Raw genomic sequence first — 57,517 nt, 5'->3', positions numbered from 1 at the left:
TCCAGGCCGAAGCCCTGCGCGCGGTGCCGGCGCAGCTGCTCGACCTCGTTGAAGGAACCCGGGTCGAGCAGCAGCTCGATCCGCTCCCGCGCGGTCAGCTTGCCCTTGGCGTGCTGCGCCTCGGTCGCTCGGTCGCTGGGGCCGCGCCGCGCCTGCTCGCGCAGGGCGTGCAGTTCGGCCACGCGGCCTCGGGCGTCGGTCGGCTCGCTCGGGATCTGGTCCACAACGGTCATGTACCGACCCTACGAAGAGCGCCAAGAAAATCCCGCCGTCGACTCCGTACAGTCTCGCGCGCCGAATCCTGGTGGAGCTGGACAGAACCATGGGCCGGGGGGCCCGATACGACAGTCGGGCCCCCCCGGCCTTGTGGGGTTCCTCCAGAAGTCAGGGTGACGTCAGTGCAGCGCCACCCGGCAGCCGTGCACGGCTCCCGCGGTGCCGGGGGTGATCCGCAACCGCAGCGAGCGGCCGGTGCCGAGCACCTCGACGGAGGGGTCGTGGGAGAGCACGCGGGCGACGGGGCGGTCCCAGACGAGCTCCAGCGGCTGCCCGGTCCGGGGCGGCTCGGCGAGCTTCAGGACCGCCTCGTCGCGCAGCCGGCGCAGCAGCACGCTCGCCGGGGCGGTGGTGCTCAGGCGTCCCACGGTACCGGCCCGCCAGAAGTTCGCGGCGGTCAGCCCCAGCGAGGGGACGGCGACCGCCTGCCGGTCGGCGGTGTTGTCGAGGATCTCCAGCCACTCCGGATCCGCGGCGCGTTCGGCGAGGGCGCGCGCGGAGGCTCCGGGCATCACCAGATAGGCGTACTCCGCTCGGGTGGGGTCGACACCGTGGTCGAACCACAGGGTCTGGTACCGGCGGGTGCGGCGTTCGGTGGAGCTGGTGGTGTTGATGTCGCTCCAGGCGCCGGTGCGGTCCTCCCGCAGGGTGCGCAGGGCGGCCGTGCCGCCGGGCAGGATCCAGCCGCCGTGGCCTTCGAGGTGGGCCCAGCGGTCGCCGACGGTGAACCGCTGGGCGCCGTTCTCGCCGAGGCAGCGGTTGTCGACGACGGTCTCGACGGGGACGCCGTCGGCGGCGGTGATGCCGGCCCCGAGGCAGACGATCGCGTCGGCGACGCAGAACCAGGACTTGCGGGCCTCCAGGGTGGAGCCGAGACCCTTGAGGTGCTGGCCGATCGCCGCGTACTCGCCGTCGGTGGTGCCGCCGACCCAGGTCACGGCCGGTTTCGGCGCGCCCCACTCTCCGCCGGCCCGGTCGGGGAGCCGCTTGGTGGAGACGGTGGTGCCGGGCAGCCGGTAGGGGTCGACGGTGGGCCAGTACCAGTCGGTGTACTGGGCGTCCGCCGCGCCGCCTCCGGGAGCCCACCAGAAGAGCATTCCGGCGCCGGTGTGCCAGCCGCGCGGGTTCTCGCCGTTGCCGCACTCGTAGTGGGCGATCCGCGCGGAGGCCATGGAGATGTTGGCGGCCCAGCCGGGGCGGCGGTGGACGGCGCGGTCCATGGACGCGAACAGCCGGTGGCCTACGGGCTCCGGCGCGGCGGGCACGGGGTCGGCGGCGACGGCGTGCAGCCGGGCGAGGTCGGCGACGCCGAACTGGGGCGCGGTGAGGATCGGGGCGACGGTGTCGCGGGCGATCCAGCCCTTGACGCGGGCGTGCCAGCGGCTGCGCTCGGCGGGGCTCGCGCCGCCGGCGAGCAGGGCGATCGCGGCGATGACGCCCTGGCCGTGGAAGTGGTCGGAGCGCATCACGTTGCGGGGGTCGTTGCGCGGCATGCCGCGGCTGATGGCGCGGCCGTTGACGCTGTCCATCATCAGGCCGTTGAAGATCAGCGGCGCGTAGGCGTGTTCGACGCTGTCGAGGACGATCTGCCGGTGGGGGTCGGTGACGGCGTAGGAGGAGCCGGCCAGCAGGGCGAAGAGCCGGCCGAGGCCGTCGAGCATGACCTGGCCGTAGGTGCCGGAGTAGGCGACCCAGGTGTGCTGGACGAACGAGCCGTCGGCGTAGAGGCCGTCGCCCTTGGTCACGTACGGGAAGACCGGGCTGAGGGCGTCGCGGGCGAGCGCGGTCTTGTCGGGGTCCGCGCCGAGGATGCCGCGGAGCACGACGGAGCGGCACAGGTCGACGCGGTTGGCGCCGGTGGAGGTGCCGCTGTAGTTCCGGAGCATCGCGTCGGGGATGAAGTGGTCGACGGCGGCGCAGGCGGCGGCGATCCGGTCCGGGCCGAGGTGCTCGTACAGGGTGGCGACGAGGTCCATCAGGAGGCGGGGGCTGCCGATCTGCCACTCCCACCAGTTGCCGTAGCGGGTGGTGCCGGGGTGGTAGATCCGGGCGGAGAGGTGGTCGAGGCCGCGGACGGTGTCGGCGAGCAGGCCGGGGTCGCCGGTGAGTCCGGTGCCGGGCTGGACGTACGCCTGGGCCATGGTCCACAGCCGGCTGTAGCTGGCGGTGATGCCGGAGGGCGGGTCGAAGGCGAGGCCCGGCCAGAGCGAGGTGTCGGCCGGGGCCATGGTGGCGCGGAAGGTGCGGGCGAGCGCGCCCGTCTCGCGGAGCCGGGAGGCGTACGGCTCGGCGCCGGCGTCGAAGCCGGCGCCGAGCTGGAGGGCGACCCAGCGCCGCCGCAGCGTCGCGAACTCGCCCTCGGCCGCGTGGGCGGCCTGGGAAGGGAGGGCGAGTCCGGCCGCCGCGGCGGCGGTGGTGGCCGCCGTGGCGGTCAGGAAGGAACGTCGGGACCAGCCGGTGGCGGGGGCGGGCACGGGCACGGGAGCCTCCTGGAGAGGACGGTGGGGAGACCGTTGGCGCCCGGTTCTAGCGCCTGTCGTCCGACGCAATCAATGAGCACGGCAAGCGCTTTCTGCCCGTCAACCCGCGCAGTGGAAGCGGGCGTTCCCCCAGTCGGCGTGGTCGTTGCCGTTCCCGTCGCCGCCGTCGCCGACGACGAGGTCGACGTACGAGGCGCCGGTGACGTCGGCGGTCAGCGACCAGGCGGGGTCCGTCGCGCGGAGCACGGGCGACTTGACCTTCTCGGTCCCGTCGGCGAGCACGCTGAACTGCACGGTGCCGCGGCTGGTCTGGACGTCGTCCACGCCCACCTCGGCGGTGACGGAGGTGCACCTGCCGCCCAGGTAGTAGCGGACCTTGGCCGGGGCGTGGGTGCCGAGGCCCTTGGCGTACGTCACTCCCCCGATCCGCAGCGGCCCGCCGTCGCCGATGCCGGTCTCGCCGTTGGAGAGGTCGCGCTCGACCGGTCCCCAGCCGTTGGCGGCCGAGGTCCATTCCAGGTCGCTCGCCCAGGCGTCGGCGGTGGGCGGCGGGGGCAGGGTGCGGACCGAGGCGGCGGCGGTGAGCTTCCTGGCCTCTCCCCCGACGGTGTACGTCAGACTCGCGCCGAGCGGGTACGCGCGGTACGGGGCGTCGACGGGCGGGGTGACCTTCCAGGTGGCGGTGGCCCGCGCGCCGGCCGCGACGGAGCCGAGGGCGACGGGTGCGGCCGGTTCCGCGGTCCAGCCGTCGGGGAGGGCGAGGGCGGCGGTGGCCCCTTCGGCGGCGGCCGCCTCGTCGTTGGCGAAGACCGCGGTGACCTCGTTGGCGCGGCCCGGTTCCAAGGTCTCCGCGGCGGTGATCCCGAGGGTGCCGCAGGCGGCCTTCTCGGGGGCGGGGCCGAGGTCGGTGACGGTGAAGCCGTCGAGCACGAAGTCCGCGCCGTCGGGGGCGTCGGCCCGCTTGCGCAGCCCGGTCCAGGTGTCGCCGCAGCCGGCGGTGACGGTCTCCGTGAAGCGGCCCGTCGTCCGCTGCTGGCCGATCGGGGTGCGGCGGGTCTCGACGGAGCCGTTGCCGTTCGCCCGGTCGTAGCCGGTGACCCATTCGTAGGCGCCGGCGTGGCTGGACTGGTGGTCGAACTCGACGCGGTAGCGCCGGCCGTCCTGCATCGGCACCGTCCAGGGAGCGGTGCGGTAGACGAGCCCGCTGTTCTCGTCGTGCGACTTGAGGGACTCCGCGCCGCCGAGGACGTCGTCGATCAGCTTGCCGTTCCAGCCGGACTGGGTGTACGGGGCGTGCAGCTGGGCGATGTGGGTGCGCGGGTCGGTGGTGCCGCCGGCGTCTCCCTTGACGAACGGGCCCCAGCCCTGGTCGACGGCCTCGAAGTCCTCGTACACGGCCGCTCCGGCTTTGGTCGCCGGGTCGTTGGCGACGACGCGGACGTCGTCGATCCGGACGGCGGCGGCACTCCCCGCGGCGGCCTCGATCCGCAGCGCGGCGGTGCCGGAGGCGGGCGCGGTGAAGGTGACCTTGGCGCGCTGCATCCGGGTGTCGTTCCAGTCGGAGGCGGCGACCCGGTCCTGGAGCGTCGAGCGCTGGACGGTGACGGACTTCCCGGCGACCGAGAGGGTGGTCGGGCGGGTCCTGCCGGGCTCGATCTCGATCAGGGCGGAGGCGGTGTAGCGGGCTCCCGGGGTCAGTCCGGTCACCTGCTGGCGGACCGAGGCGGCGGCGGACCCGGTGAGCCGCGCGCTGTTGCGGCCCTGGTCGTCGGTGTGCCGGGCGACGGTTCCGGCCGTGGACCAGGCGGCGAGGGCGCGGTCGTTGAAGCCGGGGTCGGCGACGGGGGTGCCCTGGCCCCAGCGCGGGTCGGGGGCGGCGGGCGCGGCGGACGCGGGGTACAGCACGTACGGCTGCCCGGGCTCGGCGGTCAGGGTGATCCGGCCGCGGCTGGGGACGACCGTGCCGGTCTTGACGCGGCCGTTGTCGGTGAGCTTGTGCACGGTGTACGCGCCGGTGCCGGGGACCTCCCAACTGGTGCGGCCGCCGGTCTTGTTGTAGTGGTACAGCTTGGTCCCGCCGTCCCAGGGCAGCAGGTAGCTCTCTCCGTCGAGGACCTTGCGGCCGTGCTCGTGGAAGGTGCGGCGGCCGTTCTCGACGGTGCCGCGGACGCCGCCGGTGAAGGCGAGCTCGTTGCCCTCCCAGCGGGTGATCCGCTGGTGCTGGAGGTACTTGGCGGGCAGGTTCTTCTGCCAGATGTTGGCGTAGAAGCGGTTCCAGTCGGTCTCGCCGGTCCAGCCCTCGAAGTCCTCCAGGGCGGTCTGGCCGAGGACCGGGTGGTTGTTCCAGACGTCCTTCTCGCCGTTGCGGATGAAGCGGATGATCTGCGAGTTGAGGCCCTTGTTGGTCGCGCCGCCGTAGTTCAGGTCGTTGGCCCAGTGCGACCAGAGCGAGGCGCGCTCGAACTTCTCGGACCACTCGGTGGCGACGTTCCAGCCCTGCGCCCGCAGCGTCTGCAGCGTCTTGTCGGCGATCCAGCCGTGCGTGTAGTAGACGTCGATGTAGAGGGTGCTGAGGTTGGGGTCGGTCTCGTCGCGCAGCTGCTGGAAGCGGCGGGCCAGGTCGCCGCTGTTGAGGTCGCGGCGCTGGTCGATGTAGTAGCTCTGGTTGAGCCAGTTCCAGCCCGGCTTGGTCTTGTCGACGAGGGTCTCGCTGAAGTTCTTCGCCTCGGGGTACGACTCGGTGGCGTTGACGTGCACCCCGAAGGTGGAGCCCCACTTCCGGCCCTCCTTGAGGAGGGTGTTGAGGTCGGCGAGGCCGCCGGCCCGTTTGTTGTAGTTGCCGCCGTAGTCGGGGTGGGCCGAGTCGTGGCCCTCGGAGCCGTACCCCTTGAGCAGCGTGAACTGGCCGAGGCCGTCGGTGGCGAGGGAGATGCGCTTGACGTCGTCGAGGGTGCGCAGGAAGGGGTGGGTGGCGTTCGAGGCGAAGTTGAACGGGATGTGGGCGATGACCCGGTCCGGGGTGTGCTCGCCGCCGGGCGCCTTGACGCCGATGGCGGGGAAGGCGAGGGCGGCGTCCTGCCAGTCGGTCTTCCCGTCGGCGTTGGCGTCGGGGGTGACGACGACCTTGGCCCAGGGCAGGTCCTCGCCGGTCTCGGGCCGGGGCGCGCCGGCGCCGCGGTAGGTCCACTGGCCGGACCAGACGCCGACGCGGGTCTCGGTGGCGGTCTTCCGGGCCTGGTGCCAGAAGCGGGCGCCGTCGCGGGCGCCGGCGCCGGAGGGCTTGTCGTAGCTGGAGTTCGACTCGACGGCGGCGGCGAGGGCGGCGGTGTTGACGAGCGCGTAGCTCGCGCCGACGGGCGCCGTCTCGGCGGGGGTGGCGTCGGTGACGTCGGCGAACACGTCGGCGGTGCGGGTGGAGTCGGGGTCGAGCCGGGTGAAGGCGGTCTCGGCGCCGGTGTCGGCGGAGCCCACGGAGACGAGGTCGTGGCCGGGGATGTCGATGGTGCCGACCCGGAACGCCTCGGTGTCGCGGACGGCGGTCACCTTGAAGGTGACGGCCCGGCCGGAGACGCTCAGGCTCGCGTCGAGCGCGACGCCGGGCAGGTCCGGGAAGACGAGCGTGTAGGCGGCGGAGGCGGCGGTGACGACGGGCGCGCCCTGGACCCGGACCGCGTGGGCGGTGCCGTTGAGGACGACCCGGGTGACCGGGCTCGTACTGCCGAGGAGACGGGCGCCGGTGCCGCGGTCGGTGTACGACAGGACCCGGGGGAAGTCCTCGGCGACGGCGACGGTGAGCCGGTCGGAGGCGATGACCGCGGCGTCCGCCGTGCCGGAGGCGGCGGGCGCGGGGCCGGCCAGGGCGGGTCCGGCGAGGGCGAACACGGCGGCGGTGGCGGTGGCGAGCGCGCAGGCCGTACGGAGTCTTCGCGACATGGGGAGGGACATGCGCACTAGTTGGCCCGCCTGACGGGGCACCGTCAACGAACGCGCGCCCCGGCGGCCCCTCCAGTCCAAGAACCCCCTCCGGTTAGTCCAAGTGGCGGCCGGAGGGGGCCGGTTGGGGCGGCTCGGTCAGCAGCCGCCGCAGTTGTAGTAGGTCACGTCCCAGTGGTTGCCCTCGTCGGCGTAGATGTTGCCGGAGCCGGACCGCCACTGCGGGGCGCCGTCACCGCGGAGGCCGATGTAGGTGAAGGTGTTCCGGATGTAGTTCCCGACGCAGGTGTACTTGCTGTAGTCGAGCTTGTAGCCGTTCCAGTGGGAGTACGTGCCGCTGGCGTGGCCCACCTCGGTGCCGCCGGTGATGTTCAGGGCGCAGCCGCTGGCGCGCTTGAGGGTCTGGGCGCCCTGGGCGGTGGCGAGGTTGAGCTGCTCGAAGGACGTGCAGCTGGAGTTGTAGCGGTTCGAGCAGTTGCCGGACGACGACCAGGTGATGCCGACCTCGCGGAACATCGAGGTCGCGGTGGCGTGGCTGATCTTGGTGACGGCGTGGGCGTCGGTGGCGCTCGCCAGGACGCCGAAGCCGGGGGCGAACAGGGCGCCGAGGACCAGGGCGAACGCGGTCAGGACGGAGCGGAGCTTCATCGGGTGCCTCCTGCGGTGGACCGTGCGGAACGGGGACGGCGGTGCAGGTGGTGCGTGACGCGCAGGGAGATGGTGCCGCAGTTCTACGCGCGTCCGCCAGAGGGCGTGGGGGCCGGGCGGATGTCGCTTCCGGGCCGTCCGGGTGAACCGCGGGATTCCTCCCGCCAGAGATGTTGAAAGTTGAACGGAATAGGTCTATGGTCGATGTCGTTGAAGGTTCAACCGAACCGGAGAGCGCCCCCGCGCACCGTCCCCCGAGGAGCACGTCATGGGTCTGTTCAACCGCAAGAACAACGAGTCCGCCGTCGCCGTCGCCGACCTCCCCGTCGACCCGGCCCTCGCCGCGCTGACCGGCGAGTACACCATCGACCCGGCCCACAGCAGCATCGGCTTCACCGTCCGCCACGCCATGGTCACCAACGTCCGCGGCTCCTTCGCCGAGCACGAGGGCACGCTGAAGCTGGACGGCGCCGACCCGGCGAAGTCCGCCGCCGCCATCGACGTCAAGATCGCGTCGATCGACACGGGCATCGGCGACCGCGACAACCACCTGCGCAGCGGCGACTTCTTCGACGCCGAGCAGTTCCCCCTGATGAGCTTCCGCTCCACCGAGGCCGAGCAGCTCGGCGGCGACAAGTACCGCGTCAAGGGCGATCTGACGATCAAGGACGTCACCAAGCCGCTCTCCATCGACCTGGAGTTCAACGGCGCCGCCACCGACGTCTACGGCAACGAGCGCGTCGGCTTCGAGGGCACCGCCGAGATCCTCCGCTCCGAGTGGGGCCTGACCTGGAACGCGGCGCTGGAGACCGGCGGCGTGATGGTCAGCGACAAGGTCAAGCTGAACTTCGACATCTCCGCCATCAGGAACGCCGCCTGACACACCGGCTCCCCCAGCCCCCGAGCGCGCCCGCCTCTCCGTATCCCCCTCCACGGAAGGCGGGCGCTCGGCGTGCGCGCGCCGGCCGGGGGCCGTTGTCAGTGGCGGCTGCCAGCATCGGGGCATGGAACTCCGTATCGACAGCAGTGTGTTGACCGACGCCGCGGCCTGGGCCGCCCGGGTCCTGCCCGCCCGTTCGGCCGTGCCCGTCCTCGGGGGGCTGCTCCTGGAGGCCGAGGGCGACGGGCTGCGGATCTCGGGCCTCGACCACGAGGCGGCGGCACGGACCGGGGTCGCGGCGGAGATCACGGCGCCGGGGCGGGCCCTGGTGCTCGGGCGGCGGCTGGTCGACATCTGCAAGGTGCTGCCCCGCGGGCCCGTGGAACTGGCCGTGGAGGGGTCACGGCTGACGGTGCGCGGCGGGGACGCCCGGTTCGGGCTCTCGCTGCTGCCCCTGGACGAGTACCCGGCGCAGCCCGCGCTGCCGGAGCGGCGCGGGACGGTGGACGCCGACGCGTTCGCCGAGGCCGTGGCGCAGGTGGCGGTGGCCGCGGGGCGGGACGAGTCGCTGCCGGTGCTGACCGGCATCCGGCTGGCGCTGGACGGCGACACCATGACCCTCGCCGCCACGGACCGGTACCGGTACGCGGTGCGCGCCCTGGAGTGGAAGGCCGAGGCCCCGGCGGCCGCGGACGTCGTGGCACCGGCCCGGCGGCTGGTCGAGATCGGGCGCTCGCTCGCCGGCGCCGGGCCCGTGCGGCTCTCGCTCGACTCCGGATCCGTGGGGTTCGAGAGCGGATCGATGCGGATCACCACACGGCTGCTCGACGGGCGGCTCCCCCGGCACGACAAGCTGTTCGACCTCGGCGAGCCGGTGACGGCCGTGACCGACCGGGCCGCCCTGCTGGAGGCCGCGAAGCGGGTGGCGGTCGTCGCCGACGGGGGCAGCCCGCTCCAGCTGGAGTTCACCGGTGACGTGCTCCGGCTGCGCGCCGGGTACGAGGACGACGTGGCCTTCCAGCGACTGCCCGCCCGGCTCGACTCCGCCGAGCCCCTGACCGTCGCCTTCAACCCCGCCTACCTGCTCGACGCCCTCGGGTCCTTCGACGTCCCGGAGATCCGGTTCCAGCTCCTCGGGCCCGGCCAGCGGGCCCTGCTCAGCGACCCCACGGGCACCGCCCACCGCCATTTGCTGATGTCGGTGAAGCCCCCGCTCGTGTAGGGAGGAGGGGAGACGCGCTAGGGGGTGACCGGAAAGTCCCGCCTGGCTCGCGACGCCCTGCCCTTCGGGCAGACGACGCTACTTTCCGGACACCCCCTAGAACCCGCCGCCCCCGCCGAAGTCGCCGCCTCCGAAGCCGCCGCCGTCGAAGCCGCCTCCGCCGCCGAAGTCGGAGCCGCCGAAGTCGCCGGAGCTGAAGTCGGCGCCCGAGAAGTCGCCGCCCTCGAACTCGTTGCCGCCGTACTCACCGGCGTACGCGGGGGTGGAGAGCATGGAGCCGAGCATGGTGCCCATCAGCAGGCCGGGCAGCAGGCCGCCGCCGAAGTAGCCGCCCGCCCACGGGCCGTACGCCGGGCCCGCCTCCCAGTACGGGCGGCGGCCGGTCGCGGTCTCGACGGTACGGGCCTCCGGGTCCTCGCCGTCGTCGAGGCGGGCCGCGTCGGCGGCGCAGACCGGGACCTCGCGGCGGGAGCCGCCGGGCGGCGTCCAGGTGCGGTCCTCGGTGGAGGGGCCGTGCCGGGGGTCGAAGAAGCAGGGCGGCCGGCGCTCCGGCAGCGGCCGGTGCTCCCGCCGGGCGGCGAGCGCCGCCAGCGCGAAGCGGCCGTCCTCCAGCTGGCGGGTGACCTCGCGCACGTCGTGCGGGTGCCGCGCCGAGCCCATCAGGGACTTCGCCTTGTCGTAGGCGTCGAGGGAGCGCTCGTAGTCCGCCCGCATCGCGTCGTCCGCGCCCTGCTCCGAGGGGTGGAAGTCCAGCCGTTCGAGCTCCTCGCCGAAGGCCGTGATGTCCTCGTCGACCACCACCCGCAGCTTCTCCAGGGCCTCGCGCTCCTCTTCCTCCTTGCGCTTCCGGTTGCGCCGGACGATCGTGTACGCGCCCGCGCCGCCGGCCGCCGCGACCACGCCGAGGGTGACCAGGCCGCCGACCGGCACCCCGTCGGAGCCGGCCGAGCCCTCGCCCCAGGAGGCGGGGGCGGAGCCGCCGACCACCGGCAGGGCCTGGTCGACGAAGTTGTTCAGCTCGGTGTTCGCGTCCACGCCGGGCTGGGAGACCGCGCTCACCAGGTTCCGCACGGCGTCCCGCGCCAGCACGCTGCTGTCGGCGCCCGCGTCGAACTGCTCGCCGAGCCGGACCGCGTACAGCCCGGTCACGCCGGTCTGGGTGCGCAGATTGCGCAGCAGGTTCTGCTCGGGGAACTCGGAGGTGTCCGGCAGGACGGCCACGAAGACCGGCTTGCCGGCGTTCTCGATCTTCTGCGCGAGCGCGTCCGCCTGGGCCGGGGAGAGCTGGTCGGACGCGTCCGGGTGGACGTAGACCGGGCCCTGCTTCAGGGCCGCGGCCGCGTCCTGGATGCCCGTGGCCCTGGCGCCCGCAGCGGGCGCCAGGAGCACGAGCAGCATCAGGGCCAGCCCCGCGAGGGCCGCCAGTACGGGGATGCGCCTCCACCTCATACCCCCGAGTTACCCCAAATGGGGCATTTGAGACATCCGAGCCGGAATTTCCGGCTCCCGGGCCCTCAGCCCGACGTGGGCCGCGTCCGCAGGCCCCAGTCGTACGGGAACCGCGGGTCGTACCCGGCCTGGTCCGCGGTCAGCGGGAGCCGGCTCGTCGACTTCGGCCAGCTCAGGGGGAGCTTCCCGGTGAAGCCCCTGCGGCCGTACAGCACGTCGGCCACGCCGCCGCCCTCGCTGCCCGGCAGCCAGGAGGCGACCAGCGCGTCGATGCCGGGCAGCCGGTCGTCGACGAACTGCGGGCGGCCCGAGACGATCAGAACCGCGCACTTCATCGCCCCGCAGACCCGGTCCACGGCCTTCTTGTCCGCTGCCGACAGCTCCAGGTCGTGGCCGTTGACGCCGACGTCGCCGCGGCCCTCCGCGTAGGGCGCCTCGCCGACGACGACCACGCCCACGTCGTGACCGTTCATCGGCGCGGTGGCCTTCTCGGAGTACGTGATCGTCGCGCGCGGGGCGGCGTCGCGCATGCCCTGGAGGATCGAGGTGCCGGGGACCGACCGCCCCGCCGCGCCCTGCCAGCCGATCGTCCAGCCGCCCGCCTGGTTCGCCACGCTGTCGGCGTTGGAGCCGGCCACGTACACCCGCTGGCCGGTGCGCAGCGGCAGTACCCCGCCGTCGTTCTTCAGCAGCACCTGCGACTTGGCGACCGCCTCGCGCGCGGCGGCGCGGTGCGCGGCCGAGCCGACCGAGGCGATGTTCGCGGTGTCCGCGAACGGCTTCTCGAACAGGCCCAGCCGGAACTTCTGCTCCAGCACCCGGCTCACCGCGTCGTCGACGCGCGCCTGCGCGATGCGTCCGGCGGCGACCTCGTCGCGGACGATCCGGCCGAACTCCTTGTACGTGAGCGGGGCCGTGTTCACGTCGATGCCGGCGTTGACCGCGTTCCGCACGTCGCTGACCGCGTCGCCGTCCATCTGGTCGACGGCCTCCCAGTCGCTCACCACGATCCCCCGGAAGCCGAGGTCCCGCTTGAGCAGCCCGCCGATCATCTCCTGGTGGGCGTGCATCTTCACCGGTCCGCCGCGCCGGTCGGTGAGCTCCAGGGAGGAGAAGGAGGGCATGACCGCGCCCACGCCGTGGCCGATCGCCGCGCGGAACGGCGGGATGTGGAGGATCTCCAGCTCGCGCCGGTCGATCCGGGTGACGCCCTGGTCGATGGTGTACGGCGGGCGGCCGGAGCCGTACGCGACGCCGCCGTCGCCGATGAAGTGCTTGGCGGTGGCGAGGACCTTGTCGTGGCGGGCGAGGTCCCGGCCGTCGGCGGCGCCCTGGAGGCCGCGCACGGCGACCGCCATCTCGGACACGAGGTCGGGGCTCTCGCCGAAGGACTCGTAGACGCGGCCCCAGCGCACGTCGCGCACCACGCAGACGCAGGGGGCGAAGTTCCAGGAGATGCCGGTGGCCCGGGCCTCCTTGGCGGTGATCGCGGCGAGCCGCTCGACGAGGGCGGCGTCGCGGGTCGCGCCGAGGCCGATGTTGTGCGGCATGACCGTGGCGCCCCGGACGAAGGCGTGGCCGTGCAGCGCGTCGGCGGCGAGCAGCAGCGGGATCTGCAGCCGGGTGGCGCGGGAGTGCCGCTGGTAGCCGTCGGTCACGGCGCGCCAGCCGGCGGCGTTGCGCGCCGGGGCGCCGTCGGGTTCGCCCTCGTAGATGACGGAACCGAGGCCGAGGTCGGCGATGTCCCGCTGGGCGGCCAGGGTGTTCCGGCCGGCCTGGGTCATCTGGCCGACCTTCTCGGCGAGGGTCATCCGGCCCAGCAGATCGGCGACCCGCTGCCGGACCGGCAGACTCCGGTCGAGGTACGGCAGTCCGTGGGCGTTCACCACGACCTCCGGCTCGACGGGAGGCCGGGCCGCGCCCGTGACGTCGAGCGCGAGCCGCACGGTCTCGGCGGTCTCGGCGGCGCCGTCGCGGACGGTGCGGACGGACACGGTGCGGACGGCGCCGGGGGCGCTGCCGGCCGGGAAGGTGACGGTGCCGGAGGCGGCCCGGTAGTCGCGGCCGGCGGCCGCGGCGGCCGCGGCGACCACGCGCTTCGCCGGGGCGGCCGTGCGCCAGCGCACCGTCACCGGGCGCTTGAGCGGTCCGGCGGCCTTCAGGACGAGCCGGACCCGGGCGGTGCCGCCCTCGGACACCGTGGTGAGCGCGGGCGCGGTGACCCGTACCGGGCCGGCGGCCGCCGTCGTGGTGGCGGTCGCGGCGAGAGAGCCGGTGAGGACGGCGACGACGGTCGCCCCGGCCGCAGCGGTGCGGACCCGCCGGGAGCCGGGCGACACGGAGGCGAGCGAGACCGGACGGGACGTACCCGAGCGGAACGTATGACTGCTACCCATACCGCACATGCTGGGGCGTACCGGCCCCGGAGGGCCGGTACGACGCGCTGCGGGGCGCGGTCGGTCTACTCGGCGGGCTCGATCCCCGCCCGGAGGAGGCCGTAGGTGAACGCGTCTTCGAGCGCCTGCCAGGAGGCGGCGATCACGTTCTCGCCGACGCCGACCGTCGCCCACTCGGCGTTGCCGTCGCTGGTGGTGACGAGCACGCGGGTGGTCGACTCGGTGCCGTGCCGTCCTTCGAGGATGCGGACCTTGTAGTCGATCAGCTCGAACTTGGCGAGCTGCGGGTAGATCCGCTCCAGGGCGACCCGCATCGCCCGGTCGAGGGCGTTGACGGGGCCGTTGCCCTCGGCGGTGGCGACGATCCGCTCGCCCTTCGCCCACAGCTTCACGGTGGCCTCGTTGGCGTGGGTGCCGTCCGGCCGGTCCTCGACGATGGCCCGCCAGGACTCGGTGCGGAAGAAGCGGCGGGCCCGGCCCTCGGCCTCGGCGCGCAGCAGCAGTTCGAAGGAGGCGTCGGCGGCCTCGTAGGTGTAGCCCTGGAGTTCGCGCTCCTTGACCCGGTCGACGACCCGGGCGATCAGTTCGCGGTCGCCGCCGAGGTCGACCCCGAGCTCCTTGCCCTTGAGCTCGATGGACGCGCGGCCGGCCATGTCGGAGACCAGCATCCGCATGGTGTTGCCGACGCGCTCGGGGTCGATGTGCTGGTACAGGTCCGGGTCGACCTTGATCGCGGAGGCGTGCAGCCCGGCCTTGTGGGCGAACGCGGAGACGCCGACGTACGGCTGGTGCGTGGAGGGGGTCAGGTTGACGACCTCGGCGATGGCGTGCGAGATCCGGGTCATCTCGGCGAGCGCGCCCTCGGGCAGCACCTGCTTGCCGTACTTGAGCTCCAGGGCGGCGACCACCGGGAACAGGTTGGCGTTGCCGACCCGCTCGCCGTAGCCGTTCGCGGTGCACTGGACGTGCGTGGCGCCGGCGTCGACGGCGGCGAGGGTGTTGGCGACGGCGCAGCCGGTGTCGTCCTGGGCGTGGATGCCGAGCCGGGCGCCGGTGTCGGCGAGCACGGTGGCGACGACGGCCTGGATCTGGGCGGGGAGCATGCCGCCGTTGGTGTCGCACAGGACGACGACGTCGGCCCCGGCCTCGTGCGCGGCGCGGACGACGGCCTTGGCGTACTCGGGGTTGGCCTTGTAGCCGTCGAAGAAGTGCTCGCAGTCGACGAACACCCGGCGGCCCTGGGCGCGCAGGTGGGAGACGGTGTCGCGGACCATCTCCAGGTTCTCGTCGAGGGTGGTGCGCAGGGCCAGCTCGACGTGCTTGTCGTGGGACTTGGCGACCAGGGTGATCACCGGGGCGCCGGACTCCAGCAGCGCCCTGACCTGCGGGTCCTCGGCGGCGTTGCCGCCGGCCCGGCGGGTGGCGCCGAAGGCGACGAGCTGCGCGTGGCGGAAGTCGATCTCCTGCCGGGCGCGCGCGAAGAACTCGGTGTCCCGCGGGTTGGCGCCGGGCCAGCCGCCCTCGATGAAGCCCACGCCGAAGTCGTCCAGGTGCCGGGCGATGGTCAGCTTGTCGGCGACGGTGAGGTTGATGCCTTCGCGCTGCGCCCCGTCGCGCAGCGTGGTGTCGAAGACGTGGAAGCTGTCGTCGACGCGCGAGGTCTCGTCGGTCTCCGTGCTCATGACTGTGTTGGCTCCTGTCGGATGTGGCTCCGGACGGTATGGATCCACTTGCCCCCATTTTCGCGCGCGGCCGCCGCCCGGCCGCGGTGGGGCCGGAAAACGAAAAAACCCCTCGCGGGTGCGAGAGGTCTGCGCGCGGGTCTGGGGCACGGTGTCCACTGCCGCGGGGGTCGAGCCACGGTTCAGCGTTCACTGCGGACCGGCGCGCTGCTGCCCATAATCATGGTGGTAGCAAGCACGGCGGCAGTCTGCCACACCCCCGCGCCGCGCGGGACGCCGGTCTCACGATGCGGGCGGCGCGCCGGGACCGGCGCGCCGCCCGCGGTGCTCAGGCCCGGACCGGAGCGGGCTGTCCGGCGGCGGACTTCTCCGCGCCCACGCGGGCGAGGTCGATGTCCCGGGTCTCCCGCATGGTCAGGTAGACCACCAGCGAGACGGCCGCGCAGCCGGCGACGTACCAGTAGTAGCCGGACTCGATGCCGGCGTCCTTGAACCACAGCGCCACGTACTCGGCGGTGCCGCCGAACAGCGCGTTGGCGATGGCGTACGGCAGGGCCACGCCCAGGGCGCGCACGCCGGTCGGGAACAGCTCGGCCTTCACGCAGGCGTTGATCGAGGTGTAGCCGGTGATCACGACCAGGGCCAGCAGGGAGAGGCCGAGGGCCGGCCAGAAGGAGCCCGCGTGCCGGAGCATCGTCATGATCGGCACGGTCAGGAAGGTCGAGCCGAGCGCGAAGGTGATCAGCAGCGGGCGGCGGCCGATCCGGTCGGAGAGCCGGCCGGCGAGCGGCTGGAGGCAGGCGAAGACGATCAGCGCGCAGAAGGAGACCAGGGTGGCGGTCTGCTTGGGCAGCCCGGCGGAGTTGGACAGGTACTTCGTCAGGTAGGTGGTGTACGTGTAGTACGCGACGGTGCCGCCCATGGTCAGGGCGACGACGAGGAACGCCTCGCGCTTGTGCGCCCACAGGGCCTTGAGGGTGCCCTTCTCGCCGCGGGCGACGCCGTCGTCGGCGGTCTCCTCGTAGACCTCGGTCTCCAGCATGTTGCGGCGCAGGTAGAACACGACGGCCGCGCCGAGCGCGCCGATGATGAACGGGATGCGCCAGCCCCAGCTGTGCAGCGCCTCGGCGGACATCGTGCGCTGGAGGACGATCTGCAGGCCGAGACCCAGGATCTGGCCCGCCGTCATCGACACGTACTGGAAGCTGGAGGCGAAGCCGCGGTGCCGCGGGGCGGACGCCTCGGTGAGGTACGTGGCGCTGGCGGCGTACTCGCCGCCGACGGACAGGCCCTGCAGCAGGCGGGCGATCAGCAGCACGGCCGCGCCGCCGTAGCCGGCGACGGCGTAGGTGGGCGCGACGGCGATCAGTACGGCGGAGGCCGACATCAGCGTGACGGTGAGGGTGAGGGCCGCCTTGCGGCCCTTGCGGTCGCCGACCCGGCCGAGCAGCCAGCCGCCCACGGGGCGCATGAAGAAGCCGACGGCGAAGATGCCGGCGGTGTTCATGAGCTTGGCGGTGTCGTTGCCCTCGGGGAAGAAGGCCCCCGCGAAGTACGTGGCGAAACTCGCGTACACGAACCAGTCGAACCACTCGACCATGTTCCCGGCCGAGCCGACCCAGATCTTCTTCCAGTGCTCTCGTCCCATGGACCGGAACCGTGCCGGAGGTCACGGCGGGGCAACAAGGGTGCAGCGGGCAACGATCGGGAGTACTTGCGTGCCTTACGGTCGCGCGGGCCCCTCCGGGAGCAGCTCGTCCTCGATGAACTCCCGTACGTGGCCGAGCACTTGGGCGCGCCCGGTGCCGGGGATGCCGACCGCCACGTGCACGCTGAAGCCGTCGAGGAGGGCGCGCATCCGGGTGGCGAAGCGGTCCGGGTCGACGGGCCGGAACTCGCCGCGGGAGACGCCCTCGGCGAGCAGCGCGACGAGGTCGCGGTGCCAGGCGCCCTCGATGGCGGCCTGGCGGGCGCGGGCGTCGTCGTCGGCGTTCTGGGACCGGTTCCAGACCTCCAGCCAGAGCGTCCAGTGCGGGTCGCGGGGGCCGTCGGGGACGTACACGTCCACGTAGCCGTCGAGCCGCTCGCGGGCGGTGCCGGGGCGGGACAGCAGGGCGCTGCGCTCGGCGCCGAGGCGGCCCTCGCTCCACTCCAGGGCCTGCAGGAGCAGTTCGTCCTTGGTGCGGAAGTAGTAGAGCAGGTGCCCGCTGCTCATGCCGACCTGCCGCCCGAGTCCGGCCATGGTCAGCCCGTCGAGGCCGCGCTCGGCGATGGTGCCCATGGCGGCGGCGAGCACGTCCTCGCGCGGCGGGGCGGCCTGGTGGCGGCGGCGGGGGTGCGGGGCCGGGTTGCTGCTCTGACTCACTCGTACGTTCTACAGGATCCTCGGGGAGGGGCCCTCGCGGTCGCGGGGGCCGGGGGCCCGGGGGCGGGGGCGGACCGTGCCGCCCCCTCCCCCGGGGCGGTCAGACCGCCGGCTGCTGCTGGGTGATGCAGTGGATGCCGCCGCCGCCCGCGAAGATCGGGCGGGCGTCGACGAGGGTCACCGTGCGGTCCGGGAAGAGGCGGCGGAAGATCTCCGCGGCGACCTCGTCGTTCGGGTCGTCGAAGGCGCACAGCACCACGCCGCCGTTGCACAGGTAGTGGTTGATGTACGAGTAGTCGACCCAGTCGCCCTCCTCGTCCTTCAGGACCGTCGGCGCCGGGATGTCGATGACCTCCAGGGGGCGGCCCTGGGCGTCGGTCTGGGCGCGGAGGATCTCCCCGTACATCTTCGAGCGGACGTAGTCGGGATGCGCCGGGTCCTGCTGGCTGTGGACCAGGACGGTGCCGGGGCGGGCGAAGGCCGCGACGATGTCGACGTGGCCCTGGGTGCCGTACATGCCGTAGTCGCCGGTCAGGCCGTGCGGGAGCCAGATCGCCTTGGTGGTGCCGAGCTTGGCGTGGATCTCCGCCTCGACCTGCTCGCGGGTCCACTCCGGGTTGCGGCCGGCGCCGAGCTGGACGGTGTCGGTCAGCAGGACCGTGCCCTCGCCGTCGACGTGGATCGCGCCGCCCTCGTTGACCAGCGCCGAGGACAGCACCGGTACGCCCGCCGCGTCCGCCACATGGCGGGCGATCTTGGAGTCGTGCTCCCAGCGGGCCCAGTCCTGGGCGCCCCAGCCGTTGAACACCCAGTCCACGGCGGCGAGCCGGCCCTGCGCGTCCTTGACGAAGGTGGGGCCGATGTCGCGCATCCAGGCGTCGTCGAGCTCCCGCTCGATCAGCTCGACGCCGTCGCCGAGCAGCGCCCGCGCCGAGTCGCCCTGGCCGGGGCCGTGCACCATCGTCACCGGCTCGAAGCGGCTCACGGCGCGGGCCACGGAGGCCCAGGCGGCGCGGGCCTCGGCCAGCTCCTCGTCGTTGGTGAAGGTCGGGTTGGGGCCCGGCCAGGCCATCCAGGTGCGCTCGTGCGGGGCCCACTCGGGCGGCATGCGGTAGGTCATCAGGAGAGTCCTCGGGTGAAGGGATCGGGGGCCGGCGCGGGCGCCGGCGTCGGAGGAGGGCGCGGGCGCCGGCGTCAGAGGAAGTAGAGGCGGTTCAGCGACACCGACTCCGCCGCCTCCGAGCGGATCGGGTCGCCGTCCAGCGAGACGAGGCCGGTGCGGCCGTCGACCTGGACGTCGCCGATGCGGGAGTTGAGCAGCAGGTTTCCGGGTCCGATGCCGCGGGTGCCACGGACCGGGACCCGGCGGCGCCGGGTGGGCATCCGGTCGGAGCCGAGGTCGACGGCCGCCTGGGCGACGAAGGCCACGGAGATGTCCGCCGGCGTGGCGCCGTGCCCGCCGAACAGCGGGCCGAGGACGAGCGGTTCGCAGGTGTCGGTGGCCGCGTTCGGATCGCCCACGACCCCCCACGCGGGGAAGCCGGACTTCAGCACGAGCTGGGGCTTCGCGCCGAAGTACTCGGGCCGCCACAGGACGATGTCGGCCAGCTTGCCGACCTCGACGGAGCCGACCTCGTGCGCGAGGCCGTGGGCGATCGCCGGGTTGATGGTGAGCTTGGCCAGGTAGCGCAGCACGCGCGCGTTGTCGTCGTGCGCGCCGTCGCCCTCCAGGGGCCCCAGCTCGGCCTTCATCTTCCCGGCCATGGCGAAGGTCCGGCGTACGGTCTCGCCGGCCCTTCCCATCCCCTGCGCGTCGGACGAGGTGATACCGATCGCGCCGAGGTCGTGCAGGACGTCCTCCGCGCCCATCGTCCCGGCCCGGATCCGGTCGCGCGCCATGGCGGCGTCGCCGGGCAGGTCGGTCTTCAGGTCGTGGACGGAGACGATCATCCCGTAGTGCTCGGCGACCGCGTCGCGGCCGAAGGGCAGCGTGGGGTTGGTGGAGGAGCCGATGACGTTCGGCACGCCGGCCATCTTCAGGACGTTGGGGACGTGTCCGCCGCCGCAGCCCTCGATGTGGAAGGCGTGGATCGTCCGGCCCTCCAGGACGGCCAGGGTGTCCTCGACGGAGAGGCACTCGTTGAGGCCGTCGCTGTGCAGGGCGACCTGGACGTCGTGCTCCTCGGCGACGCGGAGGGCGGTGTCCAGGGCGCGGGTGTGGGCGCCCATGTCCTCGTGCACCTTGAAGCCGGAGGCGCCGCCCTCGGCGAGCGCCTCGACGAGCGGGGCGGGGTCGGAGGAGGAGCCACGGCCGAGGAAGCCGATGTTGACCGGCCAGGCGTCGAAGGCGTTGAAGGCGTGCTTCAGCGCCCAGGGCGAGTTCACGCCGACGCCCCAGACGGGGCCGAACTCCTGGCCGATGACCGTGGTCACGCCGGAGGCCAGCGAGGCCTCCATGATCCGCGGCGAGAGCAGGTGGACATGGGTGTCGATCGCGCCGGCCGTGGCGATCAGGCCCTCGCCGGAGACGATGGACGTGCCGGTGCCGACGACGACGTCCACGCCGTCGAGGGTGTCCGGGTTGCCGGCCCGGCCGATGGCGTGGATACGGCCCTCGCGGATGCCGATGGACACCTTGCGGATGCCCTGGACGGCGTCCATGAGCAGGACGTTGCTGATGACGACGTCGCAGGTCTCGCGGACGGCGGCGGCCTTCAGGTGCAGTCCGTCGCGGGCGGTCTTGCCGAAGCCGGCGAGGAACTCGTCCCCCGGCTTCTGGGAGTCGGACTCGACGCGCACGACGAGTCCGGAGTCGCCCAGGACGACGCGGTCGCCCTCGCGGGGGCCGTGCACGGAGGCGTACTCGTACGGGTCCATCAGCTCTCCTCCTTCGGAGCGTCCGCGCCCAGGTAGCCGCAGGCCGCGGCGCGCCGCAGGGCCTCGTCCTTCGCGCCGGGGGCGTCCAGCGGGCCGTCGACCAGTCCGGCGAAGCCGACCGCGATCCGGTCGCCGCCGATCGGCACCAACCCCACCTCGGCCTCGCCGCCCGGGTCGAAGCGGAACGAGGCTCCGGCGGGGATGCACAGCCTCATGCCGTACGCCGCGGCGCGGTCGAAGTCGAGGCGCGGGTTCGCCTCGAAGAAGTGGAAGTGAGAGGTGACGCTCACCGGGACGGAGGCGGTGTTGCGCACCCGGAGCCGGACATCGGGGACGGGCTCGGCGTGGGCCGGGGCGGGCAGCAGCGCGCCGGGGGCCTTGTCGCCGAGGTTGCCGCCGCCGATCGGGGCGGAGACCACGGCGAGCCGGGAGCCGTCGTCGAAGACGGCCTCGACATGGACCTCGGTCACGACGTCGGCGACGCCGGGCAGCACGTCGTCGGGGCCGAGGACGGACCGGGCCGCCTCGATCGCCTCGGCGAGTCGCTTGCCGTCGCGGGCCGCCTCGCAGACCGTGTCCGCGATGAGCGCGGTCGCCTCGGGGACATTGAGCCTGAGGCCCCGGGCCCGGCGGGCCCTGGCCAGTTCCGCGGCGCCGAAGAGCAGCAGCCGGTCGCGCTCCGTGGGGGTCAGTCGCACGTCTCCACACCTCCTGTTTGAGCGCCACTCTAAACCTTTCCCGCGCCCGGGCCAAGCACTGACGTGCGGTTTGCCGTGGATCAAGCGGGGCTGCACAGAGTCCGGACACCCGTTGACAGGCTCGCGGAGATGACTCACATTGAGCGTCACTCTAATTCCCCCGGCGAGCAGGAGTGCCCCATGCCGATCGAACAGCGCGGAGTCGACACCATCCCCGAGGCGGAACGGACCAGCGGTCCCCGCGACCTGGTGGCGATCCTCCTCGGCTCCAACCTCTGCCTGGGCGTGATCGTCTTCGGCTGGCTCCCGGTCTCCTTCGGCCTCGGCTGGTGGGCCTCGGTGACCTCCGTGGTCACCGGCACGCTCGTCGGCGTGGCCGTGACCGCCCCGCTGGCGCTGATCTCGCTGCGCACCGCCACCAACCTGTCCACCTCCAGCGGCGCGTTCTTCGGCGTGCGCGGCCGGCTCGTCGGCTCGGTCGTCGGCCTGCTGCTCTCGCTGGGGTACACGGCGCTGACGCTGTGGATCGGCGGCGACGTGATGGTCGGCGTCCTGGCCCGGCTCACCGGACTGCCGACCGGCAGCCTCACCCACACGCTGGTGTACGCGGTGCTCGCCGCCTGCACGGTGGTGGCCGCCGTGTACGGCTACCGGCTGCTGCTGCGGCTCAGCAAGGGGCTGGCGGTCGGCATGACCCTGCTGCTCGGCCTGGGACTCGCCGCGTACGCGGGCGACTTCAGCACCGCCGCCGTCCCCGAGACCCCGTACCTGCTCGGCTCGTTCTGGCCGACCTGGGTGCTCTCCGCGGTGGCCGCCGGACTGAGCGGGCCGATCGCGTTCATCACCCTGCTCGGCGACTACACCCGCTACATCTCCCCCGTCCGGCACACCTCGAAGTCCGTGTGGCGGGCCACCTGTGTGGGCCTGCTGGTCGGTCTGCTGGTCCCTCAGCTCTTCGGCACCTACACGGCGCTGGCCGCGCGCGGCGCGCTGGACTACGCCGGCCCGCTGGTCGACGCCTCCCCCGTCTGGTACCTGGTGCCGCTGCTGCTCGCGGCGACCGCCGGCTCGATCGGCAACGCGGGCCTGATGCTGTACTCGATGGGCCTGGACCTCGACGCGATCCTGCCGCGCGCCGGCCGGACGACGGCGACCTTCGTCGTCGCGGCGGTCGCCACCGCCTTCGTCTTCCTCGGGCACTTCCTCACCGACGCCCAGTCGGCGATGACCTCGTTCGTGCTGCTGCTCACCGCGATCGGCACGCCCTGGGCGGTGATCACCCTGATCGGGCACGTCCGCTGTCGCGGCGCCTACGACACGGATGCGCTCCAGGTCTGCAACCGCGGGTCGCGCGGCGGCGCGTACTGGTTCAGCGCCGGCTGGCACCCGCGCGCCACCGCGGCCTGGGCGGTGGGCGCGGCCGTGGGCCTCGCGGCGGTGTCCACCCCGCTGTACGAGGGCCCGCTGCTGGCGCTGACCGCCGGGGTGGACTGCAGCTTCGTGCTGTCCGGCCTGGTGGGCGGCGCGCTGTACGCCGTCCTGACCCCGGGTGCGGCCGCGGACGCGAAGACGCCCGGGACGGTGACCGTCCCGGGCGCCCTGGTGGAGTGACGCGGTTACTTGCCCAGCTCGTGCATCCAGCCGTGGCGGTCCTCGGCCTTGCCGGTCTGGATGGCGAGCAGCGCCTCGCGCAGCTTCATCGTGACCTCGCCGGGCTCGCCGCCCGACTGCCGCCACTCGCCCCGGGCGGACTTGACCGTGCCGACCGGGGTGATGACGGCGGCGGTGCCGCAGGCGAAGACCTCGGTGAGGCTGCCGTTCTCGGTGTCGGCCTGCCACTGGTCGATGGAGATGCGGGCCTCCTCGGACTCGAACCCGAGGTCCTCGGCGACCGTGAGGAGCGAGTCGCGGGTGATGCCCGCGAGCAGCGAACCGGTGAGCGTCGGGGTGACGATCTTGTTGCCGTACACGAAGTACAGGTTCATGCCGCCGAGCTCCTCGACCCACTTGTGCTCGACCGCGTCGAGGTAGCAGACCTGGTCGCAGCCCTTGGCCGCCGCCTCGGCCTGCGCGAGCAGGGAGGCCGCGTAGTTGCCGCCGGTCTTGGCGTCGCCCATGCCGCCGGGGACGGCGCGGACGCGGTCCTCGGAGGCCCAGATGGAGACGGGCTTGACGCCGCCCGGGAAGTACGCGCCGGCCGGGGAGGCGATGACCACGAAGAGGTACTCGTTGGCCGGGCGGACGCCGAGGCCGACCTCGGTGGCGATCATGAACGGGCGCAGGTAGAGCGACGCCTCGCCGCCGTGCGGCGGGACCCACGCCTCGTCCTGGCGGACCAGGACGTCACAGGCCTCGATGAAGGTCTCGACCGGCAGCTCGGGCATGCCGAGCCGGCGCGCGGACGACTGGAAGCGGCGGGCGTTGGCGTCGGGGCGGAAGGTGGCGACCGAGCCGTCGGGGCGGCGGTAGGCCTTCAGGCCCTCGAAGATCTCCTGGGCGTAGTGCAGGACGCTCGTGGCCGGGTCGAGGGAGAGCGGGCCGTACGGGACGAGCTGGCCGTCGTGCCAGCCGCGGCCCTCGGTCCAGCGGATGGTCACCATGTGGTCGGTGAAGTGGCGGCCGAATCCGGGGTTGGCCAGGATCGCCTCCCGGTCCGCGTCGGACAGCGGGTTGGAGGAGGGCTTGAGCTCGATCGTGGGCGTCGTCATGAGTGCTTGTCCTTCACCGGTTGTGTGTGTCGGACCGCGCTCACGCACGTCCTCGCCACTGCTAGGACGTCCGAGCTTCTCCCCATGCCGCGGCCCCACGTTCGATTATCGCCCGTGGGAGCCCGGTCAGGAAGCGGGGGGTGAGTGCGGTCCAGGTCTCGATGGTGGCACCCGGAGGCCGCACAGGTGAAGCCGCCGGGCGCGGTGCGCGACCCGGCGGCTGTGTCAGTCGGCGGGTCAGCTCGCTACGCGTACCGCGAGCGCGTCGCCGATCTCGTCCGTCGTACGGGGGGTGGTGCCGCGCTCGGCGAGGTCGGCCGCGACGGCCTCCTCGATCCGGGCCGCCTCGGTCTCGAAGCCGAGGTGGCGCAGGAGCAGCGCGACGGACAGGACGGTCGCGGTGGGGTCGGCCTTGCCCTGGCCCGCGATGTCGGGCGCGGAGCCGTGGACGGGCTCGAACATGGAGGGGTAGGCGCCGCTGGGGTTGATGTTGCCCGAGGCGGCGACTCCGATGCCGCCGGAGACGGCCGCGGCGAGGTCCGTGATGATGTCGCCGAACAGGTTGTCGGTGACGATCACGTCGAAGCGCGCCGGGTCGGTGACGAGGAAGATCGTCGCCGCGTCGACGTGCAGGTAGTCCGTGGTGACCTCGGGATACTCCTGGGCCACCTTGTTGAAGATGTCCGTCCACAGGTGCCCCGCGAAGGTGAGCACGTTGTTCTTGTGGACCAGGGTCAGCTTCTTGCGCGGGCGGGCCTGGGCGCGGGCGAAGGCGTCCCGGACCACGCGCTCGACGCCGAAGGCGGTGTTGACCGAGACCTCGGTCGCGACCTCGTGCTCGGTGCCCTTGCGGATGACACCGCCGTTGCCGGTGTACGGGCCCTCGGTGCCCTCGCGGACCACCACGAAGTCGATCTCGGGCTGGCCGGCGAGCGGGGTCGCGACGCCGGGCAGCAGCCGGGAGGGACGCAGGTTGACGTGGTGGTCGAACGCGAAGCGGAGCTTGAGCAGGAAGCCGCGCTCCAGGACGCCGGACGGGACCGAGGGGTCGCCGATGGCGCCGAGCAGGATGGCGTCGTGCTGCTTCAGGGCGTCGAGGTCGGCGTCGGTGAGGGTCTCACCGGTGGCGTGGTAGCGCCGGGCGCCGAAGTCGTACTCCTTGGTCTCCAGCTTCACATCCTGCGGAAGCACGGCCGAGAGCACCTTGAGGCCCTGGGTCACGACCTCCTGGCCGATGCCGTCGCCGGGGATGACTGCGAGATTGATGCTGTGAGACATGTCGGCACCCTACTCTTCGTCCCATCGTCTGACACGATCGCGTCCACGATGCGGACGCGCGTGTCACCGGGACGGATCAGTGGCCGGTCTCGCCGCCGTTGTCGCGACGGTCGAGGGCGCGCTGGAGGGCGGCGGCGGCGTTCTTGCGGGCGTCGTCGCTGGGGCGGGCGGCGGAGTGGCGGACGCGGCGGGCGGTCTGAGCGGCCATGAGGGATCGACTCCTTGAGATCAGCGTGATCGAAGGCGCCGGAAGGGGGCGGGGAGCGGCGCCGCAGGGGTTGCCTGCACAGGGGCGTCGCGCTCTCGACCGCCGTCGCTCGATGGAGCGGGACGTTCGGCTTCTACAAAGCTAGGGCAGCTCGGGCTGTCTGTCTCCACAGTTAGTCGGACTTCCTACTATCTGAGACGACACCTAACCCCCTAACACTCATTGACAGGTTGAAGGTGGGCGTGATTGCCTCCTCGTAACCAGTCACAGATAGTTGAGAGGTTATAGATGACCGAGCAGCGGATCCATCACCGCACCGTCGTCGTCCGCGGGCACGAGCTCTTCTACCGGGAGGCCGGCCCCGCCGACGCACCGGTCCTGCTCCTGCTGCACGGCTTCCCGACCAGCTCGTACATGTTCCGGGACCTGATCCCGCGGCTGGCCGGCCGGTACCGGCTGATCGCCCCGGACCACCTCGGCTTCGGGCACTCCGCGGCGCCGCCCGCGGAGGAGTTCGCCTACAACTTCGCGGGACTGGCCCAGCTGACGGCCGAGTTCACCAAGGCGCTGCGGCTCGACCGGTTCGCGCTCTACGTGCAGGACTACGGAGCGCCGATCGGCCTGCGGCTCGCCCTCGCCCACCCGGAGCGGATCACCGCGGTCGTCACCCAGAACGGCAACGCGTACGAGGAGGGGCTCGGCGCGGAGGCCTGGGCCCCGGTCCTCGCCCTGATCGCGGACCGGAACCCCGAGACCGAGGCCCCGGTCCGCGCGATCCGCTCGGTGGAGGGCATCCGCCGGCAGTACGAGACCGGCGTGCCGGCCGAGTACCGCTCCCTGCTGAACCCGGACGCCTGGCACCACGACGCCACGCTGATGGCGCGTGAGGGCCAGGACGGCATCCAGCTCGCCCTGATCGCGGACTACGGGTCCAACTTCGCCCTGTACCCGGCGTTCCAGGAGTGGTTCCGGACCTCCCAGGTCCCGTTGCTCGCCGTCTGGGGCGCGGGCGACGAGGTGTTCGTGCCGGCGGGCGCGGAGGCGTTCCGCCGCGACCTGCCGGACGCGGAGATCCACCTGCTGCCCACCGGACACTTCGCCCTGGAGACCCACGCCCCGCGGATCGCCGAGCTGATCGACGGCTTCCTGGCCCGCCGGGTCGCCGGGGCCGCCGTCAGTACACGTTGACGCCGTAGGCGGCCAGGGCCTCCTTGACCGGCTGGTGGATGGCGGAGCCGTTGGTGCCGGTGCAGCCGGAGCTGCCGGAGTGGATGCCGAGGGCGACCGAGCCGGCGAAGTGCGCGCCGCCGCTGTCGCCGCCGGCGGAGCAGGCGGTGGTGCGGACCATGCCGTACACCGGGCCGTCGCTGTAGTTGACGGTGACGTTGACGGCGGTGACCGTGCCGCTGGTGACCTTGGTCGTGGAGCCGCTCTTCTTCAGGGCCTGGCCCACGACCGCGTCCGCGGCGGAGGAGATGTCCTGGTGGCTGCCGTTGTAGAGGTTGACGTTGCCGGCCGGGGTCGAGCCGTTGGTGTAGCGGACGATCCCGTAGTCGTTGGTCGGGAAGCTGGTGCCCTCGCGGACGCCGATCTGGGGCCCGCCGGAGGTGGCCGACCAGCTGGAGGCGATGTTGGTGCAGTGGCCGGCGGTGACGAAGTAGCGCGTGGTGCCCTTGGAGACGTTGAACGCGGCGGAGCAGCGGGAGCCGCCGCCGTAGATCGCGTCGCCGCCGGCCACCTCGCGGTGGAAGACGCCCGGTACGCGGGTGACGCGTATGGCGCCGTCCCGGTCCGCGGCGACGGCGCGCAGCCGGGCGAGGTCCCGGGCGGAGACGGAGGAGTCGGCCTCGACGGCGATCTGGTTGGTGCGCGGGTCCAGGCCCCAGGAGGTGCCGGGGATCTTGGCCCGGGTCTCCAGGTCGGCCATGGCCGCGTCCAGCTGCGCGGCGGAGCGCCGGACGAGCTTCGGGACGGCGCCGGCGGCGCGGACCCGTTCGGCGGCGGACCCGGTGGTGACGGTGACGACGAGCCTGCCGGTGGCGGCGTCGACGTAGGACCCTGCGGACTCGGCGCCGAGGGCTCTCTCGACGGCGGAGTCCAGGGCGTGCAGGCTCTCGGGTGCGGGGGCGGGCGTGGGGGCGGCGCCGGCGGGGGCGGCGCCGAGGCCGAGCGAACCGGCGACGAGCAGGGCGGACAGGGCGGCGAGGCGCGTACGCGCGCGACGAAGGCTCATGACCGATGAACTTGGCATGAACATGCCTCGTCGACAAGGGCGCCCTTCGGCCAATGGGAACCGCCCCCGTCCTCGGTTGGGGGACCGGGGAGGGGGGCGGTGTTGGGGGGCGGCCCCTCACGGGGCCGCGGGCCGGGTCAGCCCATGTGCGGGTAGCCGTACTCGGTCGGCGGGACCAGCGTCTCCTTGATGGCGCGGGTCAGCGTCCAGCGCATCAGGTTCTGCGGGGCGCCCGCCTTGTCGTTGGTGCCGGAGGCACGGCCGCCGCCGAAGGGCTGCTGGCCGACGACGGCGCCGGTCGACTTGTCGTTGATGTAGAAGTTGCCCGCGGCGAAGCGGAGCTTCTCCATCGTGTACGCGGCGGCGGCGCGGTCGCCCGCGATGACCGAGCCGGTGAGGGCGTAGTCCGAGACCGACTCCATCTGGGTCAGCATCTCGTCGTACGCGTCGTCCTCGTAGACGTACACCGCGAGGATCGGGCCGAAGTACTCGGTCGTGAAGACCTCGTTCTCCGGGTCGGTGCACTCGATGACCGTGGGGCGGACGAACCAGCCCTCGGAGTCGTCGTAGCTGCCGCCCGCGACGATCGTGCAGGTCTCGTCGGCCCTGGCGCGGTCGATCGCGGCCTTGTTCTTGGCGAACGCGCGCTCGTCGATGACCGCGCCGATGAAGTTCGACAGGTCGGTGACGTCACCCATCCTGATGCCGTCGACCTCGGCCGCGAACTCCTCCTTGAACCCGTCGTTCCAGATGGAGGCCGGGATGTACGCCCGCGAGGACGCGGAGCACTTCTGGCCCTGGAACTCGAAGGAACCGCGGGTCAGCGCGGTCTTCAGGACGGCGCGGTCGGCGCTCGGGTGCGCGACGACGAAGTCCTTGCCGCCGGTCTCGCCGACGATCCGCGGGTAGGAGCGGTACTTCTCGATGTTGGTGCCGACCGTCCTCCACAGGTGCTGGAAGGTCTTGGTCGAACCGGTGAAGTGGATGCCGGCGAGGTCGCGGTGGTTCAGGGCCACCTCGGAGACGGCGATGCCGTCGCCGGTCACCAGGTTGATGACGCCCTTCGGCAGACCGGCCTCCTCCAGGAGCTCCATGAGCAGCACCGCGGAGTGGGTCTGGGTCGGGGACGGCTTCCAGACCACCACGTTGCCCATGAGGGCCGGGGCGGTGGGCAGGTTGCCCGCGATGGCCGTGAAGTTGAACGGCGTGATCGCGTAGACGAAGCCCTCCAGCGGGCGGTGGTCCAGACGGTTCCACACGCCCGGGGAGTTCGCCGGCGGCTGCTCGGCCAGGATCTGGCGGGCGTACGCGACGTTGAAGCGCCAGAAGTCGACGAGCTCGCAGGGGGTGTCGATCTCGGCCTGCTGGGCCGTCTTCGACTGGCCGAGCATGGTGGAGGCGGCCAGCGTCTCGCGCCACGGGCCGGCGAGCAGCTCGGCGGCGCGCAGGATGATCGCGGCGCGGTCGTCGAAGGACATCGCGCGCCACGCCGGGGCGGCGGCCAGGGCGGCGTCGATGGCGTCCTGGGCGTCCTGCTGGGTGGCGCCGCGGAAGGTGCCGATGACGGACTTGTGGTTGTGCGGCTGGACGACCTTGAACTCCTCGCCGCCGCCCATGCGCTTGACGCCGCCGATGGTCATCGGCAGCTCGCGCGGGTTGTCGGCCAGCTCCTTGAGCTTGGCCTCCAGCCGGGCGCGCTCGGGGGAGCCGGGGGCGTAGCCGTGCACCGGCTCGTTGACGGGAGTGGGGACCTGGGTCACAGCGTCCATGAGTCTCTTTACTCCTTCGGAGGGGTGGGGGCTCAGCCCTTGGTGAGGATGGACCGGGCGAAGAACAGGAGGTTGGCCGGCTTCTCGGCGAGACGCCGCATGAAGTAGCCGTACCAGTCGGTGCCGTAGGCGGTGTAGACGCGCATCCGGTGGCCCTCGGCGGCGAGGCGGAGGTGCTCCTCGGAGCGGATGCCGTACAGCATCTGGAACTCGTACTCGTCCAGCTTGCGGCCGGCGCGGCGGGCGAGCTCCTGCCCGATGGCGATCAGACGGGGGTCGTGGGACCCGATCATCGGGTAGCCCTCGCCCTCCATCAGGATCTTCAGGATGCGGACGTACGCCTTGTCGATCTCCGACTTGTCCTGGATCGCGACCTCGGCGGGCTCCTTGTAGGCGCCCTTCACGATCCGGACCCGGGAGCCGTTCGCGGCGAGCCGGCGGGCGTCGTCCTCGGTGCGGTACAGGTACGCCTGGATGACGCAGCCGGTCTGCGGGAAGTCCTTCCGCAGCTCCTCGTGGATGGCGAACATCGAGTCGAGGGTGGTGTGGTCCTCGGCGTCCAGGGTGACCGTGGTGCCGATGGCGGCGGCGGCCTCGACGACCGGGCGGACGTTCGCGAGCGCCAGGTCGTGCCCTCCGTCCAGCGACTGGCCGAACATCGACAGCTTCACCGACATCTCGGCGCGCTCGCCGAGCCCGAGCTCCTTCAGGCGCTCGATCAGCTCCAGGTAGGCGTCCCGGGCGGCGTACGACTGCTCGACCGTGGTGATGTCCTCGCCGACGACGTCGAGGGTGAGCTCCAGGCCCTTGCCGGCCAGGTCCCGGACGATCGGGACGACCTGGTCGACGGTCTCGCCGGCGATGAACCGGGCGACGACCTGCTTGGTGCCCGGGGCGGCCGACACGAAGCGGCGCATCTTGTCGCTGCGCGACGCGGCGAGGATCAGGGGACCCAGCACGGGGGCACCTCCAGAGGACATGACGGAGAAACGGGTGCCACAACCGACCGTACGGAACGATTCGGGAACGGCACGAAGAACCACCGTGAAACCTAAGGATCGCTCCGATCCTCGGCCATCGACAGCTGTCACGCATCCGTGTCGGGCTCCTCAGACATCTGTCTGAAGGACCGCGGGGCCGGTGCGAGAATGGCCGGGTGAAGGGCGATTACCAGGAGCTGGTCGACGAGATCTCCGAGCTGCTCGGGGAGCCCGCGACGCTGGAGAACCGGGACTTCGGACTGATCGCCTTCGGCGCGCACGACAGCGACGACGACAGCGCGATGGACCCGGTCCGCACCCGCTCGATCCTCACCAGGAAGTCCACCCCGGCCGTCCGCGCCTGGTTCGAGGGCTTCGGCATCGCCCGGGCGACCGGCCCGGTCCGCATCCCCGCCGCCCCGGACGCGGGGGTCTACCGGGACCGGATCTGCCTGCCCGTGCGCCATCGGGGCGTGGTCCTCGGCTACGTCTGGCTGCTCGACGCCGAGCCGGGCCCGACGCACGAGCAGCTCACGGCGGCGATGGAGGTGGCCGGCCGGATCGGCGCGCTGCTCGCCGACGAGGAGCGGGCGGGCGCCGACCTCTCCCGCGAGCTGCGGGCCACCCTGAGCGCGGAGCGCGGCTGGCAGTACGACATGGCCCTGACGGCGCTGCGCTCGGCCCTGGGCCCGGACGCGGACGGCCTGCACGCCCTGGTGTGCGTGGCGCCCTGGCCGGCCGAGGACGCCCCCTCGGTCCGTACGGTCCCCGGCGCCTCGGCGGTGTGCACCCTGCCGTGGCGCCGTGGCGAGGCGCCCGCCCCCGCGGGCGGGGCCCGCGGCGGACCCGGCGGCGAGCGGCGGCCGGAGGGGTCCGGCGGCTCCGGGGCCGCGTATCCGCTCGGGCCGGCCGGGTCCGGTGACGGCCCCGGCTGCGGACCGGCGCTCGCCGTGCTGGTACGGCTCCGGGCGGCCGATGTCCTCGGCCCGGCGCTCACCGCGGCCGACCGGGTCCGGGGCGCGGCGGGCGGCAGCGCGGTCGCCGGGCTCGCGAGCCCCCGGCGGGGTCTCGCGGAGCTGGACGCCTGCTGGCGGGAGGCCGCCGCGGCCGCCCGGGCGGCGCTGGCCGAGCCGCGGCTCGGACCGGTGGCCCGCTGGTCGGCGATCGGCCCGTACCGGCTGCTGACCGCGCTGCCCGCGTCCCCGCCCGACCCGTCGGTGGGGCCGCTGCTCACCCCGGCCCACGCCGAACTCGCCCGCACGGCCGAGGTGTTCCTCGACCACGCCGGTCAGGCCGGACGCACCGCCGCGGCCCTGGGCATCCACCGGCAGACGCTGTACTACCGGCTCTCCCGCGTCGAGGCCCTCACCGGGCTCGACCTGGACGACGGCGAGGACCGGCTGCTGCTCCACATGGCGCTGAAGCAGGCGAAGCTCTGAGCCGGCGCCGCGTCAGTCGCGTTCGCCCATCAGGACCTTGAGCCCCTCGGTCAGGTCGTCGGCCGTCGGGGCGGTCTCGGGGTCGACCATCCACTGGATCATCACGCCGGTGGCGAGGGCCTGGAGGAGCAGCCCGGCCACCCGGGCCTTCTCCGGGTCCGCCGCCGCGTCGAGGCCGAGCATGCCCTCGGCGATGCCGAGGCGGCCCTCCCGCTGCGGCTCCTTGATCGCCTCGCGGAGCTTCTCGTCGTCGTCCAGCCGGGTGACGACCTCGGTCTGCAGCTTCCAGACCGGCCGGCTGGCCTCGGCGGCGGCGATGAGCCGCGCCCAGACGGCGCGGAAGCGCTCGTAGGGATCGGCGGGAAGCTCCTCGTCGCCGCCGCGCTCGTCCCCGATGCTCACCCGGTCGCCCCACTCCTCGGTCAGCGCGAGGAACGCCTGCTGGAGCAGGGCGTCCTTGGAGCCGTAGTGGTAGCCGATGGAGGCCAGGTTGGTGCCGGAGGCGGCGACGACGTCACGGGCGGTGGTGCGCCCGTACCCCTTCTCCAGGAGGCAGCGCTTGGCTCCCTCCAGCAGGTCTTCCTTGTGTCCCATGACAGCACTGTACCCGGCTACTAGACAGTCGTGTAAGACGATCGTCTAGCGGCCGGGTACGGGCCGTACGCGTCAGACCAGGTTGACCGAGCGGGCCGAGGTCGCGCCGATGGCCGCGGCCAGCTCGCCGAGCACGGCGGCCGGGACGGTGTCGTCCACGGTCAGCACGGCCAGCGCCTCGCCGCCCTCCTCGGCGCGGGCCACCTGCATGCCCGCGATGTTGAGGCCCGCCTCGCCGAGGATCCGGCCGACGGTGCCGACGACACCCGGGCGGTCCTCGTAGCGCAGCACGACCATGTGGTCGGCCATGGCCAGGTCCACGTCGTAGTCGCCGATGCCGACGATCTTCTGGAAGTGCTTGGGGCCGGCCAGCGTGCCGGAGACCGCGACCTCCTCGCCGCCGGAGAGCGTGCCGCGCACGGTCACCAGGTTGCGGTGGTCCGGGGACTCGCTGCTGGTGGTCAGCCGCACCTCGACACCGCGCTCCTGCGCGAACAGCGGGGCGTTCACATAGCTGACGGTCTCGTCGACCACGTCCTCGAACACACCCTTGAGCGCGGAGAGTTCGAGCACCTTCACGTCGTGCTGGGTGATCTCGCCGTACACCTCGACGTCGAGGCGGACCGCGACCTCGCCGGCCAGCGCGGTGAAGATCCGGCCGAGCCGCTCGGCCAGCGGCAGACCCGGCTTCACGTCCTCGGCGATCACGCCGCCCTGGACGTTGACCGCGTCCGGGACCAGCTCGCCGGCGAGCGCCAGGCGCACCGAACGGGCGACGGCGATACCGGCCTTCTCCTGGGCCTCGTCCGTGGACGCGCCGAGGTGCGGGGTGCAGACGACCTGGTCGAGCTCGAACAGCGGGGAGTCCGTGCAGGGCTCCTTCGCGTACACGTCGAGACCGGCGCCGGCGACCCGGCCCTCCTTGAGGGCGGAGTACAGGGCGGCCTCGTCGACGATCCCGCCGCGCGCGGCGTTGACGATCCGGACGCTCGGCTTGACCTTGTGCAGCGCCTCGTCGCCGATGAGACCGAGGGTCTCGGGGGTCTTCGGCAGGTGGACGGTGATGAAGTCGGCGACCTCGAGCAGCTCGTCCAGGGAGAGCAGCTTCACGCCCATCTGGGCGGCGCGGGCCGGCTGCACGTAGGGGTCGTAGGCGACGATCTTCATGCCGAAGGCCGACATGCGCTGGGCGACCAGGACGCCGATGCGGCCGAGGCCGACGACGCCGAGGACCTTCTCGCTGAGCTCGACGCCGGTGTACTTCGAGCGCTTCCACTCGCCGTTCTTCAGCGCGGTGTTCGCCTGCGGGATGTTGCGGGCGGTGGCGACGAGCAGGCCGCAGGCGAGCTCGGCGGCGGTGACGATGTTGGAGGTCGGGGCGTTCACGACCATCACGCCGGCCTTGGTGGCGGCGGAGACGTCCACGTTGTCCAGGCCCACGCCGGCGCGGGCGACGACCCGCAGCTTCCTGGCGGCGGCAATGGCCTCGGCGTCGACCTTGGTGGCGGAGCGGATCAGGATCGCGTCCACGTCGGCGATGGCGGGCAGCAGCTCGGCGCGGTCCGCGCCGTTGCAGTGCCGGATCTCGAAGTCCGGGCCGAGCGCGTCGACGGTGGCGGGCGACAGCTCTTCAGCGATGAGTACGACAGGTTTCGAGCTCACGTGAATCCTCACAGAGGCAGTGCGGACGGCCGTCCCGACGGCCGCAGGCGGTGGAGGGGCTAGCCGCGTGGAAGACGCACGACGCTGTGGGCCTGACGCGATGTTGTTCAAGAGTGTAGTGCCGGACCCGGGGTTCGTTTCCGCCGCGGCGGAAGGATCACCCGTCCGTGGTTGGACTGACTGTCCAATGATGTGCAGAGGGGCCGGACACGGTGTCCGGCCCCTCGCCGAAGGCTTACGCCTCCTCGTCGTTCACCCAGCTCATGAGCTTGCGCAGCTCCTTGCCGGTGGTCTCCAGGAGGTGCTTCTCGTCCTGGGTCTTGTACTCGTTGTACTTCTTCAGACCGCCGTGGTACTCGTCCATCCAGTTCTTGGCGAAGGTGCCGTCCTGGATCTCGGTGAGGACCTTCTTCATCTCGGCCTTGGTGGCGTCGGTGATGATCCGCGGGCCGGTGACGTAGTCGCCCCACTCGGCGGTCTCGGAGACGGACCAGCGCATCTTCTCCAGGCCGCCCTCGTACATGAGGTCCACGATCAGCTTCAGCTCGTGGAGGCACTCGAAGTACGCGATCTCCGGCTGGTAGCCGGCCTCGACCAGGGTCTCGAAGCCCGCCTTGACCAGCGCGGACGCGCCACCGCAGAGGACGGCCTGCTCACCGAACAGGTCGGTCTCGGTCTCCTCGGTGAAGGTGGTCTTGATGACGCCGGCGCGGGTGCCGCCGATGGCCTTGGCGTAGGAGAGCGCCAGGGCGAAGGCGTTGCCGGTCGCGTCCTGCTCGACGGCGGCGATCGCGGGGACGCCGCGGCCCTCCTCGTACTGGCGGCGGACCAGGTGGCCCGGGCCCTTCGGGGCGACCAGGGCGACGTCGACGCCGGCCGGGGGCTTGATGAAGCCGAAGCGGACGTTGAAGCCGTGCGCGAAGAACAGCGCGTCGCCGTCCTTCAGGTTCGGCGCGATGGCCTCCTCGTAGACCTTCGCCTGGATCGGGTCCGGGATCAGGATCATGATGACGTCGGCCTCGGCGGCGGCCTCGGCGGGCGTGACCACGCGCAGACCCTGCTCCTCGGCCTTGGCCTTGGACTTGGAGCCCTCGTGCAGACCGACGCGGACGTCGACACCCGAGTCGCGGAGCGACAGCGCGTGGGCGTGGCCCTGGCTGCCGTAACCGATCACCGCGACCTTGCGGCCCTGGATGATGGACAGGTCGGCGTCGTCGTCGTAGAACAGCTCGGCCACTGGGATTCTCCTTGGTGTGCTGGTGTTGCGTCCCACCGTACGGCGGGAGGGGGAAGGGAAGTCTTCTGGTCTCGTCTGGCGGAACGGTCGGATCAGGCGGAACGGTCGAGCGCCCGCAGGGACCGGTCCGTGATGGACCGGGCGCCGCGCCCTATGGCGATGGTGCCCGACTGGACGAGCTCCTTGATGCCGAACTGCTCCAGCATCTTGAGCATCGCGTCGAGCTTGTCGCTCGAACCGGTGGCCTCGATGGTGACCGCCTCGGGCGAGACGTCCACGGTCTTGGCGCGGAACAGCTGGACGATCTCGACGATCTGGGAGCGGGTCTCGTTGTCGGCGCGGACCTTCACCAGGACGAGCTCGCGCTGGATCGCGGCGCTGGGCTCGAGTTCGACGATCTTCAGGACGTTGACCAGCTTGTTGAGCTGCTTCGTCACCTGCTCCAGCGGCAGGTCCTCGACATTGACCACGATGGTGATGCGGGAGATGTCGGGGTGTTCGGTGACACCGACCGCGAGCGAGTCGATGTTGAAGCCGCGGCGGGAGAAGAGCGCGGCGATGCGGGCCAGGATGCCGGGGGTGTTCTCGACCAGGACCGAGAGCGTGTGCTTGGACATGTCTCTTATCGCTTCTCTCTCGTCTCTCAGTCGTCTTCGCCGTCGCCGAAGTCGGGGCGGACCCCGCGGGCGGCCATGACCTCGTCGTTGGAGGTGCCGGCGGCGACCATCGGCCAGACCTGGGCGTCCTCGTGGACGATGAAGTCGATGACGACGGGGCGGTCGTTGATGGCGTTGGCCTGCTCGATGACCTTGTCCAGGTCGGCCGGGTCCTCGCAGCGCAGCGCGACGCAGCCCATGGCCTCGGACAGCTTGACGAAGTCCGGGATGCGGGTGCCGCGGGCGTCCGGGTTGACGTCGTCCGGGCCGGAGTGCAGGACGGTGTTCGAGTAGCGCTGGTTGTAGAACAGCGTCTGCCACTGACGGACCATGCCCAGGGCGCCGTTGTTGATGATGGCGACCTTGATCGGGATGTTGTTCAGGGCGCAGGTGACGAGCTCCTGGTTCGTCATCTGGAAGCAGCCGTCGCCGTCGATCGCCCAGACCGGGCGCTCGGGCATGCCGGCCTTGGCGCCCATGGCGGCCGGGACCGCGTAGCCCATGGTTCCGGCGCCGCCGGAGTTCAGCCAGGTGGCGGGCTTGTCGTACGTGATGAAGTGCGCGGCCCACATCTGGTGCTGGCCGACGCCGGCCGCGTAGATGGTGTCGGCCGGGGCCAGCTCGCCGATGCGCTGGATGACCTGCTGCGGCGAGAGGCTGCCGTCCTCCGGCAGGTCGTAGCCGAGCGGGTAGGTCTCGCGCCAGCGGTTCAGGTCGCTCCACCAGGCGGTGTAGTCGCCCTTGTTGCCCTCGCTGTGCTCGGCCTGGACGGCCTGGACCAGGTCGGCGATGACCTCGCGGGCGTCGCCGACGATCGGGACGTCGGCGGCGCGGTTCTTGCCGATCTCGGCCGGGTCGATGTCCGCGTGGACGATCTTGGCGAACGGGGCGAAGCTGTCCAGCTTGCCGGTGACACGGTCGTCGAAGCGGGCGCCGAGGGCGACGATCAGGTCGGCCTTCTGCAGGGCGGTGACCGCGGTGACCGCGCCGTGCATGCCGGGCATGCCGACGTGCTGCGGGTGGCTGTCCGGGAAGGCGCCGAGGGCCATCAGGGTGGTGGTGACCGGGGCGCCGGTCAGCTCGGCGAGGACCTTCAGCTCGGCCGTGGCGCCGGCCTTCAGGACGCCGCCGCCGACGTACAGGACGGGACGCTTGGCGCCGGTGATCAGCTTCGCGGCCTCGCGGATCTGCTTGGCGTGCGGCTTGGTCACCGGGCGGTAGCCGGGCAGGTCGGTCTGCGGCGGCCAGCTGAAGACGGTCTTGGCCTGCAGGGCGTCCTTGGCGATGTCGACCAGGACCGGGCCGGGGCGGCCGGTGGAGGCGATGTGGAACGCCTCGGCGATCGTCCGCGGGATGTCCTCGGCCTTGGTGACCAGGAAGTTGTGCTTGGTGATCGGCATGGTGATGCCGCAGATGTCCGCCTCCTGGAAGGCGTCGGTGCCGATCGCCTTGGAGGCCACCTGGCCGGTGATGGCGACCAGCGGGACGGAGTCCATGTGGGCGTCGGCGATCGGGGTGACCAGGTTGGTCGCGCCCGGGCCGGAGGTGGCCATGCAGACGCCGACCTTGCCGGTGGCCTGCGCGTAACCGGTCGCGGCGTGGCCGGCGCCCTGCTCGTGCCGGACGAGGATGTGACGGACCTTGGTCGAGTCCATCATCGGGTCGTACGCGGGGAGGATGGCGCCGCCGGGGATGCCGAAGACGGTGTCGGCCCCCACTTCCTCGAGAGAGCGGATGAGGGACTGCGCGCCCGTGACGTGCTCAACGGTGGCGGAGGGCTGTCCGCCGTTACGGGCCCGCGGCTGCGGATGGTGGGCCCCGGTGGCCTGCTCGGTCATCGGCATTCTCTTCTCGAAGCTGAGGGTTTTCGCTGGGGGTTTCGCGAGGTTTGAGCGGGTTCTGACGAGTGCCAGTGCAACAAAAAACCCCTCGTGCCGGGAGGCAAGCGAGGGGAGCGCGTCGGGTGTGTCACGAGCCGGGCCGTCGTGGCCCCGCTTCAGCCGACGCGCTTTCCAAGTACGAGAATTCGGGTGCGCATGGCACTGACCCTCCCCCCGACGCGCCGTCACTGTCAAGTGGGTGGGACAGGCGTCTCAGTATGTGAGCGGATCGGGGGACGGCCGGTGGTACGGATCCGGCCGGTCAGGGCGGGTACGCCGCCGGGTACCGGATAGTCGTCCCGGACGAGAGCGCGGCGCAAGCGGTATTCGTCGAGCGGCCCGGAGAAGGCCATCCCCTGGCCGTGGGTGCAGCCCATCGCGCGCAGCGCCAGCACCTGCTCGGGGACGTCCACGCCGTCGGCGACGGACTGCATGCCGAGGTCGCAGGCGATCCGGAGCAGGCCGGCGGTGATCTTGCGCAGCCGGGCGGACTCGACGACGCCCTCGACCAGTCCCCTGTCCAGTTTCAGTACGTCGACAGGGAGCCGGCGCAGCGCGTTGATGGCCGCGTAGCCGCTGCCGAAGCCGTCCAGGGAGATCCTCACGCCGAGCCGGCGCAGGGCGAGCAGCCGCTGCTCCAGCTCGTCGAAGGAGATCCGCGGATCACTGTCGGCGAGCTCGATGATCAGCGCCCCGGAGGGCAGCTCGTGCCTGGTCAGCAGGGCTTCGACGGAGCCGAGCGGGAGCGACTTGTCGAGCAGCCGGCGGGCGGGCAGCCGGATGGACACGGGCGTGCGGTGGCCGAGGCGGGCACGTTCGGCGGCCTGCTCGACGGCCTCCTCCAGGAGCCAGCGGCCGAGCTCGGCGGTGCGGTCGGTGTCGTCGGAGACCCGCAGGAATTCGGCCGGGGTGAACAGGATGCCCTGGGCGGAGCGCCAACGGGCCTGGGCGGCGACGGCGGCGATCCGGCCGGTGGAGAGGTCGACCACGGGCTGGTGCAGCAGGACGAACTCGCCCTCGAGCAGGGCGCTGCGCAGCCGGGCGGCGAGCTCGGTGCGGCGGACGACCTCGGCCTGCATCTGCGGCGCGTAGAGCTCGACGCGGTCCTTGCCGCCGGCCTTGGCGCGGTACATCGCGAGGTCGGCGTTGCGCAGGAGGTCGCCGGCGGTGATGCCGGGCTCGGCGAAGGCGACGCCGATGGAGGCGGCGACGCGCACCTCGGCGCCCTCGACGCGGTACGGCTGGGAGAGCGTGAGCCGGAGCCGGTCGGCGATCTCGTGGACCTGGTACTCGCGGGCGGACTGGTCGCGGACGCCGTCGCCGACGATGAGCGCGGCGAACTCGTCGCCGCCGAGCCGGGCGGCGGTGTCGCCGGCGCGCACGGACTCCTGGAGGCGGCGGGCGGCCTGGATGAGCAGTTCGTCGCCGGCCTGGTGGCCGAGGCGGTCGTTGACGCCCTTGAAGCCGTCGAGGTCGATGAAGAGCACGGCCGTGCCCGAGTCGCCGGCCCGGCGTCCGGTGAGCGCCTTGCGGACCCGTTCGGTGAACAGGGCCCGGTTGGGCAGGTCGGTGAGCGGGTCGTGCTCGGCGTTGTGCCGCAACTGGGCCTGGAGCCGGACCCGTTCGGTCACGTCGCGGCTGTTGAAGATCAGGCCGCCCTGGTGGCGGTTGACGGTGGACTCGACGTTGAGCCAGTCGCCGCGGCCGGAGCGGAAGCGGCACTCGATGCGGGTGGTGGGCTCGTCGGCGGGCGAGGCGGCGAGGAAGCGCCGTACCTCGTGGACGACGGCCCCGAGGTCGTCGGGGTGGATCAGGGCGGCCAGTTCGGTGCCGATCAGCTCGTCGGCGTCGCGCCCGTAGACGCCGGAGGCGGCGGGGCTCACGTAGCGGAGTATGCCGCTCGGCGCGGCGATCATGATGACGTCGCTGGAGCCCTGCACCAGGGACCTGAAGTGGTTCTCCTTCTGGGCCAGTTCGTGGGTGAGGGCGATGTTGTCGAGGAGCATGATGCCCTGCCGGACGACGAGGGCGAGCACGACGGTGCAGCCGGTGAAGACGACCACGCGGTCCACTCTGCGTCCCTCGACGACGTTGTACAGGATCCCCAGGGTGCACACAGCCGCGGCCAGGTACGGCGTGAGGGCGGCGAGCGAGCCGGCGACGGGGCGGCTCCGGTCGCGCGGCGGCCTCGGCGGCGCGGCGGCCTCGGCGGTCCGGCGCACGCCCCAGGGCGCGTAGGCGAGGAGCAGCGAGCCGGCGAACCAGCCGGCGTCGAGCAGCTGGCCGGAGCGGTAGCTCTCGCGCAGCAGCGGGGAGGTGAACAGGGCGTCGCACAGCACGGTGAGGGCCAGGGCGGCGATCGCGGTGTTGGTGGCCGAGCGGTTGGCGTTGGACCGGCGGAAGTGCAGGGCCAGGACCATGCTGACAAGCACGATGTCGAGCAGCGGGTAGGCCAGCGAGAGGGCGGCCTGGGCGACGCTCTCGCCCTGGAAGTGCGTGGTGTGGGCGAGGGCGAGGCTCCAGGAGAGCGTCAGCAGCGAGCCGCCGATGAGCCAGGCGTCGAGCGCGAGGCAGACCCAGCCGGCCCGCGTGACGGGCTTCTTGGCGAGGACGAGCAGTCCGACGATCGCGGGCGGCGCGAAGAGCAGGAAGAACAGGTCGGCCAGGGACCGGCCGGGCACGTCCTGGCCGAGGACGACCTCGTACCACCCCCAGACCGCGTTGCCGCAGGCGGCCATGGCGGAGGAGAAGGCGAAGAGCAGCCAGGCGGGCCGGAAGCGGATGTCGCGCAGGAGCCCGTAGAGGAAGCAGGAGACCGCGGCCGCGAGGGCGGCGGCGCTGAGCCCGAAGTCCCCCATGACCAGGGCCAGTTGCGGCGAGCCCCAGCCGACGGCGGCGCCGGTGGCGTAGCCCGCGCAGGTCAGCGCGAGGGTGAGCTGGGCGCCGAGGGTGCGCCCCGCGCCGGGCGGGACGTCCGGCCGGCGCGCGGGGCCTTCGCCGTCGCCGACGCCCTTGCGGGCGGGGCGGCGGCCGAGGAGCGCCGCCCCCGGGGCACTCATCGCCGGCCTCCGGCGGGCGGGGCCGGGAGCGGCCGCGGCTTCGTGCGCCGCCCCGGGGCGCGGGAGGGTCGCCGACGGCGGCCCCGCCGCGTCGGATCGTCGGTCCTTCGGCCGTGCATCACCCGTCGCCCCCCTCGGAATCTGATGACCCGTCACGTCACTCCCCGGCGTCATGTCCGTGCTCGACGCAGTCCCCCGCTCGGGACGATACACCAGGATCGTCACTCAGGGACAGGGGTGATCTACTCTCCGTGACGATCAACTGATCGTCGGCACACCGCGCACACGCGCGCTTCCGCAGCGTGTCCGCCGGGTGCCGGCCGACGGCCCGCGCCTCAGGTCGTCAGCACCACGTTGACGAGCTCCTCGCCGGCCGCGAAGCGGTTCAGCTGTCCGGCGATCAGCCGCTTGGCGCGCGGCATGAACGCCGAGGTGGAGCCCCCCACGTGCGGGGTGACCAGGACACCGGGAGCGTGCCACAGGGGATGGCCGGGCGGCAGCGGTTCGGGGTCGGTGACGTCGAGCGCCGCCGTGATGCGCCCGCTCTCCAGTTCGGCGAGCAGCGCCTTCGTGTCCACCACCGGGCCGCGCGCCACGTTCACCAGGAGCGCCCCGTCCTTCATCCGGGCCAGGAAGCCGGCGTCGGCGAGATGCCTGGTCTGCGGGGTGAGCGGGGTGGAGAGCACCACCACGTCCGCCTCGGGCAGCAGGGCGGGCAGGTCGGTGAGCGCGTGCACGGGGCCGCGCTCCGTGGCGCGGGCGGAGCGCGCGACGCGCGCCACCCGCGCGCATTCGAACGGCGCGAGCCGGTCCTCGATGGCCGCGCCGATGGAGCCGTAGCCGACGATCAGCACGGACTTGTCGGCCAGCGCCGGGTAGAAGCCGGCCCGCCACTCCTCGGCGTCCTGGCCGCGCACGAAGCCGGGCAGGCCGCGCAGGGAGGCGAGGACGAGGGCGAGCGTCAACTCGGCCGTACTGGCCTCGTGGACGCCCTTGGCGTTGCACAGGCGCACGCCGGGGCGGAGGTCGCCGAGGCCCGGTGTGACGTGGTCGATGCCGGCGGACAGGGTCTGCACCACCCGCACCGAGGTCATCGCGGCGAGCGGACGCACGGCGATCTCGGTGCCCTTCATGTAGGGCACCACGTAGTAGGCGCAGTCCGCCGGGTCGCCGGGGAACTCGGGGCCGCCGTCCCAGTGCAGATAGCGCAGACCCGACGCGCCCGGGTCGGGCAGTCCGTCGATCTCGTCCGCCGGGATCGGAAGCCACACGTCAGTGGTTGTGCCGTCAACTCTCATGCCCGGGAGGCTATGCGAAGAATCCGGGAGGTCATTGGTTACTTTGGGGAGCGGCACAGGGAGGGGTACCGGCACGTGGAGCGCAGGACAATCGGGGCGACGGCGCTCGAAGTGGGTGCGATCGGCCTCGGCTGCATGCCGATGAGCTGGGCGTACAGCAGCTCTCAGCAGCGCGGCGACCGTTCGCTGCGGACGGTGCACACGGCGCTCGACGCCGGGGCGAACCTGCTCGACACGGCCGACATGTACGGGCCGTTCACCAACGAACTGCTGATCGGACGGGTCCTGAAGGAGCGTCGGGCGGACGCGTTCGTCTCGACGAAGGTCGGCCTCCTCGTCGGCGAGGGCCATGTCGTCGCCAACGGCCGCCCCGGGTACGTGCGCAGGGCCTGCGACGCCTCGCTGCGGCGGCTGCAGACCGAGGTGATCGACCTGTACCAACTGCACCGGCCCGACCCGGAGGTGCCGGTCGAGGAGACCTGGGGCGCGATGGCCGAACTCGTCGCCGCGGGCAAGGTGCGGGCGCTCGGGTGGTGCGCGATGGGCGCGCGGGCGCGCCGGCGCGGGAGCGGGGACGCGCGGCCGGATCCGTACGAGGGAACGATCCGTCAGCTCGAACGCGTGCAACAGGTGTTCCCGGTGAGCGCGGTGCAGGCGGAGCTGTCGGTGTGGTCGCCGGAGGCGCTGGAGCGGCTGCTGCCGTGGTGCGCGTCGCGCGGGGTGGGCTTCCTGGCGGGGATGCCGCTCGGGAACGGCTTCCTGACCGGCACGCTGACGCCGGGCGGCGGCTTCGAGCCGGACGACCCGCGGGCCCGGCACCCCCGTTTCACGGCGGAGATGATGGCCGCGAACCAGCCGCTGGTGGCGGGCCTGCGCCGGGTGGCGGCCCGGCACGGCGAGCAGGTCACCGCGGCGCAGGTGGCGCTGGCCTGGACGCTGACGACGGGGCGGCACGTGGTCCCGGTGCCGGGCACGAAGCGGGAGCGGTGGGCGCTGGAGAACGCCCGCGCGGCGGAGCTGGCCCTGACGGAGGAGGACCTCCGTGAGATCGCGGCCCTGCCGGGCGCCCGGGGCTCCTGGGACTGAGCGGCGGTCTCCCTTCCGGGGGCGGGGTCCCGTCCCGTCCGGGGGAATTCGGGCGGGCCGGGAACCTGGGCGGGGCGCGGGGTGTTTCCCAGACGTGGGGCACCGGGCGGCCGGGGTGGCCGGTCCGTCGAGGAAGGGGTCGGAACCATGCGACGACGTGCCGGGACGGCCGTGGGGGCCGGACTGCTGCTGGTGCTGGTGACGGGCTGCTCGTCGGACGGGGGCGGGGCGGCCCCGGCGGACACCACGAGCGGCGGCCCGTCGCGTACGGCGACGTCGCCCGCGGCGCCGTCCGGCTCCGCGCCGCCCGCGAAGGGCTCGGTGCGGGTGGCGGCCACGGTCGCCGAGGACCTGAAGTCGCCGTGGGGGCTGGCGGCGCTGCCGGACGGGGACCTGCTGGTCTCCTCGCGCGACGAGGGGACGATCACCCGGGTCGACACGGGGACGGGGAAGCGGACGGCGCTCGGCTCGGTGCCGGGGGTCGCCCCGGGCGGGGAGGGCGGGCTGATGGGCCTCGCGCTCTCGCCGGACTTCGCGCAGGACCGCCAGGTGTACGCGTACTTCACCACCGAGTCGGACAACCGGATCGCCCGGCTGCGGTACGACGAGACGAAGCCCGCCGGCCAGCAGCTCGGCGCGCCGGACACGGTGCTGCGGGGCATCCCGAAGGGCGTGGTGCACAACGGCGGGCGGATCGCCTTCGGCCCGGACGGGATGCTGTACGCGGGCACGGGCGAGACGGGCGACACGGGCCTGGCCCAGGACCGCGGCTCGCTGGGCGGCAAGATCCTGCGGATGACGCCGGACGGCCGGCCCGCGCCGGGCAACCCGTCGGCGGACTCGGTCGTGTACTCCTGGGGCCACCGCAATGTGCAGGGGCTCGCCTGGGACGGGGCGAAGCGGCTGTGGGCGGCGGAGTTCGGCCAGAACACCTGGGACGAGCTGAACCTCGTGCGGCCGGGGAAGAACTACGGCTGGCCCGAGGTCGAGGGCAGGGGGAACAGAGCCGGCTTCGTGGATCCGGTGGCCCAGTGGCGTACGGACGAGGCCTCGCCGAGCGGCATCGCGTACGCGCAGGGCTCGATCTGGATGGCGGGCCTGCGGGGTGAACGCCTGTGGCGCATCCCGCTCGCGGGCGAGGCGCCCTCGGCGCCGCCCCAGGCGTTCCTGCGCGGGGAACACGGCCGGCTGCGCACGGTCCTGGCGACCGGCGGCGACGGCCTGCTGTTGGTCACCAGCGAGACCGACGGCCGGGGCAGCCCGGGGTCGGGCGACGACCGGATCCTGCGACTGGAGGTGCGGTAGCGGATGTTCGGCGGACTGGACGAACTCTTCGCCCCCGGCCGGCGCCACCAGGAGGAGGAGCGCCGCCGCCTCGCCCTGACCCGCGACTCCCCCGGCGACACGGACCCGGCCCGAGGCCCGGTGGACCTCGCCTCGGGCCACGTCACGATACGCGTCCCCCGCACCGCGGAGGCCGGGCCTGCCCCGGACGGAGAGACGGCGGAGGAGGGCGGCTCCCCGGACGGGGAGACGGCCGAGGAGGGCGGCGGCGCCCACGGGTGACCCGGTCGGGCGTCGGCGGACCGCCGCTCAGGCGGACTGCCAGAGGCGGAGTTTTTCGGGGTTTCGGACGGCCCAGATGTGTCTGATCCGGTCGCCGGCGAACTCGAAGGCGAAGACGGTCGCCAGGGTGCCGTCCAGCTCCGTCACCAGGCCCGGCAGGCCGTTCACCGTGCACTCGCGGAACGTGGCGCGCTCGCCCCGCGCCCGGGCGATCTCCGCGTAGGCGTGCGCGATCCGCTCCGCGCCCACGAGCGGCTCCAGGTGGGTGACGGCCAGCCCGCCGCCGTCGGCGACGGCCACGGCGTCGGGGTCGAGCAGGCCGATCAGGGCCTCGATGTCCTGGGCCTCCCAGGCCGTCCGGAACCGGCGGACGACGCCGGCCCGGTCCCCGCCCGGCCCGGCCGGGCTCCGCGCGGCGCGGACGCGCCGGCGGGCGGACGAGGCCAGCTGGCGGCAGGCCGCCGGGCTGCGGCCGACGATCCCGGCGATCTCGCCGAACGGGTAGCGGAAGACGTCGTGCAGGACGAACGCGACCCGCTCCGCCGGCGTCATCGCGTCCAGGACGACCAGGAACGCCATCGTCACCGACTCGTCGAGGGTGACCCGGTCGGCCGGGTCGGCCCCGCCGGGGCCGGAGCGCCCGCTGATCCACTCCGTGGGTTCCGGCAGCGGTTCCGGGATCCACTCGCCCACGTACGTCTCGCGACGGACCCGCGCCGAGCGCAGCTGGTTCAGGCAGAGGCGGCCGGCGACCGTCGTCAGCCAGGCGCCGGGCGACTCGATGGCCCGCTGCTCCCGCTCGGACATCGCGTACCAGCGCGCGTAGGTCTCCTGCACGACGTCCTCGGCGTCGGCGAGGGAACCGAGGAGCCGGTAGCCGAGGTCGATCAGCCGGCGCCGCTCGCCCATGATCGCGCCGAGGCCCGGTTCGCTCCGGACGCGGACGCCGGCCCGCTCGCCTGTGGTGGTCATGGTCCGGACGTCTCCCTCTCTCGTTTCCGTGCCCTCTCTCCTGTCGACAACGCAGCGCCCCGGAATGTGAGGCCGCCGGGGCCGACGGGCCGCCTCACATTCCGGGGCGCTGCGTTGTCGTAACGGTGTCGGACCGCCGAGGGCGACGACACGACGGAGAGAGGATTCCCATGAGCGACTTCCAGGCCATCGCGGACCGCGTCGAGATCGAGGCGCTGCGCGGCGAGTTCACCGACGCGGTGATGATGCGCGACCGGCCCCGGCTGGCCTCGCTGTTCACCGAGGACGGGGTGCTGCGGATGCCTCACATCCCCGTCGAGCAGATCGGCCGCGACGAGATCCTCGCCGGGGGCGAACTGCTGCAGAGCCAGTGGGACTTCTTCGTACAGAACACGCACCCCGGCTCGATCCGGCTCGACGGCGACACCGCGGCCGGCCGCGCCCACGTCCAGGAGCTCGCCCGGACCCTCGACGGGCGCGAGGGCATGAACTTCGCGGTCTACCACGACCGTTACCGGCGCACCGAGGAGGGCTGGAAGTTCGCCGAGCGGGTGTACGAGGTCCGGTACCTCGACACCTCCCCGCTGGCGGGCTCGGCGCCCCGCGCCGCGGAGGCCCCGGCCGTGTCCTTCGCCGACCCGGTATCGGACGAACGGCTGGAGCGGACGGCCGACGCGCTGCGCGCCCACGGCTTCGCCGTCGAGATCCTCGACGACGCCGCGGAGGCCCGGGTCCGCGTCAAGGACCTGATCCCCGAGGGCGTCAGCGTGCTCACCGGGGCCAGCGAGACGCTCCGGCTGTCCGGCATCGACGAGGACATCAACGCGAGCGGCCGGTACGACGCCGTCAAGCCGATCCTGTTCACCCTGGACCGGGTCACCGAGGCCGACGCGTTCCGCCGGCTGCTCGCGAGTCCCGACTACGTCGTCAACAGCGTCGCCGCGGTCACCGAGACCGGCTCGCTCGTCCTCGCCTCGGGCAGCGGCAGCCAGCTCCCCGCGAACGCGGGCGGCGCTGCCCACGCGGTGTGGATCGTCGGCGCGCAGAAGGTGGTGCCGGACCTGACCACGGCCCTGCGGCGCATCGAGGAGCACGCCCTCCCGCTGGAGACCGTGCGGGCCCGGGCGGCGTACGGGGTGGACAGCGCCGTCAACCGCCTGCTCGTTCTCAACGCCGAGCCGCGGCCGGGGCGCGGCACGGTGCTGCTGCTGCGCGAGGCCATCGGCTACTGACACGGCGCGCGCGGTCCGTGCGGGCGCCGGACGGGCGCGCGGGAGCCGTGCGCGCCGCCGGCGGGTCACGGCTGCGGGACCGGTTCCAGCAGCCGCAGCCGGTGGGCCAGCGCCGCGGCCTCGCCCCGGGTGGCGACGCCCAGCTTGGCGAGGATGTTGGAGACGTGGACGCTGGCCGTCTTCGGGGAGATGAAGAGCTCCTCGGCGATCTGGCGGTTGGTGCGGCCGGCCGCGACGAGGTTCAGCACGTCCTGTTCCCGGGGCGTCAGTCCGAAGCCCTCGTCGGCCGGTTCCGGGCCCGCGGGGACCGGGGCGGTGAGCGACAGCCGGGCCCGGGCGGCCAGGAGTTCCAGCTCCTCGCGCAGCGGGCGGGCCCCGAGGCGTACCGCGGCGGCGTGGGCGGCGCGCAGCAGCTCGCCCGCCTCCTCGCGGCGGCCGCCCTCGGCGAGCAGCGCGTCGGCGAGGCGGTGCCGGGCGCGGGCGACCGGGTACGGGGCGGCCAGGGTGCCGTACGCCGCCACGACCTCGGCCCAGCGCCCGGTGTCGTCGCCCTTGCGGGCCCGCGCGAGTTCGGCGGCGACGTGCAGGGAGTACGCCTGCCAGAGCGGGGCCGGGGCGGCGACCCGGCGGGCGAGCAGGGCGATCCGTTCCAGCGCCCCGGCGCGGCCCTCCTCCGCGGCCGGCAGCCCCAGCGCGTCCGCCTCGGCCGCCGCCGCGGCGAGCAGCAGCGGCCAGACGTAGCGGTGCTTGCCGGTCACCAGCGCGTCGTCCGCCGCGCCGGCCAGGACCGCGCGGGCGTCGGCCGTCCGGCCCTCGGCGACCGCCACCAGCACCTCGACCTCGGCCATCGGCAGCGTGTACTGGGCCATCGGGTCCTTGCGGCCCAGGCACTCGCGGGCCGCGGCGACGTGCTCGCGCGCGGCCGCCGGATCGCCGCGCAGCACGGCCACCTGGGCGAGCCGCAGCGCGGCGGCGCCGCGCGGCTTGGCGCTCTGCGTGGACCGCCACACCGACCGGGCGTGGTCCCGCGCCGCCTTCCACTCCCCCAGCGTCACCAGCGAGTCGACCAGGTTGGCCCGGATCCAGCCCTCGCTGTCGCGCAGTCCGTGCGCGACGGCCACGGCGATGCCCGCCTCGCAGACCTCGACCGAGTCCTGGGACCGGCCGAGGTCCTCCAGGCAGGACCCGAGGTTCACCCGGGCCCGCATGACCTCCGCCATCAGCCCCGCGGCGGCCGAGCGGTCGAGGACCTCCCGCATCTCGGCGAGCCCGGTCTCCACGTCCCCCGCCGCGACGAGCAGCGAGCCGCGGGTCAGCCGGGCCTTGAGGGCGATCGGCTCGTCGCCGACCAGCCGCGCGTACTCGACGGCCCGCTCGGCCGTCTCCAGGCTCTCCGGCCCCGGCCGGCGGACCATGCCCCAGCCGGCGGCGATGGCGAGCACATAGGCGTGCACCGGCGAGGGCGGCAGTCCGCGCACCAGTTCCTGCGCCTTCGCGATCTCCGCCCAGCCGTTCCCGCGACCGACCGAGGAGACCATCCGGGAGCGCTCGGCCCAGAACCAGGCCGCGCGCAGGGCGTCGGCGTCCTCCTCCAGCATGCGCAGCGCCATCTTGACGAATTTCAGGGCGCGTTCGCGCTCCCCGCAGAGCCGGGCGGCGACGGCGGCCTCGGCGAGCAGGTCGAGGTGGCTCAGCGGGGTGCAGTGGGGTTCGCAGCCGCAGGACGGGTACGCCTCGGCGTAGTCGAGGGGCCGCAGGGTGTGCCGTACCTCGTCGGGGACCTCGTCCCAGAGTTCCATGGCGCGTTCGAGGAGCTGCAGCTGCTCGGCGTACGCGTACCGCTTGCGGGCGTCGACGGAGGCGCGGAGCACCGCGGGCAGCGCCTTCACGGCGTCGTGCGCGTGGTACCAGTACGAGGCGAGCCGGGTGGCCCGCTCGTCGGCGCGGACGAGACCGGGCTCGGCCTCCAGGGCTTCGGCGTAGCGGCGGTTGAGCCGGGAGCGCTCGCCGGGCAGCAGGTCGTCGCTGACGGCCTCGCGGACCAGGGAGTGCCGGAAGCGGTAGCCGTCGCCGTCGGGGGTGGCGAGCAGGATGTTCGCGCCGACGGCCGCCCGCAGCGCCTCGATCAGGTCGTCCTCGGGGAGCCGGGCGACGGCGGCGAGCAGGTCGTACTCGACGGTGGAGCCGCCCTCGGCGACGATCCGGGCGACCCGCTGGGCGGTCTCGGGCAGGGTCTCGACCCGGACGAGGAGGACGTCGCGCAGGGACTCGCTGAGCTCGCAGCCGCAGGAGTGGGAGGTGATCAGCTCCTCGACGAAGAAGGCGTTGCCGTCGGAGCGGGCGTAGACGGCCTCGACGGTGGCCGGTTCGGGTTCCGCCGCGAGGATCCCGGTGAGCTGGCGGTGCACCTCGGCGCGGGTGAACCGGGGCAGCTCGACGCGGCGGACGGTGCGCAGCCGGTCGAGTTCGGCGAGCAGGGGGCGCAGCGGGTGGCGGCGGTGGATGTCGTCGGAGCGGTAGGTGGCGACGACGACGAGACGGCCGCGGCTGAGGGTGCGGAAGAGGTACGAGAGCAGGTGCCGGGTGGAGGCGTCGGCCCAGTGCAGGTCCTCCAGGACGAGGACGACGGTCCGTTCGGCGGCCAGCCGCTCCAGGAGCCGGACGGTCAGCTCGAACAGCCGGGCGGTGCTGTCCTCGTGGGACGGGGCGTGGCCGACGTCGCCGAACTCGGGGAGGAGCCGGGCGAGTTCGGGTTCCTGGCCGGCGGCCGCGGCGGCGAGTTCGCCGGGCAGCGCGCGGCGCAGGGCGCGCAGGGCGGTGGAGAACGGGGCGAAGGGCAGGCCGTCCGCCCCGATCTCGACGCAGCCGCCGACGGCGACGACGGCGTCGGCGGCCCGCGCCGCGTCGAGGAACTCCTCGACGAGGCGGGTCTTTCCGACGCCCGCCTCGCCGCCGACGATCAGGGCCTGGGGCTCGCCGGCCGCGGCGGCGGCGAGCGCCTCGGTGAGCGCGGTGAGTTCGACGGCCCTGCCGACGAACACCGGACTGACTGACCTGGTCTCCACGTCGTCGAGCATCGCACAGCAGCCCGACTCCGCGCTCGTACGGGTGATCACGCGGCCGGTGCGAAGCGATGCCGGTCGGCGCTCACCCGCCCTTCGGGTTCCTGGTCGCCGGTGGAGCGGCGGGCGGCGCGGGCGGCCTCGTGGGCCAGGCGCTGCGCGGCGGCCTCCCGGACGAGGTCGGCGTGCTGGATGCGGTGCAGTTCGTACGCGAACATCGGGTTCTCCCTGGGGTTTCGGCATCGCTCCTTGCGATGCCTCCACCTTCCCGGCCCAGAGGGGCGGGCCACATCGGGAGAGTGCCGGATGTTCCGCGTACGGGGGTCCTTAGGGCGCCGCCCCCCGGGACTTAGGACGCCCTCGCGCCATCCCCCGCGGCGTCAGCCCCGGAACGCGGGCAGGGCCAGGAGGCAGGCGCCGCAGAGGAAGAACGCCCCGACGCCCAGGAAGAACGAGAGGGGCCCCACCTCCTCCCTCACCCACTCCGGGCCCCGGCGGACGACCGCCCGCGCCGGGTCGCGCGGATCGTAGGCGACCTGGATGGAGCGGCCCCCGTTGCTGCCCCGGACGTAGCGGGTCACGCCGTCGGTGGCCACGTAGGCGTTGGTGGTGGTGCCGTGCCGGTAGACGTGCCGCCCGTCCACGGTGACGCCGTGGCGGAACAGGTACCACCGCCGCCACACCATGTGGATGCCCGGGGCGGCGTAGGTCGCGATGGCCACGCCGGGCATGGCGACCAGCAGGGTGGCGATGGCGCGGCTGGGGTCCTCGCCGACGGACCACACGAGCGCGGCGAGGAGCGCGACCAGGGCCGCGGCGGCGTACCCCCCGCGGATATACGCGGCCGGCGTCGCGTCGTCGTCCGGCAGTTCGCTCTCGTCGACGGCGACCCTCAGGCTGCGGGTGACGACGAGCGTGGCGCCGTCGACGGCCTCGTCGCCCGGACCGCGTGCGGGCAGCGCCGCGTTCACCGCGTCCGCGAAGATCACGGCGGCGGCCGCGCTCACGTCCTCGACCCGGTACACGGTCGGCGCGGCCCCGGCCGGCGCGGTCAGCTCGACGGCGAGCTGCCGCCTGTCCGCCCGGACCCGGGCGATCGCCGCGAAGGGGATGCGCAGCTCCTCGTCGGGGCGGCGCAGCGTCAGCACCTCGCCGTCGCCGCGGAGTTCGGTGTCCTGGTCACCGTGGAGCACGGGCAGGGGCGAGGTGATCGACATGCGCGTGATCGTACGGGCCGCCGTCCTGCCCGGTGAAGGGGGTGTGGGGGTTCCTGCAGGGTTTCGTGGTGCCGTACGGTTCGTCCCCATGGTGGTCATCGTCGTGCTCTCACTGTTCGCAATCGCCGGGCCGGTGGCCTGCGTCTTCGGCCTGGTGCTCACCAGGGTGCTGAGCGCGGAGCGGAAGCAGATGCGGGAGCTGGCCGAGTCCGGCGTCGAGACGCAGGCGGAGCTGGTGAGCCTGGTGCCGACGAGCACTCCCGGCTCCGTGAACACCCTCTACGAGTTCAGGACCGCGGACGGCGAGCGCGGCACGCACAGCAGGTACGAGATCGCCGGCCCCGGGTTCGTGGTCGGCGACCCGTACCCCCTGGTCCATCACCCGAGCGACACGAAGATCGTGGTCATGGGGACGATGGCGAACGTCCGCAAGGAGCTGAGGTCCCGCGTCCGCGCCGTGCGCAGGATGCGGATGTTCTCCCTCTGCTCCTTCATGGCGGGCGCGCTGGCGTTCACGGGCATCCAGCTCTTCCCCTGACGCCGCTCCCCGCCGCGTCAGTCGGACTTGCGGGCCGCCCGCCACTCCGGGGCGAGTACCGACCAGACCTCGATGTCGTGGCGCTTGCCGCGGTACGGGTAGCTCTCGCGCAGCACGCCGTCCTTCGTCATGCCGAGGCGCCGGGCGACGCCGACGCTGGCCTCGTTGCCGGCGGCGACGAGCCATTCGACGCGGTGGATGCCGCGCTCCTCGACCGCCCAGTCGATGATCACCCGGGCGGCACGGGTGACCAGGCCCTTGCCGACGGCGGCGGGTTCCAGCCAGCAGCCGGCCTCGGCGGTGCCGAGAGTCACGTCCATGGTGCGGAACAGGACACCGCCGACGAGGGTGCCGTCGGCCCAGATGCCGTAGATCCGGCCGGTGTCGGACGCGGCCTTGTCGGCGTAGGCGCGCAGGAAGGCGCGGGCCGCGTCGAGGTCCTTGTTGGCGTCCGCCAGCGCGATGTACCGGCCGATGAACTCGCGGCCCCGGTCCATGTGGGCGAGGAACTCCTCCGCCCGCCACGGCTCCAGGGGCCGCAGTTCGGCGTCGTCACCCAGTCGTATCGCGAACATCGTCGTGCGTCTCCTCGGTCGCTGCCGTCACGCGCTGCGCGGGTATCCGCGCCGGCGTCTCCGCAGTGATCTTGGCACGACCGTCCGCCGCGGCGCGGCACTCCGGCGGTTCGATGCTGATCCGGGGCATCCGGCGGTCCAGCCAGCGGGGCAGCCACCAGTTCGCGCCGCCGAGCATGTGCATGAGCGCGGGCACGAGCAGGGTGCGCAGCACGAAGGCGTCGAGCGCGACGGCGGCGGCGAGCGCGATGCCGAACATCGCGACGACCCGGTCGCCGGAGAGCACGAAGGCGAGGAAGACGGAGATCATGATGACCGCCGCGGAGTTGATCACGCGGCTGGTCTCGGCGAGGCCGACGCGTACCGCGCGCCGGTTGTCGCCGGTCTCCAGCCACTCCTCGTACATCCGGCTCATCAGGAAGACCTGGTAGTCCATGGAGAGGCCGAACAGCACCGAGACCATGATCACCGGCAGGAAGGGCTCGATCGGCCCCGCGCTGCCGAGGCCGAGCAGCTCGCTGCCCCAGCCCCACTGGAAGACCGCCACGACGACGCCGAACGCGGCGGCGACGGCCATCACGTTCATCAGTGCGGCCTTCAGCGCGATCACGACGGAGCGGAAGGCGAGCAGGAGCAGCAGACAGCCGAGCGCCACGACGACGCCGACGAACAGCGGCAGCTTGCCGACGATGATCTCGGCGAAGTCGTCCATGGAGGCGGTGAAGCCGCCCACGTGGACCTCGAGCGAGGTGCCGGCCACGGTCTCGGGCACGACGTCGCCGCGGAGCCGGTCGACCAGCTCGCTGGTGGCCTCGGACTGCGGGCTCGTCTCCGGTACGACGGTGACCACGGCGGTGTCGCCGGTGCCGTTGTACGTCACCGGGGAGACCGAGGCGACGCCCTTGGTGGCGGCCAGCTTCGCGGGCAGTTCGCCCAGCGCCAGCCGGTCGTCGGCGCCGTCGATGCCGGCGACGAGGGTGAGCGGCCCGTTGACGCCCGGGCCGAAGCCCTCGGCGAGCAGGTCGTACGCCTGCCGGGTGGTGGAGCCGACGGGGTTGTTGCCCTGGTCGGAGCTGCCCAGGTGGAGCGTGAAGGCGGGCAGCGTCAGCACGGCCATCACGACGGCGGCGACCCCGCCCAGCAGCCGGGGGTGTCGCTCGACGAAGGCGGACCAGCGGGCGGCGAAGCCGGTGGGCAGCTCGGGCTCCGGGCCGTGCTCGGCGAGCCGTCGGCGCTCGCGGCGGCTGAGCGCGCGCGGCCCGATGAAGGACAGCAGCGCGGGCAGCAGGGTCACGGACGCGGCGACGGTGAGGACGACGGTCAGCGAGGCGGCGAGGGCGACGCCGTTGAGGAACCCGAGCCGCAGGATGAGCATGCCGAGCAGGGCGATGCAGACGGTCGCGCCGGCGAAGACCACGGCGCGGCCGGTGGTGGCCACGGCGTTCTCGGCGGCCTCCGCCACGCTCAGGCCGCGTTTCAGGCCCCTGCGGTGCCGGGTGACGATGAACAGCGCGTAGTCGATGCCGACGCCGAGACCGATGAGCATGCCGAGCATCGGGGCGAAGTCGGCCACGGTCATCACATGGCCGAGCAGCACGATCCCGCCGTACGCGATGCCGACGCTGACCAGGGCGGTCGCGATGGGCAGGGCGCTGGCGGCGAGCGAGCCGAAGGCGAGGAAGAGGACCACGGCCGCGACGGCGACGCCGACGGCCTCGGCCATGTGGCCGTCCTGCTTCTCGGTCTTCTTCACGGCCTCGCCGCCGAGCTCGACCCGCAGGCCGTCGCCCGCGGCCTCCTTCGCGGTGTCGACGAGCGCCTGCGCCTGGGCCTGGGTGACGTCGCCCGCCGCCTCGCGGAAGGTGACGGTGGCGTACGCCGTACGCCCGTCCTCGCTGATCTGCGCCTGGCCGGCGGGGCCGTCGTACGGGCCGGTGACGGAGGAGACGCCGGGCAGCCCGGCGACCTCGTCGAGCATGGCGGTCACGCGCTGCTCGACCGCCACGGCCCGCACGGAGCCGCGGTCGGTGTGCCAGACGACGGTGTCGCTGTCGCCGCCGGAGCCGGGGAAGCCCCGTTCCAGCAGGGCGGTGGCGCGGCCGGACTCGGTGCCGGGGACCTCGTAGTCGTTCGAGTACGCGCTGCCCGCGACCGCGGCGGCGGTCGTGACGCCGGCGAGGGCGGCGAGCCAGAGCAGGACGGCGAGGAGTCGGTGCTTGATGCACCACCGGGCGATGGCGGCCAAAGGACGTGCTCCCTGGTGGGGGTCTGGGGGAGGCCGAGCGATGGCCTGCCAGGAAACACTGTCGCAGGCAAAGGTGATCCTTTGCCCCTTTCGTGTCGATCCTCACAGGGGTGACCCGACGGGAACTCCCCGCCACCCCCGCCGTCGGGATCCGGTCAGCCCGAGACGCTCGGCCGTCCGTTCTCGATGTGCCCCATCAACCGGCGGCGGAAGCCGTCCGGGGCGGTGACCTCGACGTCGTACCAGCCGTGCGCGTCGGCCGCGGAGTGGACGACCGTGCGCTCCCGGCCGGGCCTGACCGTGATCGTCCGGGTCCAGTCGGCGAGGTCCGCCTCGTCGACGTAGCCGAGCGGGCGCACGGTGTAGGTGAGCGGGGCGCCGGAGGTGTTGCGGAGCGTGAGGTGCAGGTCGCGGTCCTCGTGGTCGATCCGGCTGGTCAGCTCGGCGGGGCTTGCGGCCGGGCCCTCGAACTCGCGGCGGAAGCCGTTCGGGCCGGTGATCGTGAAGCGGTAGCGGGCCCCGGCGAGCGGGACGGTCCACTCGGCGGCGCCGCGGACGTCGGTGTGCTGCGGGACGTCGAACTCGCCCGCGTACGGGTACAGGGCGAGGGGCGCCGCGGCCCGGCCGGTGTTGCGGAGCCGGACGGTCATCGTGACGCCGTCGACCGTGCCGTACGCGTCCGGCTGGTACGGCAGCGGGCGGGCGGGCCGGGTGCCGGGCTCCTGGACGGGCATCCTCTGCACCAGCGGCGGCTGGGGCCGCCAGCGGCCGCTGAACGGCGGGACCGGGCCGGGCTGCTCGACCGGGGGCTGCCGGTGGGAGCGGCGGAAGTCGAAGGCGGAGGTGAGGTCGCCGGTGACGCGGCGGCGCCAGGGGGTGATGTTCGGCTCGCGGACGCCGGTCCAGGTCTCCAGGAACCGGACGACGGAGGTGTGGTCGAACACTTCGGAGCAGACGTAGCCGCCGACCGACCAGGGCGAGATCACCAGAAGCGGCACGCGGATGCCGAGACCGGTGGGCAGCCCCTTGTACCGCTCGTCGGGGTCGGAGACGGGCGGGACGGGCGGCGGGACGTGGTCGAAGAAGCCGTCGTTCTCGTCGTAGTTGATCAGCAGCACGGTGTGCCGCCAGACGTCCGGGTGCGATCCGAGGGCGTCGAGCACCTGGTAGACGAGGGTGGCGGAGGCGATCGGCGAGGAGGAGCCGGGGTGCTCGGAGTCGACCGCGGAGGGCACGAGGTACGAGACCTCGGGCAGCGTGCCGGCGGCGACGTCGGCGCGGAAGGCGTCGGCGAGGGTGCCGGTGGGGACGCGGCGCAGCCCGCGCTCGAACAGCGAGCGCTCGGCGTCGGTCAGCCCGGCGACGCCTCGCTCCAGGGCGTCGAGCAGGCGGTCCCGCTCCGCCGGGTCCTCGGTGTCGCGGACGGCGGCGTAGAAGGACTCCATGTAGGTGTGGCCGCCGGTGTGGGCGAGGGCCTTGCGCGCGAGCTTCTTGAAGGAGGTGAAGAACTCGATGTTGTTGTCGGTGAAGTTCTCCCACTCCGTGTACGTCTTCCAGCTCCGCCCCGCGGCCTCCAGGCGCTCGGCGTAGGTGGGCCAGGCGTACCCGGGGTGGGTGCCCTCGGCGTACGCGGCATTGGTGACGGCGCGGCTGCCGTCGGCCTCGAAGCCGGTCCAGCCGGACCACAGGTGGTTGCGGTTGGGGCTGGTGGAGGTGTGGATGGAGGAGTGGTAGGCGTCGCAGACGGTGAACGTGTCGGCGAGCTCGTAGTGCAGCGGCAGGTCCTGGCGGTCGTAGTACGCCATGGTGGCCGCCGTCTTGGCGGTGACCCAGCCGTCCATCCAGCCGCTCCGCCACGCCTTGGCGCCGCCGCTCCAGGAGTGGTCGAGGTCGCCGATGTACTGCAGGTCCTTCTTCTGCGTCTCGGCGGCGCCGCGGATCGGGAACGGCAGGACGGTGCGGCCCAGGGCGGCGGGCTGCTCGAAGACCGGCCTGCCGGAGGGCAGCTCGACGGCGTTGCGGTCGGAGAAGCCGCGGACGCCGCGCAAGGTGCCGAAGTAGTGGTCGAAGGACCGGTTCTCCTGCATGAGGATCACCACGTGCTTCACGGCGGAGAGCCCGCCGGCCGGCGGCTCGGCCGCCATCGCGGCCTGCAGCGACGGCGGCAGCAGCGACCCCGCCGCGGCGACGCCGAGCGCGCCGCCTCCCCACGCGAACAGCTTCCTGCGCGAAATCTCCGCCGACACGACCGACCTCCACTCGACGACCCGCGGCTCGCCTTCGGACCGCGGGCTGGTACGGCGGGGACGGTAGTGAGACGGGATGACCGCGAGAAGACCCGGCGACGGACTGGTGGTGAACGTCCAAGGGTCCGCGACGGGAGTCCAAGCGGGATCAGGCCGGGCTCGGCTCTGCGGATCAGGCCGGGCTCGGCTCTAGGAGGTCAGCAGTTCGGTGAGGAGGACGACCGCACCCGGTACGGCCTGTCCCAGGGAGCCGCGCCAGAGGTTCGGGTCGGAGACGAAGAGCGTGATGCCGCCCGCGACCATGAAGAAGGAGAGGTAGACGATCAGCGTGCGGCCCTCGGTCACGGCGTCCGCGTGGAGCGCGACGAAGCCGGCGATCATGCCGAGGGCCAGGAAGAGGTTGTAGAACCCGACGTTGAAGCGCCACAGGCGGACCTCGGGTGCGTCCGCCGTGCTGCCGGTGAGGAACTCCCGGACCCAGGGACGCCTGCTGTAGGCGAAGCTCTCCAGCGGCCAGACGAAGATGTGGACCGCGGCGGCGATCAGGGCGAAGACCTGGCTGACGACATGCATGACGGAAGCGTCGCCGCCGGGAGGGTCGGGGGGAAGCCGCGCGCCGCCGCATTCACCCGTCCGCCGCGGCGCCCCGCCCGGGCGCGTGACGCCGGGGCGGCGGGGCGGGGCCGGGCTGCGGGTGGCGGGGCGGCTTCAGCGGCGCGGCGTGCGGAGGTGGATGCGTTCGCCCTGCTTGCCGAAGAGGCTGAGCAGTTCGACGCTGCCGCGCCCGGCGGCGCCGAACCAGTGCGGGATCCGGCAGTCGAACTCGGCCGCCTCCCCAGCGCCCATCACGAAGTCCTGGTCGGCGAGCCGC

Annotated in this window: 44 protein-coding genes (2 of these 44 running past the window's edge); 10 read left to right on the top strand and 34 right to left on the bottom strand. The window is 73.0% G+C overall.

The window, feature by feature from the left end; all coding sequences use genetic code 11:
- From ACNJ93_RS23005 to ACNJ93_RS22990, 4 genes are all read right to left on the bottom strand, one after another.
- Nucleotides 1-233 carry the beginning of an acyl-CoA carboxylase subunit beta gene (locus tag ACNJ93_RS23005; protein WP_418959322.1) on the bottom strand. 1,351 nt of this gene lie to the left of the window's left edge, so only the first 233 of its 1,584 coding nucleotides appear in the window; it begins with the start codon at nt 231-233; its stop codon lies off the left edge, out of view.
- A 162-nt stretch (nt 234-395) separates the two neighbouring features.
- On the bottom strand, nt 396-2,756 hold the full coding sequence (locus ACNJ93_RS23000) for a polysaccharide lyase 8 family protein (RefSeq protein ID WP_418959321.1): 2,361 nt from the start codon (nt 2,754-2,756) through the stop codon (nt 396-398).
- A 99-nt stretch (nt 2,757-2,855) separates the two neighbouring features.
- The gene (locus ACNJ93_RS22995) at nt 2,856-6,689 is read right to left on the bottom strand and encodes an endo-alpha-N-acetylgalactosaminidase family protein (protein ID WP_418959320.1); all 3,834 of its coding nucleotides are present in this window, start codon (nt 6,687-6,689) and stop codon (nt 2,856-2,858) included.
- Between the two features lie 138 nt (nt 6,690-6,827).
- Nucleotides 6,828-7,337, bottom strand: coding sequence for a hypothetical protein (locus ACNJ93_RS22990; RefSeq protein WP_418959319.1), 510 nt, complete (start codon nt 7,335-7,337; stop codon nt 6,828-6,830).
- A 268-nt stretch (nt 7,338-7,605) separates the two neighbouring features.
- Here ACNJ93_RS22990 and ACNJ93_RS22985 point away from each other — a divergent pair, with 268 nt between their 5' ends.
- Nucleotides 7,606-8,217: a YceI family protein gene (locus tag ACNJ93_RS22985; protein ID WP_418959318.1), complete on the top strand. Its 612-nt coding sequence runs from the start codon at nt 7,606-7,608 to the stop codon at nt 8,215-8,217.
- A 124-nt stretch (nt 8,218-8,341) separates the two neighbouring features.
- Entirely contained in the window at nt 8,342-9,439 is a 1,098-nt protein-coding gene (dnaN, locus tag ACNJ93_RS22980; protein ID WP_418959317.1) for a DNA polymerase III subunit beta, read from the top strand.
- A 96-nt stretch (nt 9,440-9,535) separates the two neighbouring features.
- On the opposite strand, the gene ACNJ93_RS22975 is transcribed toward dnaN, so the two are convergent.
- From ACNJ93_RS22975 to ureA, 8 genes are all read right to left on the bottom strand, one after another.
- Nucleotides 9,536-10,888: a hypothetical protein gene (locus ACNJ93_RS22975; protein WP_418959316.1), complete on the bottom strand. Its 1,353-nt coding sequence runs from the start codon at nt 10,886-10,888 to the stop codon at nt 9,536-9,538.
- A 65-nt stretch (nt 10,889-10,953) separates the two neighbouring features.
- Entirely contained in the window at nt 10,954-13,284 is a 2,331-nt protein-coding gene (locus tag ACNJ93_RS22970) for a glycoside hydrolase family 3 protein (protein WP_418959315.1), read from the bottom strand.
- A gap of 65 nt (nt 13,285-13,349) precedes the next feature.
- On the bottom strand, nt 13,350-14,966 hold the full coding sequence (gene cimA, locus ACNJ93_RS22965) for a citramalate synthase (protein WP_418959314.1): 1,617 nt from the start codon (nt 14,964-14,966) through the stop codon (nt 13,350-13,352).
- A 328-nt stretch (nt 14,967-15,294) separates the two neighbouring features.
- A complete protein-coding gene (locus tag ACNJ93_RS22960; protein ID WP_418959313.1) occupies nt 15,295-16,614 on the bottom strand; it encodes an MFS transporter in 1,320 nt (439 codons plus the stop codon).
- 75 nt (nt 16,615-16,689) lie between these two features.
- A complete protein-coding gene (locus ACNJ93_RS22955) occupies nt 16,690-17,247 on the bottom strand; it encodes a TetR/AcrR family transcriptional regulator (RefSeq protein ID WP_418961497.1) in 558 nt (185 codons plus the stop codon).
- 184 nt (nt 17,248-17,431) lie between these two features.
- On the bottom strand, nt 17,432-18,451 hold the full coding sequence (locus ACNJ93_RS22950) for an agmatine deiminase family protein (RefSeq protein WP_418959312.1): 1,020 nt from the start codon (nt 18,449-18,451) through the stop codon (nt 17,432-17,434).
- 74 nt (nt 18,452-18,525) lie between these two features.
- Nucleotides 18,526-20,208: an urease subunit alpha gene (locus ACNJ93_RS22945; protein WP_418959311.1), complete on the bottom strand. Its 1,683-nt coding sequence runs from the start codon at nt 20,206-20,208 to the stop codon at nt 18,526-18,528.
- Nucleotides 20,208-20,906 (bottom strand): urease subunit gamma, encoded by a 699-nt coding sequence (ureA, locus tag ACNJ93_RS22940; RefSeq protein ID WP_418959310.1) that lies wholly within the window; start codon nt 20,904-20,906, stop codon nt 20,208-20,210. Before ureA ends, ACNJ93_RS22945 begins: the two co-directional genes overlap by 1 nt.
- Before the next feature lie 180 nt (nt 20,907-21,086).
- On the opposite strand from ureA, the gene ACNJ93_RS22935 reads away from it, so the two are divergent.
- The gene (locus ACNJ93_RS22935) at nt 21,087-22,517 is read left to right on the top strand and encodes a cytosine permease (protein ID WP_418959309.1); all 1,431 of its coding nucleotides are present in this window, start codon (nt 21,087-21,089) and stop codon (nt 22,515-22,517) included.
- Nucleotides 22,518-22,522: 5 nt separating this feature from the next.
- Here ACNJ93_RS22935 and ACNJ93_RS22930 read toward each other — a convergent pair whose 3' ends face one another.
- The 3 genes from ACNJ93_RS22930 to ACNJ93_RS22920 all read right to left on the bottom strand — a co-directional run bounded on the left by ACNJ93_RS22930 (nt 22,523) and on the right by ACNJ93_RS22920 (nt 25,100).
- Complete coding sequence (locus ACNJ93_RS22930) at nt 22,523-23,614, bottom strand: branched-chain amino acid aminotransferase (RefSeq protein ID WP_418959308.1); 1,092 nt, start codon at nt 23,612-23,614, stop codon at nt 22,523-22,525.
- 237 nt (nt 23,615-23,851) lie between these two features.
- A complete protein-coding gene (locus ACNJ93_RS22925) occupies nt 23,852-24,892 on the bottom strand; it encodes a 3-isopropylmalate dehydrogenase (protein WP_418959307.1) in 1,041 nt (346 codons plus the stop codon).
- A 76-nt stretch (nt 24,893-24,968) separates the two neighbouring features.
- On the bottom strand, nt 24,969-25,100 hold the full coding sequence (locus ACNJ93_RS22920) for a hypothetical protein (protein WP_329424501.1): 132 nt from the start codon (nt 25,098-25,100) through the stop codon (nt 24,969-24,971).
- 288 nt (nt 25,101-25,388) lie between these two features.
- Between ACNJ93_RS22920 and ACNJ93_RS22915 the strand changes: the two genes are divergently transcribed.
- The gene (locus ACNJ93_RS22915) at nt 25,389-26,288 is read left to right on the top strand and encodes an alpha/beta fold hydrolase (protein WP_418959306.1); all 900 of its coding nucleotides are present in this window, start codon (nt 25,389-25,391) and stop codon (nt 26,286-26,288) included.
- On the opposite strand, the gene ACNJ93_RS22910 is transcribed toward ACNJ93_RS22915, so the two are convergent.
- The 3 genes from ACNJ93_RS22910 to ACNJ93_RS22900 all read right to left on the bottom strand — a co-directional run bounded on the left by ACNJ93_RS22910 (nt 26,275) and on the right by ACNJ93_RS22900 (nt 30,061).
- Entirely contained in the window at nt 26,275-27,333 is a 1,059-nt protein-coding gene (locus ACNJ93_RS22910; protein ID WP_418959305.1) for a S1 family peptidase, read from the bottom strand. The genes ACNJ93_RS22915 and ACNJ93_RS22910 overlap by 14 nt on opposite strands.
- A 137-nt stretch (nt 27,334-27,470) precedes the next feature.
- Nucleotides 27,471-29,102: an L-glutamate gamma-semialdehyde dehydrogenase gene (gene pruA, locus ACNJ93_RS22905; RefSeq protein ID WP_418959304.1), complete on the bottom strand. Its 1,632-nt coding sequence runs from the start codon at nt 29,100-29,102 to the stop codon at nt 27,471-27,473.
- Nucleotides 29,103-29,134: 32 nt separating this feature from the next.
- Nucleotides 29,135-30,061, bottom strand: coding sequence for a proline dehydrogenase family protein (locus ACNJ93_RS22900; RefSeq protein WP_418959303.1), 927 nt, complete (start codon nt 30,059-30,061; stop codon nt 29,135-29,137).
- Between the two features lie 197 nt (nt 30,062-30,258).
- On the opposite strand from ACNJ93_RS22900, the gene ACNJ93_RS22895 reads away from it, so the two are divergent.
- A complete protein-coding gene (locus ACNJ93_RS22895) occupies nt 30,259-31,521 on the top strand; it encodes a PucR family transcriptional regulator (RefSeq protein ID WP_418959302.1) in 1,263 nt (420 codons plus the stop codon).
- 12 nt (nt 31,522-31,533) lie between these two features.
- Here ACNJ93_RS22895 and ACNJ93_RS22890 read toward each other — a convergent pair whose 3' ends face one another.
- From ACNJ93_RS22890 to ACNJ93_RS22860, 7 genes are all read right to left on the bottom strand, one after another.
- Nucleotides 31,534-32,115, bottom strand: a complete 582-nt coding sequence (locus ACNJ93_RS22890) for a TetR/AcrR family transcriptional regulator (protein ID WP_418959301.1) — start codon at nt 32,113-32,115, stop codon at nt 31,534-31,536.
- A gap of 72 nt (nt 32,116-32,187) precedes the next feature.
- Nucleotides 32,188-33,777 (bottom strand): phosphoglycerate dehydrogenase, encoded by a 1,590-nt coding sequence (serA, locus tag ACNJ93_RS22885; protein ID WP_418959300.1) that lies wholly within the window; start codon nt 33,775-33,777, stop codon nt 32,188-32,190.
- Between the two features lie 235 nt (nt 33,778-34,012).
- Entirely contained in the window at nt 34,013-35,014 is a 1,002-nt protein-coding gene (gene ilvC / locus ACNJ93_RS22880) for a ketol-acid reductoisomerase (RefSeq protein ID WP_418959299.1), read from the bottom strand.
- Between the two features lie 92 nt (nt 35,015-35,106).
- Nucleotides 35,107-35,631 carry an acetolactate synthase small subunit gene (gene ilvN, locus ACNJ93_RS22875; RefSeq protein WP_019889675.1) on the bottom strand — a complete coding sequence of 175 codons (525 nt, stop codon included), beginning with the start codon at nt 35,629-35,631 and terminating at the stop codon, nt 35,107-35,109.
- A 26-nt stretch (nt 35,632-35,657) separates the two neighbouring features.
- A complete protein-coding gene (locus ACNJ93_RS22870) occupies nt 35,658-37,514 on the bottom strand; it encodes an acetolactate synthase large subunit (RefSeq protein WP_418959298.1) in 1,857 nt (618 codons plus the stop codon).
- 227 nt (nt 37,515-37,741) lie between these two features.
- Nucleotides 37,742-40,609: a putative bifunctional diguanylate cyclase/phosphodiesterase gene (locus ACNJ93_RS22865; protein WP_418959297.1), complete on the bottom strand. Its 2,868-nt coding sequence runs from the start codon at nt 40,607-40,609 to the stop codon at nt 37,742-37,744.
- 335 nt (nt 40,610-40,944) lie between these two features.
- Nucleotides 40,945-41,880 (bottom strand): 2-hydroxyacid dehydrogenase, encoded by a 936-nt coding sequence (locus ACNJ93_RS22860; protein WP_418959296.1) that lies wholly within the window; start codon nt 41,878-41,880, stop codon nt 40,945-40,947.
- Between the two features lie 102 nt (nt 41,881-41,982).
- Between ACNJ93_RS22860 and ACNJ93_RS22855 the strand changes: the two genes are divergently transcribed.
- From ACNJ93_RS22855 to ACNJ93_RS22845, 3 genes are all read left to right on the top strand, one after another.
- Nucleotides 41,983-42,993, top strand: a complete 1,011-nt coding sequence (locus tag ACNJ93_RS22855) for an aldo/keto reductase (protein ID WP_418959295.1) — start codon at nt 41,983-41,985, stop codon at nt 42,991-42,993.
- Nucleotides 42,994-43,140: 147 nt separating this feature from the next.
- Entirely contained in the window at nt 43,141-44,298 is a 1,158-nt protein-coding gene (locus tag ACNJ93_RS22850) for a PQQ-dependent sugar dehydrogenase (protein ID WP_418959294.1), read from the top strand.
- A 3-nt stretch (nt 44,299-44,301) separates the two neighbouring features.
- Entirely contained in the window at nt 44,302-44,559 is a 258-nt protein-coding gene (locus tag ACNJ93_RS22845; protein WP_418959293.1) for a DUF6191 domain-containing protein, read from the top strand.
- Between the two features lie 27 nt (nt 44,560-44,586).
- Here the strand turns inward: ACNJ93_RS22845 and sigJ are convergent, their stop codons facing one another.
- Nucleotides 44,587-45,531 (bottom strand): RNA polymerase sigma factor SigJ, encoded by a 945-nt coding sequence (sigJ, locus tag ACNJ93_RS22840; RefSeq protein WP_418959292.1) that lies wholly within the window; start codon nt 45,529-45,531, stop codon nt 44,587-44,589.
- Nucleotides 45,532-45,701: 170 nt separating this feature from the next.
- Here sigJ and ACNJ93_RS22835 point away from each other — a divergent pair, with 170 nt between their 5' ends.
- A complete protein-coding gene (locus ACNJ93_RS22835; protein WP_418959291.1) occupies nt 45,702-46,763 on the top strand; it encodes an LUD domain-containing protein in 1,062 nt (353 codons plus the stop codon).
- Between the two features lie 65 nt (nt 46,764-46,828).
- On the opposite strand, the gene ACNJ93_RS22830 is transcribed toward ACNJ93_RS22835, so the two are convergent.
- The 3 genes from ACNJ93_RS22830 to ACNJ93_RS22820 form a co-directional block, all read right to left on the bottom strand.
- Nucleotides 46,829-49,840 carry a helix-turn-helix transcriptional regulator gene (locus tag ACNJ93_RS22830; RefSeq protein ID WP_418961496.1) on the bottom strand — a complete coding sequence of 1,004 codons (3,012 nt, stop codon included), beginning with the start codon at nt 49,838-49,840 and terminating at the stop codon, nt 46,829-46,831.
- Nucleotides 49,841-49,875: 35 nt separating this feature from the next.
- A complete protein-coding gene (locus ACNJ93_RS22825; RefSeq protein ID WP_418959290.1) occupies nt 49,876-50,043 on the bottom strand; it encodes a hypothetical protein in 168 nt (55 codons plus the stop codon).
- Nucleotides 50,044-50,205: 162 nt separating this feature from the next.
- A complete protein-coding gene (locus ACNJ93_RS22820; RefSeq protein WP_418959289.1) occupies nt 50,206-51,042 on the bottom strand; it encodes a DUF3592 domain-containing protein in 837 nt (278 codons plus the stop codon).
- A gap of 88 nt (nt 51,043-51,130) precedes the next feature.
- On the opposite strand from ACNJ93_RS22820, the gene ACNJ93_RS22815 reads away from it, so the two are divergent.
- On the top strand, nt 51,131-51,580 hold the full coding sequence (locus ACNJ93_RS22815) for a hypothetical protein (RefSeq protein WP_418959288.1): 450 nt from the start codon (nt 51,131-51,133) through the stop codon (nt 51,578-51,580).
- Nucleotides 51,581-51,597: 17 nt separating this feature from the next.
- On the opposite strand, the gene ACNJ93_RS22810 is transcribed toward ACNJ93_RS22815, so the two are convergent.
- The 5 genes from ACNJ93_RS22810 to ACNJ93_RS22790 form a co-directional block, all read right to left on the bottom strand.
- Nucleotides 51,598-52,155 carry a GNAT family N-acetyltransferase gene (locus ACNJ93_RS22810; RefSeq protein ID WP_418959287.1) on the bottom strand — a complete coding sequence of 186 codons (558 nt, stop codon included), beginning with the start codon at nt 52,153-52,155 and terminating at the stop codon, nt 51,598-51,600.
- Nucleotides 52,133-54,400 (bottom strand): MMPL family transporter, encoded by a 2,268-nt coding sequence (locus ACNJ93_RS22805; protein WP_418959286.1) that lies wholly within the window; start codon nt 54,398-54,400, stop codon nt 52,133-52,135. The genes ACNJ93_RS22810 and ACNJ93_RS22805 overlap by 23 nt, the downstream gene beginning before the upstream one ends.
- A gap of 155 nt (nt 54,401-54,555) precedes the next feature.
- Nucleotides 54,556-56,646, bottom strand: a complete 2,091-nt coding sequence (locus tag ACNJ93_RS22800; RefSeq protein WP_418959285.1) for a phosphocholine-specific phospholipase C — start codon at nt 56,644-56,646, stop codon at nt 54,556-54,558.
- A 189-nt stretch (nt 56,647-56,835) separates the two neighbouring features.
- Nucleotides 56,836-57,219: a DUF1304 domain-containing protein gene (locus ACNJ93_RS22795; RefSeq protein ID WP_418959284.1), complete on the bottom strand. Its 384-nt coding sequence runs from the start codon at nt 57,217-57,219 to the stop codon at nt 56,836-56,838.
- A gap of 135 nt (nt 57,220-57,354) precedes the next feature.
- On the bottom strand, nt 57,355-57,517 hold the end of the coding sequence (locus tag ACNJ93_RS22790) for a helix-turn-helix domain-containing protein (RefSeq protein ID WP_418961495.1). 416 nt of this gene lie beyond the right edge of the window; 163 of the gene's 579 nt are visible here — the last part of the coding sequence; its start codon lies off the right edge, out of view; its stop codon occupies nt 57,355-57,357.

It is taken from the genome of Streptomyces tritici (genome assembly GCF_048500665.1).
GTDB classification, from domain to species: domain Bacteria; phylum Actinomycetota; class Actinomycetes; order Streptomycetales; family Streptomycetaceae; genus Streptomyces; species Streptomyces tritici.
Note: the sequence above shows the minus strand (reverse complement) of the source record. Positions and strands in the feature narration are given on the sequence as shown.

Excerpts from the sequence above, each read along its gene's own strand:
- ACNJ93_RS22975 (WP_418959316.1), bottom strand. The coding sequence starts at position 10,888 with ATGAGGTGGAGGCGCATCCCCGTACTGGCGGCCCTCGCGGGGCTGGCC.
- ACNJ93_RS22945 (WP_418959311.1), bottom strand. The coding sequence starts at position 20,208 with ATGGACCCGTACGAGTACGCCTCCGTGCACGGCCCCCGCGAGGGCGAC.
- dnaN (WP_418959317.1), top strand. The coding sequence starts at position 8,342 with ATGGAACTCCGTATCGACAGCAGTGTGTTGACCGACGCCGCGGCCTGG.
- ACNJ93_RS22810 (WP_418959287.1), bottom strand. The coding sequence starts at position 52,155 with ATGTTCGCGATACGACTGGGTGACGACGCCGAACTGCGGCCCCTGGAG.
- ACNJ93_RS22835 (WP_418959291.1), top strand. The coding sequence starts at position 45,702 with ATGAGCGACTTCCAGGCCATCGCGGACCGCGTCGAGATCGAGGCGCTG.
- ACNJ93_RS22995 (WP_418959320.1), bottom strand. The coding sequence starts at position 6,689 with ATGTCGCGAAGACTCCGTACGGCCTGCGCGCTCGCCACCGCCACCGCC.
- ACNJ93_RS22915 (WP_418959306.1), top strand. The coding sequence starts at position 25,389 with ATGACCGAGCAGCGGATCCATCACCGCACCGTCGTCGTCCGCGGGCAC.
- ACNJ93_RS22870 (WP_418959298.1), bottom strand. The coding sequence starts at position 37,514 with ATGCCGATGACCGAGCAGGCCACCGGGGCCCACCATCCGCAGCCGCGG.
- ACNJ93_RS22830 (WP_418961496.1), bottom strand. The coding sequence starts at position 49,840 with ATGCTCGACGACGTGGAGACCAGGTCAGTCAGTCCGGTGTTCGTCGGC.
- ACNJ93_RS22950 (WP_418959312.1), bottom strand. The coding sequence starts at position 18,451 with ATGACCTACCGCATGCCGCCCGAGTGGGCCCCGCACGAGCGCACCTGG.
- ACNJ93_RS22795 (WP_418959284.1), bottom strand. The coding sequence starts at position 57,219 with ATGCATGTCGTCAGCCAGGTCTTCGCCCTGATCGCCGCCGCGGTCCAC.
- ACNJ93_RS22930 (WP_418959308.1), bottom strand. The coding sequence starts at position 23,614 with ATGACGACGCCCACGATCGAGCTCAAGCCCTCCTCCAACCCGCTGTCC.
- ACNJ93_RS22990 (WP_418959319.1), bottom strand. The coding sequence starts at position 7,337 with ATGAAGCTCCGCTCCGTCCTGACCGCGTTCGCCCTGGTCCTCGGCGCC.
- ACNJ93_RS22910 (WP_418959305.1), bottom strand. The coding sequence starts at position 27,333 with ATGAGCCTTCGTCGCGCGCGTACGCGCCTCGCCGCCCTGTCCGCCCTG.
- ACNJ93_RS22985 (WP_418959318.1), top strand. The coding sequence starts at position 7,606 with ATGGGTCTGTTCAACCGCAAGAACAACGAGTCCGCCGTCGCCGTCGCC.
- ACNJ93_RS22850 (WP_418959294.1), top strand. The coding sequence starts at position 43,141 with ATGCGACGACGTGCCGGGACGGCCGTGGGGGCCGGACTGCTGCTGGTG.
- cimA (WP_418959314.1), bottom strand. The coding sequence starts at position 14,966 with ATGAGCACGGAGACCGACGAGACCTCGCGCGTCGACGACAGCTTCCAC.
- ACNJ93_RS22955 (WP_418961497.1), bottom strand. The coding sequence starts at position 17,247 with ATGGGCACCATCGCCGAGCGCGGCCTCGACGGGCTGACCATGGCCGGA.
- ACNJ93_RS22890 (WP_418959301.1), bottom strand. The coding sequence starts at position 32,115 with ATGGGACACAAGGAAGACCTGCTGGAGGGAGCCAAGCGCTGCCTCCTG.
- ACNJ93_RS22960 (WP_418959313.1), bottom strand. The coding sequence starts at position 16,614 with ATGGGACGAGAGCACTGGAAGAAGATCTGGGTCGGCTCGGCCGGGAAC.
- sigJ (WP_418959292.1), bottom strand. The coding sequence starts at position 45,531 with ATGACCACCACAGGCGAGCGGGCCGGCGTCCGCGTCCGGAGCGAACCG.
- ACNJ93_RS22865 (WP_418959297.1), bottom strand. The coding sequence starts at position 40,609 with ATGAGTGCCCCGGGGGCGGCGCTCCTCGGCCGCCGCCCCGCCCGCAAG.
- ACNJ93_RS22815 (WP_418959288.1), top strand. The coding sequence starts at position 51,131 with ATGGTGGTCATCGTCGTGCTCTCACTGTTCGCAATCGCCGGGCCGGTG.
- ACNJ93_RS22925 (WP_418959307.1), bottom strand. The coding sequence starts at position 24,892 with ATGTCTCACAGCATCAATCTCGCAGTCATCCCCGGCGACGGCATCGGC.
- pruA (WP_418959304.1), bottom strand. The coding sequence starts at position 29,102 with ATGGACGCTGTGACCCAGGTCCCCACTCCCGTCAACGAGCCGGTGCAC.
- ACNJ93_RS22825 (WP_418959290.1), bottom strand. The coding sequence starts at position 50,043 with ATGTTCGCGTACGAACTGCACCGCATCCAGCACGCCGACCTCGTCCGG.
- ACNJ93_RS22935 (WP_418959309.1), top strand. The coding sequence starts at position 21,087 with ATGCCGATCGAACAGCGCGGAGTCGACACCATCCCCGAGGCGGAACGG.
- ACNJ93_RS22845 (WP_418959293.1), top strand. The coding sequence starts at position 44,302 with ATGTTCGGCGGACTGGACGAACTCTTCGCCCCCGGCCGGCGCCACCAG.
- ACNJ93_RS22820 (WP_418959289.1), bottom strand. The coding sequence starts at position 51,042 with ATGTCGATCACCTCGCCCCTGCCCGTGCTCCACGGTGACCAGGACACC.
- ACNJ93_RS22970 (WP_418959315.1), bottom strand. The coding sequence starts at position 13,284 with ATGGGTAGCAGTCATACGTTCCGCTCGGGTACGTCCCGTCCGGTCTCG.
- ACNJ93_RS22920 (WP_329424501.1), bottom strand. The coding sequence starts at position 25,100 with ATGGCCGCTCAGACCGCCCGCCGCGTCCGCCACTCCGCCGCCCGCCCC.
- ilvN (WP_019889675.1), bottom strand. The coding sequence starts at position 35,631 with ATGTCCAAGCACACGCTCTCGGTCCTGGTCGAGAACACCCCCGGCATC.